Source organism: Isoptericola sp. Y541 (genome assembly GCF_059445465.1).
The window spans coordinates 1-53991 of sequence record NZ_JCAIUJ010000007.1 but is presented as its reverse complement, the minus strand read 5'-3'; the positions used below and the strand labels follow the sequence as shown (position 1 = coordinate 53991).

Sequence of the window (53991 nt, the reverse complement as noted above, 5' to 3'; positions counted from 1 at the left end):
CTGCTCGGCGATCCGCACGGCGTGCCGCCGGATCTCCTCACCGGGGGCGTACCGCCACCGCGGCACGTACCCGGTCTCCTCCAGCAGCGGCATGTACACGTACGACTCGATGTCGCAGTGGATGCCCGGGTACCGGTTCCAGTACCAGGTGCCGCCGAAGTCCCCGGCCTCGTCCATCATGCGCACCGACCCGACACCGGCCTCGCGCAGCCGCGCGCCCGTGAGCAGGCCGCCGAAGCCGCCGCCCACGACCAGCACCTCGACGCGGTCGGTGAGCGCCTCGCGCTCGGCTCGCGGGGTGTAGGGGTCCTTCGCGTAGTACCCGAACTCGCCGGCGGCCCGGCGATACTGGGCGTTGCCGTCCGGGCGGATACGCCGGTCGCGCTCCTGCCGGTACTTCTCGCGCAGGGCGTCGGGGTCGAAGCCCAGGTCAGCGTGCAGGGCCGGGGGTGTCGTCGTGGCGGTCAAGTCGGGCCTCTCGTCGGTGGCACGAAGTCGGGCGCGAGGGGCGGTGTCACCTCCCGCAACAAAACCGTACATCAACGTACGTTTCTGCCTCCGGGCCTGGGCCGACCGCCCTCGTTACCCTCGCCATATGGCCGAGGCACCGACCCGACGGGACGCGACGCGCAACCGCGAGCTCCTCGTCGACGCCGCGCGCCGCACCTTCGCCGCCCTCGGCCCCGACGCGCCGCTCGAGGAGATCGCCGTCGCCGCCGGGGTCAGCCGCACCACGCTGCACCGCCACTTCGTCAGCCGCGAGGCGCTCGCCTCCGCCGTCCTGCAGCAGAACGTCGCCGACATCGAGGCCCGCGCCGCCGACCTGACCGGCAGCGACGACGACGTGGTCGACCTCTTCCACTTCGTGCTCGACGTGCAGGTGGCGTCACCCTCGCTCGCCCTGCTCATCGCCCACAGCGAGACCCCCGACTTCCATGACCTCGCGCGGCGCACCGCGGAGACGTTCGACCCGCTCCTCGAGCGCGGTCTGGCGGCCGGCGTCGTCCATCCCGGGGTCACGACCCGCCACGTCATGCTCGCGCTGCCCATGGCGATGTCCGCGCTCGCGGTCGAGGACCGCGCGACAGACGCGCCGCGCGGCCAGCAGGTGCGCGAGATCCTGCACCGCGGGCTGTTCACCACGGAGCCGCTCCGCGCTCCCGGGACGCGACGGGGCCGCGGCCAGGACTCCTGACCGCGGCCCGTCCGAGCATTGCTCAGCGCGTGGCGAGCGCGCGGCCGGCCGCGGCGGCGGCCTCCTCGGCCTGCTTGCGGGCCAGCGCGGCCGGCTCCTCGAGCCCGTCCATCGCGGGGTTGACGCCGACCAGGGTCAGCTCGCGCTCGATCACGGTGAGGTCCGCGCCCCAGACGTCCTCGAGGATGCGGCGCAGGTAGCCGATGCTGTGCTCCCAGCCCTCCTTGGGCGTTCCGGGGCCGTAGGCCCCGCCGCGCGTGGTGAGCAGGACGACCGGGATGCCGTCGAGCAGGGTGGCGGCCGCGCCCGCCCCGGCGATGACCAGGTCGACCCACGTCTTGACGTGCTGGGACACGCCCCAGTTGTAGAGCGGGAAGGCGAGCACGACGGCGTCGGCCTCGCGCAGCTCCTCGACCAGCTCCGCGGCGAGCGCGATCGACTCGGCCTCCTGGGGGCTGCGCTCCGCCTCGGGGAGCTGCGCGCCGGCGATGGCGGCCGCCCAGGCGTGCGCCGGGAGCGGGTCGGCACCGAGGTACCGGGTGCGGACCGTCTCGTCCGGGCGCGCGGCGGCGATCTGCTCGGTGACGTGGTCGGCGAGCGCGCTGCTCGAAGACCGGGGGCCCTGGATGCTCGCGTCGATACGCAGAACGGTCATGCGGGTGCTCCTCGCGAAGGTGCGCCGCCGGTTGCCCGGGGCGCCATTTGAATGTTCAAGGCGAACGTAACCCACACCGACTTGAACATTCAAGGGCACGGGTAGGGTCGAGGGCATGACCTTGACGACGGACACCGCTGTGCCGTCCCTGACGGCCGACCAGTCGCAGGACTGGAAGGCGCTCATGGCCCTCCTCCTCACCCTGCCGGCCGCGCTCGACGCCCAGCTCAAGCGCGACGCGGGGATGAACACGTTCGAGTACCAGGTCCTCGTCGGCCTGGACACCTCCCCCGGGAAGCTGCTGCCCATGACCGACCTCGCCGCGCTCACCCAGGTCTCGCCGTCGCGGCTGTCGCACGCGGTGACCCGCCTCGAGCGCGCGGGCTGGGTGGAGCGCCGCGAGTGCCACGAGGCCGGGCGGCGCACGGCCGCGGTTCTCACCGAGGCGGGCGCGGAGAAGCTCCGCGAGACCGCGCCCGGGCACGTGGCCGAGGCCCGCCGACTCGTCGTCGACGCCCTCACTCCCGAGCAGCTCGCCACCCTGGGCGACTCCGCCCGCGCGATCGTGGCGCAGGCGTCTCCCGAGGTCGCCAGGATGCTCCCCGACTGCTGAGGCCCTCCCGGACTGCCGGCGCCCGCGGGCGCCGTCACCGCCCTTCAGGAGCTGAGGTCGAGCACGACCCCCGTCGTCCCGGCGAGCACCCCGGCGAGCCCGGCCGCCGCGGCCGCGTCGACGGGCACGGCCGTACGGACCGCGGAGGCTGACGAGGCGGCCGGGGTCGCGGAGGCCGGGGTCGCGGCGTCCTGGGCGCCCGCGGCGGCGCACCCCGCGAGGGCCCGCGCTGCGCGGGCCCTCGGGTCGTGGTGGCGGGAGGTCGCTCCGTTCGTCATGTGTTCCTCCGGTTCGTCGGGGCGCGGACTGCGCCCGTCCGGATCCTTGCCTCAGGATCGGAACCGCAGGTGAACGCCCCACGACGCCCAGATGACGCTCCGGAATCTCACCCGCTCGCGCGGGCGACCCGTGCCCTCACGCCACGAGGTGCTGCGTGATCACCGACGCGTCCGGGCCGTGCTGCACGCGCGCGAGCGCGCCGTTCACCAGGGCCAGGTACGGCGGCATGTGCCCGCACTCGACGTCGCCGAGCACCGGGATCCCCAGGTCGCCGAGCGCGTCGCGGGCCGCGTCGTGCTGGGTGAAGCCGTCGGCGGCGGGGGCGTGCGTGCGGCTGACCAGCACCGCGTGCGCGGCGTCGAACCAACCCGCGTGGCGCATCGCCCACATCGCCCGGCCGACGTCGTCCGCGCGCCACTCGCAGATGTCCAGGTAGACGACCAGGCCCTCGGGCGCGTGCTCGGCGGCGAACCGCGGCACGTCGCCGTACGGCGTGCCGGCGAGGAGGGCGACCGTGTCCACGCAGCCTCCGATCAGCCGGCCGGAGACGTCGACCGGCGCGTCCGGTTCGGCGCCGGCGCCGGCGTCGAGCCGCAGCCACGACCCGGCGTCGTCGAAGGTCCAGGTCGAGGCGTCGGGGTGCGCCTCCCAGTCGTCCCAGCCGTCGGACCGGAAGCGGCGCGGGGAGCGCTGCACGAGCGCGGCGCCCGGCGCGGCGGACTGCTCCGCGGCCGCGACGTCCCACCAGCCCAGCAGGCCGTCGGGCACGTCGTAGGGGGTGTCCATGAGGTTCTGCCCGTGCAGCGTCGCGACGCCGGTGCGCAGCGTGAGCGGCAGCAGCACGGTGGACACGTCCGAGTAGCCGACCAGCCACGTCGGGTCGGCCGCGAGCGCCTCCCAGTCGAGACGCCCCAGCAGGTCGACCGCGAGCGTCCCGCCCCACGGCGGCACCACGGCGCGCACGGCCGGGTCGGTGAGCATGGTCGTGAGCTCCGCGGCGCGGACGTCGGCGGGGGCGCTGACGATCCCCTCCCCCGTCGCGGTCGCGCCGACCCGGACGTCATAACCCTGCGCTCGCACGACCTCGACGGCGTGCCGCAGCCGGCCCTGGAGCGGGGCAGGGACGCCCGACGACGGCGCGGTCACGCCGATCGTGTCGCCGGGGCGCAGGGGTCGGGGGTAGCGGATCGTCATGACCGGGACTCTGCCCGACCGTCGGCGCAGCGGGCAACGCGATTCCTGCCGGCGACAGGTTGTCCACAGGCGGGCATCGGGCCTGGTGCGATGATCGTCCGACCGCTAGAGTCGAACATGTGTTCGATTGCGTGGGTCGCGACGAGGAGGTGGACGACGCATGACCGGAGTGCTCGAGAGCGTCGTCGACGACCTGCCGGTCGTCACGACGCCGTGGGACGACATGCTCTCGCCCACGGGCCCGACGACCGTGCACGACGTCTCGGCCGCGCTCGAAGACGTGGCGCGGGTCCAGGCCCGGATCAACGCCCTGGAGGGCGAGAAGCTCCTGGCCGTGGAGCGGACGCGCCGCGCGGCCGTCCGGTGCGAGCCTGACCTGCTGGCGGGCGAGGAGCTCCGGGTGCTGCGCGCGGGCACGTCCCGGCAGCACGAGCTGGCACGGCGGGCGTTCGCGGCGGACGTCGCGACCACGCTGCACGTCGGCGAGCAGCAGGCAGAGCACCTGGTCGAGACGGCGCAGACCCTGACCTCGTCGGGGTCGGCCACGCTCGCCGAGCTTCGCCGCGGGCGGATCGGCGCCCGCCACGCGACGGCGATGGCCGACGTGCTCGCCGACCTCCCCGACGCCCAGGCAAGGGCGGCCGTGCAGGCCGAGGCCCTACCCCGGGCGGCGACGACGACCCTGGCCCAGTTCCGTACCTGCCTGCGCCGGGCCCGGGACCGCGCGCACCCCGAGCCGTTCACAGCACGGCACGCGAAGGCGGCGGCGAAGCGCGCCGTGTTCGTCGACCCGGCCGCCGACGGCATGGCCTGGCTCAGCGCCTACCTGCCAGCCACCACCGCCCACGCCGCCCTCGACCGCCTGACCACCACCGCCCGCACTGCCCGGGAGGTGGGAGACCACCGCACCCTGTCTCAGCTCCGTGCCGATGCGTGCGCCGCCCTGCTGCTCGCCGGCGCCGAGGACACACGCGCCCCGGACACCTCGGGCCCACCGGCGGTCGACACTGACCCGGCCACCGACTTGGCTGCGGAGCTGTCCGCGGGCCTCGTGCCAGACCTCGCCGACCACGCCCGAAGGATCGCCCCGCGCGTACAGGTCACGGTGCCCGTGCTGGCGCTGCTTGGCCGGTCGGACGACCCGGCAGAGCTGGCCGGGCACGGCCCGATCGACCCGGGGATGGCGTCGTTTCTGACGGCCGAGGCTCCGTCGCTGCGTCGGCTGCTGGTGGATCCGTTCTCCGGTGCGGCCCAGACCACGGACGCCGGCACCTACACCGTCCCGGCGGCGTTGCGCTCGTACCTACGCTCGCGCGATGGCTCGTGCCGCTTCCCGGGGTGCACCCGCCCGCCCGTCCGCTGCGACGTCGACCACACCGTCGCGTGGGCCGACGGCGGTCGCACCGTCGCGGGCAACCTGGCGCATCTCTGTCGTCGCCACCATGTGCTGAAGCACGAGACGCGCTGGCACGCCCGGCAGGACGCCGACGGCACGCTCGTCTGGACGTCACCCACCGGCCGCGTGTCCCGCGACCCCGTCGCCGACCCTGTCGACCTCACCGGCCGCACGCTCATCTCGCCCGCCGATCCCGACCCGCTCGACGCATCTGGCCTGCCGGACTCCCGTGCTGAGCGGCACTCGGCACGCGCCGTCACCCGGTGACGGAAGACTGACCTTGTGCAGATGTCGCCGGCCAGGTCCTGGTGGCGTTGAGCTGCATCTTCACGCTCGCGGCCTCGGTGAGATCGATGCCGCTGGTGTCGTTGTAGGCGGTCGCCGTCCGGTCTGCCATGGTCCGCAGCGCCGCGAGCAGCGTGGTGCGCTCGAGGTCGGTCGGGGTGAGGTCCCCGGACCACGCGGCGCGCCTCGGCGAGGCGGTCCCGCGCCGCGTCGCGCGCCTGGCCGACGAGGGCGCACGCCCGCTCGTCGTCGGCGCGGATGGCGTCGTCGGCGGCCCGCAGCAGCAGCTCGATGGCGGAGAGCGACTGCGCGAGCGTGTCGTGGATGTCCCGGGCCAGCCGGGCGCGCTCGTCCGTGACCGCGCGCTCCCGCTCGGCCTGGGCGTGGTGCTGGCGCGCCTGCGTCAGCTCCTCGACCGTGCGCCGCCGGCGGCCACGGCGAGCACCGTCGTCAGCGCCACCGCGACGACACCGCGGTGCGGCCCGAGGACGTGCATCTGCAGCAGCATCAGCGGGAACGCGATCCACAACGCCGCCGGCGAGAGCCACAGCAGCACCACCCACGGCCACGCAGCCGCCGATCCACGCGGCGTCCGGCCACCGGGCCCCGCGGGGGGTGTCGACCGACCGGTCGTGCACCCGCACCACGCGGCGACCCCACGCGCGCCCTGGTCCGGCGGCCCGAGGTGCTGCTCGTCGACGAGCCCACGTCGGCGCTCGACCACGAGCGCGGCACGCAGGTGGTCGAGCTCATCACCGGCCTGACCCGCGAGTCCGGCGCCGCCACGCTCCTCGTCTCGCACGACGCGCCCACGCTGGCCACCGTCGACGCCACGGTGCGGATGCTCGACGCCCGCCTCGAGGAGGCGGCGCCGCTCGCCGCGCACCGACCTCAGCAGGTGGGGCAGGGCACCTCGGCGCGCTGACCGCGCCACGCGCGCGCGGAGTCGAGCGCGGCCTCGAGCCGCTCCGACCAGGACGGCCGCCGCAGCCGCACACGGAACGTGCCCGCGGCGGCGCGGTCGGAGGTGACCTCGCCGACCTTCTCCGGCGCGCAGCGGCCGTACTTCGCCACGTAAGCGTCGTCGAGCAGGGAGTGCAGCTCCGGCGCCACCTCGGCGAGCACGACGGGCTGGCGGGTGCCGTCGATCTGGAGGTGCGCCCGCCCGCCACCGGCGTGCCGCACCGCGTCGGGCGACGAGCGCACGTACAGGTCGTGTCCCAGCTGCACCACCCAGCCGCGCTGCGGCCGGCCGGGTTCGCGCGCGGAGACGACCTGCACGGCCGTCGCGGCCGCGAGGGTGTCGAGGATGTCGAGTTCGTGCAGGAACGAGGCGGCGCGCGTCAGCAGGGTCACGACGGGTCGAACAGTGACCTGGGCCACGGGTATTCCGCCCGGTTCGTGCAAGTTCGTGCTCAGAGGTAGTCGGCGGTGGTGCGCACCCGGCCGAAGCGCGGGAACGTGCGGCGCACCGCCATCTCGTGCTCGTCCCCGGCGAGGCCGGACATCGCGTCCTCGACGAACTCCAGCTCGTAGTCGAGGTCGGATGCCGAGCGGGCGGTGGACTCGACGCCCATGGTGGTGACCAGGCCCGCGAGCACCAGCGAGGTGACCCCGCGGGCCTGGAGCCGGCCGTGGAGGTCGGTGTGGTGGAAGGCGCCGACGGCGTGCTTCACCACGAGCACGTCGTCGGGCTCGGCCAGGCCCTCCACGAGGTCGCTGCCCGGCGGCTGCTCGTCCACCCCCGGGCGGTCGACGCACACCAGGGCCACGACATCGCCGCGGGCGCGGGCGGCGATGGCGAGCTGCCGGCACCGGCGCAGCACGTCCTCGCCCGAGTACGGCTCCAGGGGCAGCCCCACGATGCGGGGCATGAGGTCGATGAGCACCAGCGCTGTCGTCATGGGGGGACATACTGGCGGCGACCCGCCCGTCAGTCCAGCGGGTCGCGCACGATCGGGCAGGTCATGCAGTGCCCGCCGCCGCGGCCCCTACCCAGCTCGGCGCCGACGATCGTGATCACCTCGACCCCGGCCCGGCGCAGCGCGGCGTTGGTCAGCGTGTTGCGGTCGTAGGTGAACACGACGCCGGGCTCGAGCGCGACGGCGTTGTTCCCGGAGTCCCACTGCTGGCGTTCGGACGCGTACGCGTCGCCGGCGGTCTCGACCACCCGTAGCCGCGGCAGCCCGAGCGACCGGGCCACGACGTCGACGAACGGGGTGTCGCCCTCGTCCGTCACCTCGACGCCCGGCGTCTTGTCGGACGGGCGCAGGGTGAAGGAGTGGATGCCGTTCACGATCGTCGGGTGCACGGTCACGAGGTCGCGGTCCGCGAACGTGAACACGGTGTCCAGGTGCATCGCCGCGCGCAGGCGCGGCATCCCGGCCACCACGACCTGCTCGGCCGCGCCCGCGTCGAAGAGCGCCTTGGCGAGCTGGGAAATGCCCTGCCGCGACGTGCGCTCGCTCATGCCGATCAGCACGGTGCCGTTGCCGACCGGCATGACGTCGCCGCCCTCGATGGTCGCCTGGGCCCAGTCCTGCTCCGGGTCGCCCCACCACACGGTGGAGCCCACGTACTCCGGGTGGAAGGCGTAGATCGCCTTCATCAGCAGCGTCTCGTCCTTGCGCGCCGGCCAGTACAGCGGGTTCATGGTGAGCCCGCCGTAGACCCAGCACGTCGTGTCGCGCGTGTAGAGCGTGTTGGGCAGCGGGGGCAGCAGGTACTCGGGGGTACCCGTGGACTCGCGCGCCAGGTTCACGTAGTCGGAGCGGAACTCGGCGGGCAGGTCGTGCGTCGACAGGCCGCCGACGAGGAACCGGGACAGCTCGCGCTCCGTCAGCGACTCGAGGTACGCCCGCGTGCCGTCCACGAGGCCGAGCCCCACGCGGTTCGGCACCACCTTGCGGTCCAGCAGCCAGTCCCGGGCCTCGGGGATCGCCATCGTCTGCGCCAGCAGGTCGTGCAGCTCCACGACCTCCACGCCCCGGTTGGTCAGCTTGTTCACGAAGTCCAGGTGGTCGCGCTGCGCGGACTCCACCCACATGACGTCGTCGAACAGCAGCTCGTCGGAGTTCGTGGGCGTGAGCCGCTCGTGCGCGAGGCCCGGCGCACACACCAGCACCTTGCGGAGCCGGCCGACCTCCGAGTGGACGCCGTGGGCGCGGGACGTCTGCGTGGACGGGGCGGTGGTCATGGGAGAGCAACCTTTCGTCGGCGGAGATGACGACAGTGCCGAGCCGGTGACGGCGCGGTGGGGTCAGATCGAGATCCACCCGGTGACGAGCCCGACGACGGCGACCACCGCGATGGCGACCACCACCACGAACAGGGTCAGCTCGGCGGGGGTGAAGACCTTGCGCCGCTGCTCGCGACGCGTCATGACGAACAGGATCGTGGCCGGGGCGTAGAAGATGAACGAGACCAGCAGGAGGCCGATCCCGGCCGCGAAGACCAGGAACGCGGTGTAGGCCGTCGCGAGCACCGCGACCACCATGTCCCCGCGCAGCGTGGCGGGGCGAGCGCCGTCGTAGGTCTCGCGCGTCGCGCGGAGCTTGACGGCGTAGAGCGCCGCGAGCAGGAACGGGATGAGGGTCATGACGGCGGTCATGTCGAGCGCGAAGTCGAACGCGTCCTCGGAGAAGTACGTCAGGACCAGCACGACCGTCGAGAGCGACGTGCTCAGCAGGAGGGCGTTCACCGGCACGTCCTGGTCCGTCTGGCGGGCGAGGAAGCGGGGCATGTCGCGGTCCTTGGCGGCCACGAACAGCACCTCGGCCGCCATCAGCGTCCACGCCAGGTACGCGCCGAGCACCGAGATGATCAGCCCGACGCCGACGAAGACGCTGCCCCAGTCGCCGACGGCCGCCTCGAGCACGCCCGCCATCGACGGCTGGCGCAGCTCGGCGATCTCGCCCATCGGCATGATGCCGTAGGAAACGATGGTCACGGACGCGAAGATCGCGAGCACGCTCACGAACCCCAGGATCGTGGCGCGGCCGACGTCCTCGCGGCGCTTCGCATGCCGGGAGTAGACGCTCGCCCCCTCGACGCCGAGGAAAACGAAGACCGTCACCAGCATCGTGCCGCGCACCTGGTCGAACAGGGAGCCGGCGTAGTCCGCCCCGCCCCAGTTCTCCGCGAAGGCGGACGGGTCGAAGACGAACAGCGCGAGCAGCACGAAGACGATGATCGGGATGAGCTTGGCGACCGTGACGATCCGGTTGATCGCCGTCGCCTCCTTGATCCCGCGCCGCACCAGCAGGAAGAACAGCCACAGGCCGACGGCGGAGCACACGAGCGCCAGGGCGGTGTCCCCCTCGCCGAGCGCGGGGATCCACTGGCCCAGCGTCGACGTGATGAGCACCCAGTAGACGACGTTGCCGACGCACGCGCTGGCCCAGTAGCCGGCGGCGGCGAAGAAGCCCGTGTACTCGCCGAAGCCCGCCTTCGCGTAGGCGTAGACGCCGGCGTCGAGGTCGGGCTTGCGCATCGCGAGGCGCTGGAAGACGAACGCGAGCATCAGCATGCCCGCGCCGGCCACCACCCACGCGATGAGGGCGCCCATGACGCCCGTCTCCTGCGCGAACCGGCGCGGCAGCGAGAACACGCCGGCGCCGACCATCGACCCGACGACCATCGCCGTCAGCGTCAGCAGCGAGACCTTCGTCGTCCCGCTCGTCGTGGCGTTCGCCGACGTCGCGGTGCCCTCGTGCGCCATCTTCATGTCCTCCTGAAGTCACGGCGGCTGGTCGTCACCGGGGCGTGGTAGCGCTGTTGCTGCGGCCGATCGTTGCACCATCAGGGCAGGTCCGCGCGCCGAGACGGCCGTCGTGTCAACCGGTCGACGACGGCCACCAGGTCGCCCGCCGGGACCGACACTCCCGGGTCCAGCCGGGGAGAAGACCCGCCCGGCCGGCCGCGCCGACCACCCCCGCGATCGCCCGCGGCGACCGTGATGAGCAGGGTGGACGCCGCCCGGCCGGGCTCGATCCCCTCGGCATGGCCGCGCATGACGAGCACCACCGCCAGCGCCGCGATGGTGACATACACGCGCTCCTTGAGGCGGTCGGCCCGCTGGCCCGGCGAGAGCTGGTCGCGGCGCTGGTGGTGCTCCCTGCCTGCGGACGCGCTGGTCATGATGGCGCTCCTGCCTGTAGGCGTCGGGTCAGGACGACGTAGGCCGGGAACGGGTTGCTGACACCTGGCCGGCGCCGGGGCCAGGCCTATGGTTCGGCTCAGACGGGCGCGCGAGGGGTTGGTGCGACGCCCGCCCGCGCGGCGGTCCCGTGCTTGCGCTGGTTGGCCTGGAAGCGCGCCTTCTTCTGCCGGTTCCCGCACGTGTTCATGTCGCACCACCTGCGGGTGCGGCTCTGACTGGTGTCGAAGAAGGCGGCCTGGCACGTCGGCGACGCGCACAGGGCCAGCTTTCCGTCTCGTTCGCCGGAGATGATGCTGATCGCGTCGGCGGCGATGACGCCGAGGGCATCCTCCACGCGGGACGCCGAGCTGAGTCGCCACACCCGGCCGCCCTCGAACGTCAGGACGGCCGCGGCCCGGCCCTGGACGCTGCGCTCGTTGATGACGTGGACGGCGGACGCGGGGAGCGCGTCGTGGGTCGCGGCCGCTGTCGCGGCGGCGTGGATCGACTCCCTCAGCTCCCGCGCGAGGTCGAGCTGGGCGGTGGTGCAGGAGTCCACGGCGAGGCCGTTCACCGCCAGCCAGTCGACGAGCCGCTGCGGCGTGGGGATGCGCTCCACAGGGTCGCCACGACGCTCCGTCAGGGTCGCCGTGAAGCTGGTCGCCAACACGCTCCCGAGGCGGAAGTCAGGGAACTCTGCGGGCATGGAACCACCATAGCCGGTTGCACACCGCGGCGAACGCCTGGTAGAACCGTCTTAGCCGGTTCGCATCGATGCTCGCCGGCTCCCGCGACGGCCAGGAGGTCTCATGCCCAGCCCGACCCACGACGTGCAGGCGTTCGAAGCCCACGCGCCGGACGCCGACCTCGAGGACCTGCGCGCGCGGCTGGCCGCGGCGCGGCTGCCGGAGGCGGAGACGGTCTACCGCCCCGCGCCCGACCCGCGCCGATGGGACCAGGGCGTTCCCCTGGCCGACCTCGTCGACGTCGTGCACTACTGGCGCACCGGGTACGACTGGCGGTCGTTCGAAGAGCGCCTCCACGAGATCGGCCAGTTCCGCACGACCATCGACGACCTGGGAATCCACTTCCTGCACCGCCGCTCCCCGCGGGAAGACGCCACTCCCCTGCTCTTGACGCACGGCTGGCCGGACAGCATCGTCCGGTTCATCGATGTCGTCGACGAGCTGGCAGATCCGAAGGACGCAGCCGCGCCGGCGTTCCACGTCGTGGTCCCGTCGCTCCCGGGTTTTGGTTACAGCGACAGGCCGGCCACCACCGGGTGGGGAACCGAGAAGATCGCGGCCGCCTGGGTGGAGCTGATGGGACGGCTCGGCTACGACAGGTTCCTCGCCCACGGCGGCGACTGGGGCGGGAACATCACCACGGTGCTCGCCGGCCGGTTCCCGGAGCACGTCCTCGGCATCCACACCACGTTCGCGGAGGGGCCGCCCGGGCTGACGACGGACGGGCTGACGGCCCTCGAGCGCGAGTGGACCGAGGAGACCCGTGACTTCTGGCGCCGCCGCGGGGCGTACGCGGAGCAGCAGGCGACCCGACCGCAGACAATCGGCTACGCGCTCGTCGACTCACCGGTCGGGCTCCTCGCCTGGATCCTCGACAAGTTCGCCGAGTGGTCGGACACCGAGGACAGCCCGTTCGAGACGATCTCCCTGGACAGGGTGCTTGACGACGTCACCCTGTACTGGCTGACGCGGACCGGCGCCTCGGCGGCCCGCATCTACTACGAGAGCCACAACTCGCTGGACCCCGACCTCCGGGTCGACGTCCCGGCGGCGCTCACGATGTATCCCCGCGACGTCGAGAAGTGTCCGCGCCCCTGGGCCGAACAGCGCTACCGACAGATCGTCCGATGGAGGACGCCCGAGGCCGGGGGACACTTCCCGTCGCTGGAGTTGCCCGGCTACTTCGTCAAGGACCTGCAGGAAGGACTCGCGGCAGTGCTGGCCGCCCCTCGCGTCAGTGGCGGCGGCGACCCAGCGCCTTGACCGCCTCGACGAGGAGGAAGACGACGACAGCCGCGGCGAGGGTCTTGCCCCACTCGGCGAGGCCGATGGGCGCCGAGTCGAACCAGGAGTGCATGAACGGCGCGTAGACGAAGACGCACTGCAGGGCGATCAGCGCCACCGCGGAGATCCAGATGACCCGGTTGCCCCGCAGCACGTCGAGCGTGAGGCTCGACCGGTCGAGGAAGCGGCAGCTGAACAGGTAGGCGAGCTGGCCCAGGGCGAGCATCGTGACGGCCGTCGTCTGCGCCTCGGCCAGCGGCGCCTCCTGCGCCCGCTCGAGGTAGAACACGACCATCGTGGCGCCGCCGATCAGCAGGGACACGATGAGGATGCGGCGCAGGAACACCGCGTCCAGGATCGACGCCCTGGAGTCGCGCGGCGGCCGCCCCATGACGTCCGGCTCGGCCTTCTCGTACGCCAGCCCCAGCGACAGCGTCACCGCGGTGATCATGTTGATCCACAGCACCTGCACGGGCGCGAGCGGCAGCGTGAGGCCGAACAGCACCGCCACGAGGATCACCAGCGACTGCGCGCCGTTGGTGGGCAGCAGGAAGAGCACCGACTTGCGGATGTTGTCGTAGATCCGCCGCCCCTCCTCCACGGCCCGTTCGATGGTGGCGAAGTTGTCGTCGGCGAGCACCACCTCGGCGGCCTCCTTGGTGGCCTCCGTGCCCTTGATGCCCATCGCCACGCCGACGTCGGCCTGCGTGAGCGCCGGGGCGTCGTTGACGCCGTCGCCCGTCATCGCGACCACCTCGCCGTGCGCCTGCAGCGCCGAGACGATGCGGATCTTGTGCTCCGGGCTCGTGCGCGCGTACACGTGGACGTCTCGCACGACGGCGCGCAGCTGCTCGGTGGTCATCGCCTCGAGCTCGGGGCCCGTGAGCACCGGCGGCGCCTCGGCGCCCTCGGAGGGCGCCGGGACGATGCCCATCTCCCGGCCGATCGCGACCGCGGTGCCCGCGTGGTCGCCCGTGATCATGGTGACGGCGATGCCGGCCTCGCGGCACTGTGCGATGGCGTCGATCGCCTCGGGTCGCGGCGGGTCGACGATGCCGACCAGGCCGCACAGCTCGAGGTCCGTGAGGGTCTCGGCAAGCTCGACCGGCGGGGCGTCGGCGCGGCGCCGGGCCGCGGCCAGCACGCGCAGGCCCTGGCCGCCGATGGCGTCGATCTGCGCCTCCCAGAACGCGCGGTCGAGCGGCTCGGCGGCGCCGGTCGGGCCGGTCTGGGTGGCGCACCGGTCCAGCACCCGATCAGGCGCGCCCTTGAGGTGCACGTGCAGCCCGCCGTCGGCGTCGCGGTCGAGGGTGGCCATGAACTTGTTCTCGGACTCGAACGGCACCAGGTCCACGCGGGACCAGCCGCGGGTGTCGAACCCCGCCTTCATGCCGAGCGTGCGCAGCGCGCCCTCGGTCGGCTCGCCCACCAGCCGCCAGCCCGCGCCACCCTCCGGCCCCCCGTCCGACCCGCCCTCCGGCCCGCCGGGCACCACGCGGGCGTCGTTGCACAGCATCATCACCGTCGCGACGGCCGCGAGGTCCGGGTCGCCCGCGAGGTCGGCGTGCCGGGGCGCGACGTCATGCGTGGCAGAGGGACGGGCCGACGGCGAGGCGCCCTGCGCGAGCGTGATCTCGCCCTCGGGCGCGTACCCGGCCCCCGAGACGGCGAACTCCCGGCCCCCGGTGCGGACCGACCGCGCCGTCATCTCGTTCTTGGTGAGCGTCCCGGTCTTGTCGGAGCAGATGGTGGTGACGGACCCGAGCGTCTCGACGGCGGGCAGCTTGCGCGTGATCGCCCGACGTCGCGCCATCTGCTGCACGCCCAGGGCCAGCGTGATCGTCACGAGGGCGGGCAGGCCCTCGGGCACCGCGGCCACGGCGAAGCCGATCGACGCCGAGACCAGCTCCGCCACGGTGAAGTGGTGCACCAGCCGCCCGATGAGCACCATCACCACGGCCATCACGACGATCATCACGGCGATCGCCTTGCCGAACTTGTCGAGCTGGCGGGTCAGCGGGGTCTCCAGGGATCTGACCTCGGAGATCATCGTCTGGATGCGGCCGATCTCCGTGGCCGACCCGGTGGCGGTCACCACGCCCACGCCCTGGCCGGCCGCCACGAGGGTGCCGGAGAACAGCATGCTGGTGCGGTCGCCGACCCCCGCGTCGTGGCCGACGGCGTCGACCCGCTTGGAGGCCGCCACGGACTCGCCGGTGAGCGCCGACTCCTCGACCCGCAGGTTGGTGGCGCTCAGCAGCCGCACGTCCGCCGGGACGCGGTCGCCGGAGCGCACCCGCACCACGTCGCCCGGCACCAGGTCCTCGGCCTCCACCTTCGCCCACGCGCCGTCGCGCCGCGCCTCCGCGTGCACGGACAGCATGGTGCGGATCGCGTCGAGCGCGCTCTCCGCCCGGCCTTCCTGGATGAAGCCGATCGCCGCGTTGATCACGGCGACGGCGAGGATGACGGTGAAGTCCACCCAGTCACCGAGGATCGCCTTGAGCACCGCCGCGACCAGCAGCACGTAGATCAGCACGTCGTCGAAGTGCACGAGGATCCGCTTCCACAGCGGGTCGCGCTGCGGCGGCGGCAGCCGGTTGGGCCCCACCTGCTCCAGCCGTGCCGCCGCGTCGGACGATGCGAGCCCGCCGTCGTCGGCATCGAGCGCGGCAAGCACCGCCTCGGGCGGCAGCGACCACGGCGCGAGGTCGGAGGCGATGTCCTGCGCAGGTGCCATGGCGCCATTCCACTCGCGATCGCCCGTTCGCGCGCGACGACCGCACAGGTCAGCGAGGCACTTCGGGCCCGCCGCCGAACTCCTGCTCGCGCAGCCAGGCGAGGTGCGCGTGCACGAGCGGGAGCACCGACGCCCCCTCGCCGCTGGCGGACGCGACGCGCTTCATCGACCCGGTGCGCACGTCGCCGACGGCGAACACGCCGCGCAGGGTGGTCTCGAGGCTCGCGGGCGGGCGGCCGTCCACCCAGGACTCCTGGGGCACGTCGCGGCCGGTGAGCACGAAGCCGTGGTCGTCGAGGGCGAGGTCGTCGGGAAGCCAGCCGCAGTCCGGCTCGGCGCCGAGCAGACAGAACAGGCCGTCCGCGTGCGTCTTGGACCGCTCGCCGGTGTCCAGGTCCTCGGTGAAGAGCCACTGCAGGCGCCCGTCGCCCCCGCCGTCGACCACCGCCGTGTGCGGGCGCACCGCGATGTTCGGCGTCGCCTCGATCTCCCGCACCAGGTAGTCCGACATCGTCTCGGCGAGCCCCGACCGCCGCGCCAGGATCGACACCGAGCCGGCGAACTTCGCGAGGTGCACGGCGGCCTGCCCGGCGGCGTTGCCGCCGCCGACCACGCACACGTCCCGGTCCTGCATCTCGCGGGCCATCGAGCTGGCCGCGCCGTAGTACACGCCGGCGCCGACGAGGTCGTCGATGCCGGGCACCCCGAGCCGCCGGTAGGAGACGCCTGTCGCCAGGACGACGGTGCGGGCGCACATCTGCATCCCGTCGACGTGCACGTGGTGGTGCTCGGGTTCGTCCGCCGGGCCGGGCTCGATCTGTCCGGCAGGGCGCCCGGTGTAGAAGCGGGCGCCGAAGCGGCCGGCCTGCACGCGGGAGCGCTGCGCGAGCCGCATCCCCGAGATCCCGCGCGGGAAGCCGAGGTAGTTGCGGATCATCGAGCTCGACCCGGCCTGTCCGCCGATGGCGTCGCGCTCCAGCACCACGGTCGACAGCCCCTCGGACGCCGCGTAGACGGCCGCCGCGAGCCCGGCCGGGCCGGCGCCCACCACGACGACGTCCGCCACCGAGCCCTCGGGGATCGAGTCGAAGCCGCCGTACATCGCCTCGGCGAAGGCGGCCGGGGTGGCCCCCGCGAGGACGCGGCCGTTCATCGCCCGGACGACGGGCAGCGCCGCGTCCGGGCCGGCGGCCTCGACGATCGCCCGGCCCTCGTCGCCCTCCGGGTCGAGGATCCGGTTGGGGATGCCGAGTCGCTCCACGAGGTCGCGGATCGCGGCCGCCGTGCGGTCCCCGCTCCGCGCGACGATGTCGGTGGCCGTCACGGTGGGCCGGGCCACCGACCAGCCCCACTCGGAGAGCAGCTCCACCAGGGCGATGTGGAACTCCTCGTCGCGCGCGCCGCGCGGGATGCCCACGAACGTGTCCATGTCACGGCGCAGTGCGGCGGCGCGCATCGCGTCGAGGGCGTCGGCGTACTCCTCGGTCGGGAGCAGCGCCACCCGCCGGGCGGTCGAGACGACGGCGGGGACCTGGTGCAGCAGCTCGATGGCGCCGCCGTCGGGCAGCCGGTTCTCGGCGGCGACCATCGCGATGGGTACCCGTGCCCCGACCAGGTCGCGCAGCAGGTCCAGGGCCTCGGCGCCCGTGCCCGCGCACTCGATCCGGTAGTCGCGGTCGTAGCGGGCGCGCAGCTCCTGCTCGGCGACGTCCGCGTGGTCGGCCGCGACGAGCAGGATCACGGGGCGGTCGTCGGAGGACTCGGCGTGCTCGGACATGCGGTCAGCGTAGGCGGCGCCTTGCCGGGCGCGCTCCCCGGGGCCAGGCTGGACGGGCCCCGCCCCGGCGCGGCACCCGGACCACGTGCGGACGACATCCGGACAACCCCCGAACGACTCCCGAACGACTCCCGAACCGACAAGGACCTGAGATGACGGACACCTGCGTGCACATCGGCCAGATCGTCCCGGTCGCACCGGAGGCCACCGACGTGTGCCCCGAGTGCGTGGCCGTCGGCGGCACATGGGTGCACCTGCGTGCGTGCCTGGAGTGCGGGCACGTCGGCTGCTGCGACTCGTCGCCGGCGAAGCACGCGACCGCGCACTTCCACGCGACCGGCCACCCGGTGATGCACTCGATCGAGCCCGGCGAGTACTGGGGCTACTGCTTCGTGGACGAGGTGTCGATCCCCGGGCGGCAGATGCCCGCGATCTGACACGGCGGTGTGAACCACCCCACGACGCCGAGAATGACACGACCCGCTCGTGGTGCAGGTCTGAGGGTGAGAATGATCGGATGACCAGGACAATCGCTGGGACAGCGACCAGCTGGGACCGCTGGACGCCTTTGCCCCGGCCCGCCGGCCGCGACACCGTGACGGTCGAGCGCGTCGCCGAGCCCGTGCCCGCGGGCCGGCCGGGCCCCGCGGTCGCGCTGCGGCCCGGCGGGCGGGCGCACGTGACGTTCCGCGTGCACGCCCCCGGCGCGCGTGCGGTCGCGCTCGCCGCGAGCGGGTGGTGGCTGCCGCAGCGCGATGACGCCTGCGACCTGGTGCGCGCGCCCGGCGGGTGGTGGCACGGCACCTTCGACGTCCCCGACGACTGGGAGGCGAGCTACCGCTTCCTCGTGCACGAAGGCGACGACGAGCCCGGGTGGTGGTCGCGCGGCCTGCGCGACCCCGGCACGCGCGGCATCCCCGACCCGGCCGCCGGGCAGGGGCACGACGCCGGACGCGGCATGCCCGGCTCGGTGGTGCGGCTGCCCGGTGCTGGCGACCGGCCCTGGCTGGGCGGCTTCGGCGACACCACCGCCGTGCCGGCGCGGCTGCCCATCGTCGGCTCGGATCCTGGCGACGAGCCGCGTGCGTGGTGGTGGGTGCCTGACTATCACGACCGGCCCGCCGAGCCTCTCCCGCTGCTCGTGCTGCTCGACGGCGAGGCGCACGCCGAGCGGCTCGGCACGGCCCGGGTGCTCGCGGACGCCGTGGCCGCGGGCGCCCTCCCGCCCGTCACCGTCGTGATGGTCGGCTCGGGACCCGACCGGGCCGCGGCGCTCGGTGTGCCGGGAGGCGTGGCCCGCTGGGTCGGCGAGCGCCTCGTGCCGCGCCTGCGGGCCGTGGGCGTCGGCGGCCGGCGCGTGGACGCCGACCCCCGCCGCACCGTCGTCGCCGGGTCGAGCCTCGGCGCGCTGTCGGCGCTGTTCGTCGTGGCCCGCTACCCCGACGTCGTCGGCGGCGCCGTCGCCCAGTCGCCGTCGCTCTGGCGCTACCCCGACAGGGCGCTCGTCGAGCCGCTGGCCGATGCCGCGGCCCGCGTGCGACTGCGCCTCCAGGTGGGCCGGTACGAGGGGCCCGCCGCCGCCGAGGCGCTCGGCCGTGAGCTCGCCGTCCGCGGCGCGGACGTCACCTGCCAGGTGGTCACCGGCGGGCACGACTGGGCGTGGTGGGTGCCGCGCACCGTCGAGGCCGCGGCCGAGCTGCTCAGGCCCTGAGCACGCACGGCCCCGGAGCTGCTGCGCGTCGACACCCGGACGAGGCGGTGCGGGTGTCCGCCGCCGCCGGGACGCCGGTGCGCGGCCGTCAGCGCGCGGGCAGCGGGCTCCCCACCGGGACGAGGTCGCCGGCCACGTGGTGCTTCCCGGGCCCGACGCTGCGGGCCGGCTCGTCCAGCGGCAGGTCCAGGTGCGCCGTGACCCCGGGCGGCACGTCGAGCTCGAGCTCGAACCGGCCGCCGTCGAGCCGCCACGTGACGCCGACCGGCCCGTACGGGCTGTCGAAGCCGGCCGACGCGTGGTCGAGCTGACCCGTCACGAGCGGCCGCACCGTGACCTCCCGGTAGCCGGGCGCGGCGGGCGCGAGCCCGGCCACCCGCCGGTGCAGCCAGTCGGCGACGGCTCCGTACGCGTAGTGGTTGAACGACGTCATGTCGCCCAGGTTGATCGTCCCGTCCGGCAGCATCGAGTCCCAGCGCTCCCAGATCGTGGTGGCGCCCATGCTGACCGGGTACAGCCACGACGGGTTGGTGCGGGTCAGCAGCATCGCGTGCGCGAGCTCGGGGTACCCGGCCTCGCACAGGGCGTCCAGGATCACCGGGGTGCCGAGGAACCCCGTGCTGACGTGGAAGTCGGCCTCGCGGACCAGCGTGGCCAGCCGATCCCCCGCGCCCCGCCGCTGCTCGTCGGTGGCCAGCAGGCCCCACACGATCGCCAGCGCGTACACGGTCTGGCAGTCGCTGCGGACCGTGCCGTCCGCCCCCACGTACGCCTCGCGGAAGGCGTGCGCGACGTCGTCGGACAGCTGCCCGTACCGCCGGGCGTCGGCCTCGTGCCCGAGCACCTCGGCCGTGCGGGACAGCAGACGGGCGCTGCGCGCCAGGTAGGCCGTCGCGACGACGGCCGGGTCGGCCTTGGCGGCGGCCGCGTCGTGCGGCGGCGCGTCCGGGTCCAGCCAGTCCCCGAACTGGAAGCCCGTGTCCCAGAGCAGGGTGTCGCCGGCCAGGGCATGCTCCTTGTCCACCCAGGCCCGCATCGAGTCGTACTGGCGCTCCAGCACGCCGACGTCGCCGTAGCGCTCGTACAGCGTCCACGGCACGTGCACGGCGGCGTCGGCCCAGCCCGCCCCCGGCGTCTGGCCCTCGTCCCCGGGCCGCGACCCGCTGACGTTCTCGTGCACCACGTCCGGCACGGTCATCGGCACGCCGCCGTCGGCGTGCTGGTCGGCCGCGAGGTCCTGCAGCCACGAGCCGAGGAACCCGCCGACGTCGAACAGGAAGCTGGCCGTCGGCGCGAACACCTGGATGTCGCCCGTCCACCCGAGCCGCTCGTCCCGCTGCGGGCAGTCGGTGGGCACGTCGACGAAGTTGCCGCGCATCCCCCATACGACGTTCTCGTGCAGGCGGTTCACGTCCGGCTCGGAGCACTCGAACCAGCCGGTGCGGCGCAGGTCGGAGCTGACCACCACGGCCTCCGCGTCCTGGGCGGCCACCTCGGCGCCCGTGACCTCCGCGTACCGGAAGCCGTGGAACGTGTACCGCGGCTCGAGCACCTGCTCCCCGCCGGCGAGGACGTAGGTGTCCGTCGCCTTCGCGTCGCGCAGCGGGCGCACGCCCAGCTCGCCGTCCTCGAGCACCTCGGCGTGCCGCAGGGTGACCGTGGCGCCGGCCTCCCCCGTCACGCGCAGGCGCACCCAGCCGACCACGTTCTGGCCGAAGTCGACGATCTGCGCGCCGCTCGGCGAGGTGAGCACCTCACGCCCCGGCACCGTCGCGACCTCGCGTACCGGCGGTCCCGTCGGCGCGACGAGGCGGCCGGTGTCGGCGTCGAGCACGTCGACCGGGCCGTCCGCGCGGGCGTCGGGCGCGAGCGGGACCCGCAGGTCCGTCGTCTGGCCGTCGTACAGGTCGTCCGCGAGCACGCCGGTCGCGCCGGCCCGCCACCGCTCGTCGGTGACGACCGTCTGCCGGCGGCCGTCCGTGTAGGTGATCTCCAGCTGGGCCAGGAGGCCGAGCCGGTCGCCGTACGAGTCGCGCTGCAGGGACCACGTCAGCTGCCCGCGGTACCAGCCGTTGCCCAGGCCGACGGCGATCCGCGTCGCCCCCGCCCGCAGGTGCTCGGTCACGTCGAAGGTCTGGTAGCGCAGCCGCGAGTCGTACGCCGTCCAGCCCGGGTCGAGCTGGTGGTCGCCCACGCGGCGGTCGCCGATCCACGCGTCGTAGACGCCGTGTGCCGTGACGTACAGGCGGGCGCTCGCCACCGTGCCGTCCAGCTCGAGGTCGCGCGCCAGCACCACCGCGCCGCCGTCGAGCCCACCGACGTCCCGCGGGCTGATGAATCGCGCCTCGACGTCCTCCGGCGCCAGCAGGCCGGCCTCGATCACGAGGGGCTCGCTCCACGCCGACCACGCGTCGTCCGCACGGGCGCGCACCTGGACCTCGACCCGCTCCCGCGAGCGCAGGCCCCGGAAGGGCCAGGCGACGAGCACCTGCTCGGGCCCCGCGCCGGCGGCCACCTCGGGGTCGCCTGCGGCGGTCTGCAGGCGCAGCTCGTACGCGCTCTGGTCGCCGTCTCCTCCGCTGCGCGTCCACGACAGCCGGGGAGCGGCCGTGCCGACACCCAGGTCGGGAGCGCCGTACTCCGCCACGAGCCGTTCGATGCGCATCGTTGCGCCTCCTTGCGGGACAAACCCGCCATCGGGGACATATAGCACCCGTTGACGGGTGAATTGAAACGTATCAGAGGGGTGCGGAGCCGACCAAGGTTCCCGTCGGGCCGCCGTGCCTCACAATGGAGCCGGACCATAATCATTCGGCCTGATCCGTCCGGCCTGATCTCGGGAGCTGGCTTGACCGACGCGCTGTACGCCCAGGTGCACGCGGCGCTGCGCGCGCGCATCGTCGACGGGGACCTGACGGTCGGTGACCGGCTGCCCACGCAGGCCGAGCTCATCGAGGAGTTCTCCGTCAGCGCGATCACGATCAAGCGTGCCCTCGACATGCTGCGCGACGAGGGCTTCGTGACCCGCCGCCCGCGGATCGGCACGATCGTGGTCTCCGCCGCCCCCGACGACGACGGCGGGGGCGCCCCGTCCTCCGGCCTCCCCCTCGTCGGGTACATCGTGCCGGGCTTCGACGACGCGTTCGGCTCGCACCTGCTCGGCGGCATCCTCCAGGCGTCCACCCAGCGGGCGCACGTCGTGGTGGCCACCTCGCGCGGCGACGCGGAGCTCGAGGAACGCCTCATCGAGGAGCAGCTGGCCCGCGGGATCGACGGCCTGGTGCTGCTGCCCTCGTCGTCGCAGTTCTTCCCCCCGACCGTCGCCACGCTCGTCGGCCGGAGCTTCCCGATCGTCATCGTCGACCGCACCCTCAAGGGCGTCCCCGTCAGCACCGTGACCTCGGACAACGTCACGGGCGGCCGGCTCGCCGCCGAGTACCTGTTCGACCTCGGGCACACCGAGATCGCCCTCGTCGAGTCCCCCAGCTCGGTCTCGTCCCTCGAGGAGCGCCGCCGCGGCGTCGTCGCCGCCCACGCCGCGCACCAGGTCCGGCTCGAGGAGGCCCAGGTGTTCTCCGACGTCCGCTCCGTGGTCCCCGGCTCGCGCACCACGCCCGACGACGACGTCGACCGGCTCGTGACGTTCCTCGATGCCCGCCCCCACCTCACGGCGTGCGTCGTGACGGAGTACCACTCGGCGCGCCTCGTGCTGCAGGCCGCGCAGCGGCTCGGCCGGCCGGTGCCCGAAGACCTGTCGATCATCTGCTTCGACGCGCCGCCGGAGTTCGTCGACGCCGCCATACCGTTCACCCACGTGGAGCAGGACCAGCACGCCATCGGCACCCGCGCCTTCGAGCTCATCGAGCGGCAGCTGGCGGAGCCGGGCGACCTCGCGCAGGACACCATCCCCGTGCGCATCGTCGAGGGCGGCTCCACCGGCCCGGCCCCCGCGAGGTAGTTCGGGGGATCTGGAACTACCTCGCGGGGTCGCTCAGTCCCGGGCTCGGTCCAGGACGGCGCGCCCATCGCTCCTGGATCCGCCACTGCTTCGCGGGTCTGCGTCGTACCTGGGCCGGGGGTGCGGATGCCGCCTCCCGACCCGGCGGCGCCGTTGCCGCCGTCGTCACCGTCATGGTTCAGATCGCCTCCTTCGCCGATCCGCACGCCGCCTATGCGACGTGCTGTAACACTTCCGTCCCGGGAGCCCCGGGAACGTGGTACCCGACGACGTCGAGCACGAGCTCGCAGAACATCGAGTCCGCCCAGCTGAACCACTCCCTCGTGAACTGCTCGGGGTGGTCCACGTGATACGCCTCGCACATGCGCCCGCGCGTCGCGTTCACGGCGCACAGGGTCGCGACGACGGCGCGCTTCTCGGCGACGTCGGTCGAGGTCAGCCCGCGGACGGCGGCCGCGATGGGCCACACGTAGCGCGGGGGCGTGTGCGGGCTGCCGAGGCCGTCGCCGGTGGCGCCGCGCACGTACGTCGGGTTGTCGTCGCCGAGCACGAACGCGCGGGTGGCGACGTAGAGGGCGTCGTCGAGGGCGATGCCGCCGGTGAGCGGCAGCGAGAGCAGGCTCGGCATGTTCGCGTCGTCCATGAGCAGGTGGTTGCCGAGCCCGTCGACCTCGTAGGCAAGGACGGGGCCGTGCTCGGCGTGGTCCACGACGCCGTGCCGGCGGGTGGCCGCGTCGAGATCGGTCGCGAGGTCGTCGGCCCGGGCGGCGAGCGCCAGGTCGTCCAGCGGCCCGCGGGCGAGCTCCGCGAGGTCGTGCAGGGCCGCGGCGGCGAACAGGTTGCCGGGCACGTTGTAGTGGTAGGCGCACGCGTCGTCGCTGGGGCGGAAGGCGCTCCACGTCATCCCGGTGACGCCCACGGGCGACCCCTGCCCGTCGCGCTCCAGGGTGTCGCTCGGGACGCAGTCGGCCCGCTGGAACCGGTACGTGGACCGGGCGTCGTGGTCCTGCTCGGTGCGGAGCGTGGCGACGACGAGGTCCGCCGCATCGCGGAACGCCTCGTCGAGGTGGTCGGTGCGCCCGGTGCCGAGCCAGAGCTGGTGCGCGAGCTGGAGCGGGAACGCGAGCGAGTCGACCTCGTACTTGCGCTCCCACACCCCGGGCGTCATCGCCGTGTCGTCGGCCTGGTGGCCGGCGCCGTCGGGCCCCCGGTTGAACGCGTTGGCGTAGGGGTCCTGGAGGATCTGCCGGCTCTGCCGGCGCACGAGGGCGGCGGCGGTGCCCCCCAGCTGCGGGTCCAGGCCGAGGAGCGCCAGGTACGGCCGCATCTGGGCCGCGGAGTCGCGGAGCCACATCGCCGGGATGTCGCCTGTGAGGACGAACGCGGTGCCGTCCGGCTCGAGCGTCACCGCGTCACGCAGGGTGCGCCGGAGCGCCTCCGCGAAGATCTCGGCGGTCGGGGCGTCGAACGCGTCGGCGACGCGCGCGGTCACGTCGTCCAGCACGCGGTCGTCAAGCAGGGCGGTGGTACTCAGCTCCATCGGGAAATGCTCCATCGTTTAGGTATATCTAATACGTGGAACATACCAGGAGCGAGACGCGCGCAGGAACGACCGGGCGGGAATCGACCGGGTGAGAACGACCGCGCCCCTCCGGAACGCCCCGGAGTGCGGCGGTCAGGAGGGGCGCGGCCACATGTCAGCGAGGCGTCATCGAGCGGCCTGCTGCCCGTAGCGTCGGCGGAACTTCTCGACGCGGCCCTCGGTGTCCACGACGCGCGAGGCCCCGGTCCAGAACGGGTGGCTGGCGCTCGAGATCTCGACGTCGACCACCGGGTAGGTGCGGCCGTCCTCCCACTCGATCTCGCGGGTGGGGTGGCCCGGGCCGGAGGGCGCGTCGCCGGCCAGCGTCGAGCGCGTCAGGAACGCGGTGCCCGAGCTGGTGTCCCGAAAGACGACGGGACCGTAGGTGGGGTGGATGTTCTTCATCAGCGCTCCTCACGAAAATCGACGTGCTGGCGGACGACCGGGTCGAACTTGCGCAGGACGACGCGGTCGGGATCGTTGCGGCGGTTCTTGCGGGTGACGTAGGTGAAGCCCGTGCCCGCCGTCGAGCGAAGCTTGATGATCGGGCGCAGTGCGGTGCGGGTGGCCATCAGACGTTCTCCTCACGTGGCAGAACTGAGAACCGTTCTCAACTGCCGCTCTCTCCCTAACCCACCGCAGGTGCTCCTGATTCCCGACGACCCCGGCCAGGCGGCGAGGTATCGCCACCTGCCCCGGGAACACGATCCGCCAGACGGGTGTTCCCCCGGCGCGGTCCCCGGAGACCTCTTCCCTCGAGCCCACGGGTCGGTGCCGACGTAGGCTCCTCGCGGACCCGCCATCCACCACTGACGGGAGACGTGCATGCCAGGACTCGCGCTGCGAGAGCGCCTGCGCACGGAGTCCGGCGCCGCGCTGCTGCTGGTCGCCGTGACGCTGCTCGCGGTGCTCTGGGCGAACTCGCCGCTGTCCGGGGCGTACGAGAGCCTCTGGGCGCTGCCGATCCAGGTAGACGTCGGCGACCTGCGTTTTGACATGGACCTGCACCACTGGGTGAACGACGGGCTCATGGTGCTGTTCTTCTTCGTCGTCGGCCTCGAGGTGCGCCAGGAGCTGGCGATCGGGTCGCTGCGGCAGCGCAGCCAGCGGCTGGTGCCGCTCGTGGCGGGCACCCTCGGCGTGGTCGTGCCGGCGCTCGTCTTCCTCGCCGTCGCCGGCCACGAGGACCCGGGCGGCTGGGGCGTCGTCGTCGGCACCGACACCGCCTTCCTGCTCGGCGTGCTCGCCCTCGTCGGCCCGACGATGTCGAGCCAGCTGCGCGTCTTCCTGCTCACCGTGTCGGTGGTGGACGACTTCCTCGCCGTCGGCATCATCGGCGTCGTCTACTCCGAGGACGTGCGCATCGCACCGCTGGTGGTCGCCGCGGCCTGCCTCGGCGTGCTGTGGCTGCTGGGCCGCATGAGGGAGTGGCGCAGCGCGCCGTACGTGCTGGTGGTCGTGGTCCTGTGGGGGGCTACCGTGCAGGCAGGCGTGCACCCGTCGATCGCGGGGATGCTCGCGGGCCTGCTGGTGCCCGCGATCGCGACGCGCCGTTCCGACGTCCTGCAGGCCAAGAGCCTGTTCCGGAACTACTGGCAGTCGCCCAGCGCGAGCGTCGCTCGCAGCGTGCAGGTGGGCCTCGCCCGCTCCATCTCGGTGAACCACCGCCTGCACGAGGTGCTGCGCGGCCCGGTGTCGCTCGTCGTCGTCCCGGTCTTCGCCCTCGCCAACGCGGGGATCGACCTGCGGGGCGGCGCCCTCGGCGCGGCGCTCGGCTCCGTCGTCACCTGGGGCGTGGTCGCGGGACTGGTGGTGGGCAAGCTCGTGGGCGTCACCCTGGGCACGTGGGGGGCGTTGCGCGCCCGTCTGGGCACGCTGCCCGACGGCGTGGGGCCCGGCAGCGTCATGGGCGGGGCCGCGCTGTCCGGCATCGGGTTCACGGTGTCGCTGCTCGTGGTGAACCTCGCGTTCGACGACCCGGCGGACGCGCAGGCGGCCACGGTCGGCGTGCTCATCGCGATGGTCGTCTCCACCGTGCTCGGGTGGGCGATCTTCACGGTGGCGCGCGTGCGCTACGGCGAGGCCAGCGCCGACCTGCCGGTCACGCTCACCCCGCCCATCGACGCCGAGCGCGACCACGTGATGGGCGACGCGGACGCCGCGCACACCGTGGTCGAGTACCTCGACTTCGAGTGCCCGTTCTGCGCCCGCACCACCGGCATGGGCGCCGAGCTGGGCGCCCACTTCGGCGACCGCGTGCGGTACGTGGTGCGCCAGCTGCCGCTCGAGGACGTGCACCCGCACGCCTACCTGGCGGCCGTCGCGGCGGAGGCGGCGGACCGGCAGGGCCGGTTCTGGGAGATGCACGACCAGCTGTTCTCGCACCAGTCCCGCCTGGAGCCCGACGACCTGCGCGAGCACGCCGCCCAGATCGGCCTCGACCTCGAGCGGTTCGACGCCGACATGGGCGACAGGGTCCTGCACGCCCGGGTCCGCGAGGACGAGGACAGCGCCAGCGCGAGCGGGGCCCGGGGCACTCCCACGTTCTTCCTGGACGGCGTGCGGCACCGCGGCCCGCACGACGCGCGGACCCTCATCGCCGCGCTCGAGGCGCACGAGGACGACCCGGCCGCGCGACGTCGGTCGTGACGGTCGGGCCAGGTGGGCGAAGAGGTCGTTGAGGGCCTCGGTCATCGACGGGTGGGTGGAGATCTCGTCGCGCAGCTGCGTGGCCGTGACGCCATGGCGCATGGCGCATGGCGAAGGCCAGGGTGTTGATCGTCTCGTGCGCGTCGTGGCTGAGCATCGTCACGCCGAGCACCTCGTCCGTCTCGGCGTCGACGAACGCCTTCATCAGGCCGCGGGTGTCGTGCACGATCCTGGCCCGGGGCACCGTCGCCATCTCGGCCACCTGCCGCACGGCTACCCGGACCGGCCGCCCGGTGGACCGGGTGCCGCCGTCGTGTGCACCTCCGGCGAGCACTGCCCGATGAGCAGCGCCGCGCACGCCTGTGTGGGCATCGGCCCGATCATGTACGCGTCGAGCACCGCGCAGCTCACCGGGTGGCTGCGGGAGTGGGGCGCCGCGCCCGGCCCGGTGAGCGCGCGCCCCGTGGGCGACGTCGCCCCGGGGCGTACCGACACGCGGCCCGGCCCCCGAGCTCGCCGACGAGATCTGATCCCTGCACGCCAGGTAGCACGGGGTGCACGACCCTGCCTGACAGTGATTGCCTGGGGAACATGAGCACTCCCGATACCCCGACCCCCGCACCCGCACCCGCACCCGCACCCGGCAACCCTTGGGCCTGGCGGGTGGTCGTCCTCGTGGCGGTGGTGGTCGTCGCGGTCGTCGCCTGGCTGGTCGTCCGGAGCGACGACGGCGTTGCACCGGCCGCGTCGCCGTCCCCCACCGCGCCGTCTCCCACCGCGACGCCGTCGCAGGACGCGGCGGAGCCCACTCCGAGCACCACGGGCGCCGCCGGCTGCGACGCCACCGACGACGGCACGCCGGAGGGCGCGGACACCCACGAGGTGGTGGACATCGACGGCGACGGAGAGCCCGACACGGCGTGGCTGACCGGCGGGGCCGACCGGCGGTTCGGGATGACCACCGCCTCGGGCGCCACGTTCTCCGTCGCGATCGACTCGGCGGGCCCGCAGCGCGCGTCCGCCGTCGTGAACGTCGTCGCCGCGGGAGACGGTACGGCCCCGGTCGCGCTGGTCGACACCGGCCGCGAGGTGCTGCTGTTCACCGCGTCCGACTGCGATCTCGCCGCGACCCAGAGCCTCGCGGGCGGCGCATACACCTTCGACAAGGGGTTCACCGGCAACGGCACGGGCGTCGGCTGCACCGAGGTCGACGGAGCGCTGCACCTCGCAGGGCTGAACGCCACCTCGGCCGACGGCGAGGCGTTCGCGGTGACGCGCACGTTCGTGGACCTGGACGACGGCGCCATGACGGCGTCGAACGGCCAGGAGTCGACCGTGACGAGCGACGCGGGCCCCGACGACCCGGTCGCCGTCACGGCGCAGGCGACCAGCTGCGGCGAGCTGGTTGCCGGCGAGGACGGCCCCGTCGAGCCGGAGTCCTGACCGGGGCGCTCGGCCCGAGTCGTGTCAGCGACCCCCGCCGACCCCGCCGACCGCCACGGGCACCGCGAGCGCGCAGAGCGCCACGGGCACCGCGAGCGCGCAGAGCGCCGCCGCGCACCAGAGCACGGCCGTGGGACCGCCGACGCCCAGTGCGGCGCCGGCGACCAGCGGGCCGGCGAGCGCTCCGAGGTTGAGTGCCGCAGTCGCGGCGGAGCCGCCCAGGACGGGCGCGCCGGCAGCCTCGCGCACGATCTGGCCCACCACGCACGACCCGACCGCGAACGAGACCGCCCCGGCCACGACGGGCAGGGCCGCGACCACCCACGGCAGTGCGGCGGCGAGGGCGAAGGCCGCCCACACGACGATGAGCAGGGCGCAGCCCACCACGACCCACCGCCGCTCCTGTCGTGCCGCCCACCGTCCCGTGGCGCTGACCCCGAAGAAGGCGCCGACGCCGAACCCCGCAAGGAGGAGCGGCACGCCGACACCGGTGAGGCCCGCCCCCGCACCGATCACGGCCAGGTACGTGAAGGCGCCGAACGTGGCCGCGTTGACGAGCACCGCCAGCACCACCGCGCGCACGATCGTCGGGTGCCGGAGCGCGCGCAGCTCCGCGCCCGGCTCGAACCGGAGGGGCGCCCGCCCGGCGGCGGGCGAACGGTGCAGCGCGAGGGCGGCCATGGCCGGCACGCACAGGGCGGCGACCGCCGCGAACGTGGCCCGCCAGCCGAGCGCCTGCGCGACGAGCGCCCCGGCCGGGGCGCCGGCGACGGTCGCGATCGTGGTACCGGAGAGCAGGACCGCGACGGCACGCGTGGTCGCCTCCGGCGGCACCAGGAGGCGCATGGTCGACAGCGCGACGGCGAGGAACCCTGCGTTGGCGAACGCGGCCACGACGCGCGTGGCGAGCAGCAGGGCGAACGACGAGGTGAGCGCCCCGGCCACGTGTGCGGCGGCGAAGACGGCAAGGAACGCCAGGAGGGTCGGTCCGGGGCGCACCCGGGCGGCGGCGACCGCCATCAGGGGCGCGCCGAGGACCATCCCCGCGGCATAGGCGGAGGTGAGGGCGCCGGTCGTGGCGAGGGTGACCCCGAGGTCGGACGAGATGTCGACGAGCAGACCGGCGAGCATGAACTCGCTGGTGCCCTGCGCGAAGGCCGCGAGGGCGAGGATTCTGACGATGACGGGCATGGGCGCTTCCAGACGTCGGAGCAGCGCGGAGGCGGGCGCGCGAGGGCGTCGCGGCGCGGGTGCTCGGGTGAGTGGGTCGACGGACGCAGGGAGCACGGCACCCATGCGGGTGCGGCTCGACCTGCGGTCAGCGTCTGGAAGCCTCGGGACTCACGCCGGCGACCCTAGCAGCCGGCCCACACCGGCAGTCTCGGGCGTCGCAGCGGGTCGAGCACGGCTGCCGCAAGGTCTTGTCGAGGCCGCTCGGCGGCGGTAGAATCGAACACATGTTCGATGCCGATTCCCGTAGCCCGGGCGACCCCGCTGTCACCCGGCGCCGTGGTGCTGCCGGCTCGGGCGGCACCGCCACCGTGGCCGCGCCGGCGCCCGGGCTTGTCGCGCCGATGCCGGGCGCGGGGTCGGCGGTCGAGAGCGTGCTCGGGCGGATCCTCGATGCCGGTCGCGCGTTGCGGGCCCTGGCGGTCGCCGCGCACGACGGCGCCGGGCCAGCGCCGTCGGCTGGGCTGGCACCGTCGGCCGGGCCGGCGGCGTGCAGGTATCTGGACGGTTCGTTCGTCCTCGCCCGGGAGCCCGAGGGCGTCACGGACGAGGGCGTCACGGACGAGGGCGTCACGGAGGAGTCGCTCGCGCCATCCGACCCGGGGCGCGAGCTGATCGCGGAGCTCGGCGGGGAGCCCGGCCTCCGGCTCGCGGAGCGGTTGGCGTCGCTGGAGCTCGCCGACCTGGACGACCACACCGTGGTCGAGGTGCTGGCCGCGTGGGAGCGGGTCGCCTCGTGGGCACAGGCCGGCTCCGCGCGGGCCCTGTCGGAGCTGCTGGAGCGCACCCGGAACACCTCGGGTCATGAGTTCGTCGCCGACGGCGTCGCCGCGCGGCTCGGCCTGTCGCGGCGCGCCGCGGAATCGCACGTCACCGTGGCCCACGGGGCGGCCCGCCTGCCCGAGGTCGCGGACGCCCTGGCCGGCGGGCTGGTGGACCGGCGCAAGGCGGAGGTGCTCATCTCCGCCGGGCGCTTGCCCGACGATCTGCGCCGGGTCGCCGTCCGCGAGCTGTTGCCGGACGTCGAGCACCTGACCGCGTCCCAGATCCGCGCCCGTATGCGGCGCGCGGAGATCGAGGTCGACCCGGACGGTGCCGACGAACGGCACGAGTCTGCCCGGCGAGAGAGGTTCGTGCGGCTCGAACCCGTCGACGACGCGATGGCCTATCTGACGGCCTACCTGCCCGCGGACGACGCGGCGCGCGCCTTCGCGGCCGTCGACGAGGTCGCGTTCGCGATGCGACGCGGCCCCGGCGAGGAGCGCAGGCTCGACGAGTGCCGCGCCGACGCATTCGCCGGCATGCTCGGTGGCCGCGTCGCCACCGGCCCGCACGACGACGCAGGCCCGGCGCAGACGACAGGCCAGGAGCCCATCGCGGATCAAGGGGTGGCGAGGGGCCGAGCAGCGACGACGGGCCGAGTGTCGCGCGGGGCCGGCGTGCGCGTGAGCATCGCGGCATCGACGCTGCTGGGTGCGGACGACCTCCCGGCATCGCTCGACCGGTACGGCCCGATCCCGGCGGGGATGGCCCGGGCGATCGCCGGCGACCCGGACGCCGTCTGGCAGCGGGTCTTCACCGATCCCGGCACTGGCGTCCTCACCGACACGTCCTCGCACGCGTACCGGCCGAGCGCGGCGCTCCGGGCGGCCGTCGTCGCGCGCGACGTGACCTGCACGTTCCCCGGCTGCCGCGTTCCGGCCACGGGCTGCGACCTCGACCACGTCGAACCGTTCGACCCCATGGGCGACGGGCCGCAGACCCGCGGCGAGAACCTGCACGCCCTCTGTCGCACCCATCATCGGGCCAAGACGATCGGCGGATGGCGTGTCACCCGGGATCCCGCGACCGAAGTCACCAGGTGGGTCGCCCCCACCGGCCACCCGTACATCCGACCACCCCAGGCGGCCGCGCGCCCCGAGGACCCCGGTCTCGTACGGAAGCGGCTCGACGACGAGGACCCCCCGCCCTGACCGCGTCAGGCCGTCGCGGCGCGGCCGCGCGACCTCGCGAGGAGCAGCACGGGGACGAGCAGCAGCGACAGGATCCCGCCGCCGAGGGCGAGCGTCGCGTAGCTCGTGCCCGCCATGACCACCCCCGACGCGGCGCCACCGCCCGCCCCGGCCAGCGCGATGAGCACGTCGACCGAGCCCTGGGTGCGTGCGCGCGTCTCCGGGGAGGTCGCGTCGACGATGAGCGCCGTCCCGGCGATGACCCCGAAGTTCCACCCCAGGCCGAGCAGTGCGAGCGCCAGGATCAGCAGGCCGAGCGAGTCCGCGGGGGCGAGGGCACCCGTGATCCCCGCGAGCAGCAGGGTCACGCCCGAGGCCGCCGCCATCGGCACCCGGCCCAGGCGGTCCACGAGCATGCCGGTGACGAGCGAGGGCAGGAACATCGCGGCGACGTGGATACCGATCACGAGGCCGACTTCGCTGAGGCCGTGCCCGTGCAGGCTCATGTGCACCGGCGTCATCGTCATGATCGCGACCATCGCGATCTGGGTCAGCACCATCACCGTCGCGCCGACCACCACGCCGGCGGGTACCCCGCCCCGCGCCTCGCCCGGGGCGGCCGACGCCGCAGGGCCGGGCGCCGCGAGGCGCTCGGCCCGCGCGAGCTCCTGGGCGACGAGGAACGGGTCGGGCCGCAGGAAGACGAACAGGGCGGCCCCGGCCGATCCGAAGGCGACGGCCGCGAGCAGGAAAGGCCCGGCCAGCGCCGGCAAACCGAGCGACGTCGCCAGCCCGCCAAGGGGCGCGACGAGGTTCGGCCCCGCGACCGCCCCCAGGGTGGTGGAGACCATCGCGACGCTCACCGCGGTGGCCCGCCGGTCCGGCGCCGCCAGGTCCGTGCCCGCGTACCGGGCCTGCAGGTTGGTCGACGTGCCGGCGCCGTAGACGAAGAGCGCGACGAACAGCAGCGGCACCGCGTCGAGCGCGGCCGCCGCGACCACCCCGATCGCCCCCAGGCCGCCGGCGGCGAAGCCCAGGCCCAGCCCGACGCGGCGCCCCGCGCGCTGGGTCACGCGGCCGACGAGGTACGCCGCGAGCGCCGAACCCAGCGTGAACAGGGCCGTGGGCAGCCCAGCGAGACTGTCGCTGCCCAGCATCTGCCGCGCGAGCAGCGCGCCCACGGTGATCCCGGCGGCCAGCCCCGCGCCGCCGAGCACCTGGCTCACCACGACGACCGTCAGCGTCCGCCGCTGCAGGGCGCGACGCGCGTCGTCGTCGGCGGAGATGCGGGCGGCCGCACGGGCGGTCGGCTCCTCGGGCGGGACCATCGTCGGCCTCCTGGGCGTCGCTCGACGCGGGCCGTCGAGGGTGCCCGAGGGAGCCTAGCTGCCGGCGTCCCTAGGGTGGGCACCATGCCGCACGCGATCGCCGACGACTCCGCATCGATCGCCTATCAGGTGCGGGGAGAGGGCCCCGCGCTGGTGCTGCTCGCCGGGCAGGCGAACTCGCACCGCTGGTGGGACCCGGTCCGCGACGGGCTCGGCACCGGCCGGCGCACCGTCACCCTCGACTGGCGCGGCACGGGCGACTCGGCGCCCACCGACCCCGCGCTCACCACGCGGCGCCTCGCGGGCGACGTCGCCGCCGTCCTCGACGACCTGCGTCTCGAGCGTGCCGACGTGTACGGGACATCGATGGGCGGGCGGGTCGCGCAGTGGTTCGCGATCGACCACGCGCACCGGCTCGGCCGGCTCGTGCTGGGCTGCACGACCCCCGGCGGCGAGCACGCCGTCGAGCGGTCCCTCGACGTGCGCCGCTCGGTGGCGCAGCCGGACCGCCGGGCCGCCCGCCGCGCCCTGCTGGAGCTCATGTACACCCCGGCGTGGCTGGCCGACCACCCCGGCCCGACGACGGTCGAGGGCGACCCGTCGATGACGCCGCAGGCCCGGCGCGACCACCTGCGCGCCAGCCAGGGTCACGACGCCTGGCGCCACCTGCCCGACGTCCTGGCGCCCACGCTCGTGCTGCACGGGGCGGACGACGTGCTGGCGCCCGCGGTCAACGCGAGCCTGCTCGGCGAGCGGATCCCGGGAGCCCTCGTCGAGGTGCTGCCCGGGCTGAGGCACGCCTACTTCCACGAGGGCGAGGCGCTGGCCACGCCGCTCGTGCGCGGGTTCCTCGACGGCGTCGCGACCCCGGCGAAACCCTGAGCCACCCCTGAGTTCGTCCTCCTCCCCCGGTCGTACGCGCGGGGCGGCAGGTTCCGCTCACGGGCCGACGACGGCGTGACCTGCGGGTTCGTAGCGTCGTCGGCATGACGCAGCAGCAGAGCAGCACCGAGCCCAGCATCGAGACCAGCATCGAGACCACGCCCCTCACCACCACCCCCGAGCGCCGCTACCGCGCCGTCGGCCTGCTGGCCCTTGCGGCCGGCGTCATCATCTCCACCAGCGCCTGCGCGGGCATCACCCAGGCTTTGAGCGAGCGGAACGCCGGGCACACCAGGGCCTTCACGTACGACAGCGGCAAGGACGGCAAGGACGACGCCGGCCTGCCCGCGTGGGTGCCCGACGGCGCGTCCGACGTCCGCGGCGTCTTCCGCACCACGGGCGACGAGGTCATCCTCACCATGGACGCCGATCTGACCGAGCTGCCCGACACCTGCCGGCCGGTGGACGACGCCCACCCTCTCGCCGCCGAGCCCACCCGCGGCGACCTGAAGCCCGAGGACTACCGCACCGACTCCACGCTCAAGGCCGGCTGGTGGACCGCCGGGCAGGAGCAGGACGCCACGTTCGACTGCGACGGCTGGTGGGTGGGGACGGTCGACGGCGCGCTCTTCGCCTTCACGCCCGAGCTCTCCGACGTGAAGATCGAGGACCAGCCCGACCCCGCCTGACCCGCCCCGATCCGTGTCGACGCTCAGGAAACGCGCAGCTGTTCGACGAGGCGCCTCAGGCCGATGACAACGGCCCACGAGCCGAGTACTCGTCCTCCCCCGGGTGGACGTCGTGAAACGGCTGGTACCGGTCGCCGGCCGCATCGATCAAGCATTCGACCGCGAAGCTCTCGTAGCTGGCCCCCGCGACCGGATGACCCAGCAGGGCGTCGTGCGCGTTGATGTCGAGCAGCGCGTGCAACAGCCCGCTGTCCCTGACATGCACCTTGGGGACCCTCGTCACCCGCTTCCCGATGTTGGCGTGCCAGGGCTGAAGGCGCCGGACCAGACCGAGGTCGACGAGCAGATCCACGTACCGGGGTGACCGTGGGGCCACTGACGCCGAGACTCTGGGCGAGCGCGCTGGCGTTGAGCAGTCCGCCGCTCGAGTGCGCGAGCATCGTCCACAGTCGTCGGAGCGTCGTGGCAGGGATCCGCGGGGCGAACATCGGCACGTCCCACTCCAGGTACGAGCGCACGAGGTCGTACCGCTACTGCAGGGACGCGGCGTCGTCCGTCGCCGTGAGCGAGTCCGGGAATCCCCCACGAACCCAGAGGGCATCTGGGTCGATTCCCACAGCGTGCGCCTCGTCGACGTTGACGCCACCCAGCTCCACGAATGAGACGCGGCCCGCGAGGCTCTCGGACGAGAGCTGGAGCAGGTCGAGCGCCGCCGAACCGAGCAGGAGGAACTGCCCGGCACGGAAGCCGGACCTCCGGTTGTCGTCGATCACCCCTCGCAAGGTCTCCGTCAGCGCCGGTACCCGCTGGACCTCCTCGAGCACTGCGAGCCTCGGCGCCTGCGAGCGGAGGTAGGCATCGGCGTCGGCCTGGCGGGGCCCCAGGAGCACGACGGAGGGCGTCGATTCGAGACGACGTCGGACGAGATCTTGCGCGATCCGAGGAATCGCGTGCAGAGGTAACAACTGCTGCTTCATTTGCACCCCTTGGCGCCGAGCGGAACCCGTCCCGCGAACGGAACTTGACCCGGGCCGGCCTCGCCGGGAGCGGCGTGCGCACCGCGAACCGGCGGTCGAGCCTGTCGAGATCCGGGTTTCGACAGGCTCAACCAGCGGTCGTCCCGGTTTCGACAGGCTCAACCAGCGGTCGTCCCGGTTTCGACAGGCTCAACCAGCGGTCGTCCCGGTTTCGACAGGCTCGACCAGCGGTCGTCACTCGACGGTGACCGACTTCGCCAGGTTGCGCGGCCGGTCCACGTCCTCGCCGAGGGCGACGGCCGCGTGGTAGCCGAGCAGCTGGGTGGGGATGGTCAGCAGGATCGGGTCGAGCTCCACCTCGTTGCGCGGTACCTCGATGCGCCGGGTGACGGCGTCGCCCAGCTCGACGCCGGGGTGGGTGATCGCGACGACGACTCCCCCGCGGGCGCGGATCTCCTGCGCGGCGGTGATGTTGCGCTCCAGGAGGTCGTCGTCGGGGACGATGGCGACCGTCGGCAGCTCGGGGCTGATGAGGGCGAGCGGGCCGTGCTTGAGCTCGCTCGTCGGGTACGCCTCGGCGTGGCGGTAGGTGATCTCCTTGAACTTCTGCGCGCCCTCGCGGGCGACGGGGTAGCCGCGCACCCGGCCGATGAAGAACAGGCTCGGCGACGGCGCGAGCTCCTTGGCGGCGGTCGCGAGGTCTTCCTCGTCGGCGAGGATCTGCGCGATCTGCCCCGGGATGGCGCGCAGCCCGGCGATGATCCGCTTGCCGTCGGCGTGGGACAGGTCGTGCACGCGGCCGAGGGCGAGCGCCAGCAGCGCGAAGCCGACCGACATGTGCGTGAGCGCCTTGGTGGAGGCGACGGCGATCTCCGGGCCGGCGTGCAGGTAGACCCCGCCGTCGACCTCGCGGGCGATGGACGACCCGACGGCGTTGACGAGCCCGACGACGGTGCCGCCCTTGCGCTGGATCTCGCGGACGGCGAAGAGGGTGTCCGCGGTCTCGCCGGACTGGCTCACCACCACGTAGAGGGTGCTCGGCTCGATGATCGGGTTGCGGTAGCGGAACTCGCTCGCCGGCTCGGCGTCCGCGGGGATACGGGCCAGGTCCTCGATCATCGACGCCCCGAGCTGCCCCACGTAGTACGCGGAGCCGCAGCCGAGGACCTTCACGCGCGTGAAGCGACGCATCTCGCGGGGGTCGAGATTGAGACCGTCGAGCTTGGCGGTGCCGAACCGGTCGTCCAGGCGCCCCGAGAGCATCCGCTTCACGGACTCGGGCTGCTCGTGGATCTCCTTGTGCATGAAGTGCGCGTGCCCGTCCAGCTCCAGCTCCTCGACGGTGAGGTCGATGGTGACGGCCGAGCGCGCGGTGTGCTCCTCGTCGGCGGTGAAGGTGCGGAAGCCGTCGGACGTCACGGAGGCGAAGTCGCCGTCGTCGAGCAGCACCACCTGGCTGGTGTGCCGCACGATCGCCGAGGCGTCGGACGCCACGAACATCTCGCCGTCACCCACGCCGAGCAGCAACGGCGAGCCGTTGCGCGCCACGACGACGCGGTCGGGGTTCTCGACGTCGAGCACCGCGAGGGCGTAGGTACCGTCGATCTGCGCGACGGCGGCGCGCACGGCGTCCTCGAAGCCGAGGCCGTGACCGTCCTGACCGGCGAGCTCGCGCGCCACCAGGTGCGCCACGACCTCGGTGTCGGTGTCGGACGCGAGCTCCACGCCCTCGCCCGCGAGCCGCGAGCGCAGCACCGCGAAGTTGTCGATGATCCCGTTGTGCACCACGTGCACGCGCCCGTCGAACGACGTGTGCGGGTGGGCGTTGGCCTCGCTGGGCACGCCGTGCGTGGCCCACCGCGTGTGCCCGATGCCGGTGGTGCCGGCCAGCCGTGCCGGGAGGGCGGCCTCAAGCTCGCGCACGCGGCCCTTGGCCCGCACGACGCGCGACGGGTGCGCCGTCGAGCGCGGGTTGAGCACGGCGATGCCCGCCGAGTCGTAGCCGCGGTACTCCAGTCGCGTGAGGCCCTCGACGAGGACGGGTGCTGCTTGCTGGGGGCCGACGTAGCCGACGATTCCGCACATGGGACTGGTGCTCCTAGCCGTAGATGGCGCGACGGACCTGGCGCTCGGTGAGCTCCGGAGCCGCGACGAGGCGGTCGCGCAGCTCGGCGGCGATCTGCGCGTAGATCTCCTCGTTGCGGTACCCGTAGGTGCGCAACGACGCGTGCCGGCGCCGCACGTACTCCTCGACCGGCTCGCGGTACCAGGCGAGGACGTCCTCGACCACGCGCGCTGCCTCGGAGGTGGACAGGCCCGTGGAGGTCGCGATGCGGGCGACGAGCTCGGCGTCGATCACCCGGACATCATGCACCCGCGAGATGTGAGCAGCCAGAATCTGCCCGAAATCGGGCAGGAACCTAGGCGCCGGCCAGGATCGTCGTTCCGACCAGGGTCGCGCCGGCCCCGGCGACGACGATCAGCGCGGCCGCGACGACGTGGACGGCCGGACGGCGGCGCAGCACGGCGATGAACTCGCGCAGATACGCGCTGGGGAAGAAGTAGCCCGCCGTCGGGGCGCCGACCGCGTGCACGTCGAGGCCGAGGTCCATCGCCTCCAGCGCCGCGCGGGGCACGTGGTAGTTGTTCGTCGCCACGAGGTAGGGGCCGCCCACGCCGTGACCACGCAGCAGCGCCACGCCGTACGTGAGGTTCTCCCGCGTGGTGCGGGCCCGGTCCTCCACCAGCACCTGCTGCGCGGGCACGCCCCGGTCGGCCAGCCACGCGGCCATCGCCACGCCCTCGGGCCGCTCCTCGTCCGCGCCCTGGCCGCCGGACGGCACGATCGGCACGGCCCCGAGCCGCTCCGCGGCCCCCACCGCCGTCGCCAACCGCGCTGCGAGCAGCGGCGGCACGCGCCCACCCACCACCCTCGAGCCCAGCACGATCACGCCGTTCGCCTCCACCCGGGCGGCGAATCGCCGATAGAGCACGGTCTGGGCGGCGAAGCCCAGGAACGTGAACCCCAGCCACGCCGTCGCCAGCAGCACCGCCGTCGCCAGGCCCCACGACCACGACTCCCGCAACAGGAAGAGCGCCACCACGGCCACCGGGGCGACGAGCAACACCAGCCCGGCCACGAGGGACAGCAGGTTGCCGAGACTGCGGCGCTCACGACGCACCATGGTGACGCCGTTGAGCACCAGGAACGCCGGCAGCGCGAGCAGCGCCAGGGCCAGCACCCCCGTGACCGCGAAGACGACCCAGCCGAGGGCGTTCGCGCCTCCGGGGACCAGGGATACGAGCGAGGTGGCGAGCCCCGCCGCGGTGTACACGACCGCGATGAGCAGGAACCCGTTGCGCAACCGCCGCCGGTCCTGCCGCAGCGACCTGCCGAGCCACACGCCCCAGAAGGCCGTCGCGAGGGCCGCCGAGACGACCGCGCCGTCGTCGGCGCTCATGCGCGCACCCGCCGCGCTGCGGGTGCGTCGTGCCTGGTCGAGCAGTGCCTGGTCGTGCCGTGCGCCATGCGGTGCCTCCTGGGTCGGGACAGGGCCGCACACGAGGATAGGCGGGCGTCAGTCAGTCGGGATGCCCGCCGCGCACCGCCTCGCCGTAGGCGCCGACGAACTCCTCCAGCAACTCGAGGAACCGCACCGTCCCCCGCTCGCCCAGCGCGTCGAGGCCGCCGCCGAAGGCGTCGAGCGCGACCGACGTGGCTTGCTCGAACGCGTCGAGCCCCTGCTCGGTCGGCTCGATGAGCCGCGCGGGGCGGCCGGGCTCCGTGAACCGGTGCAGCAGCCCCGCGTCGATCGCCGCATTGACCTGCCGGTTGACGGTCGACTGCTCCAGCCCGAGGGTGTCGGAGATCTCGCGCAGCGTGCGCGGGCGCCGGTCCGACAGCAGCCACAGGAGCCGCCCGTCGGCCGTGCCGAGGGGGCTGCGGTGCTCGGCGACGCGCCGGTGCAGGTCGAGCCGGTAGAGCAGCGACGCGACGGCCCGGTCGGGGGTGAGCGGGAGCTCGCTCAGGCGGTCGCGGGTGCTGGTGGACGACGAGGTGGCGGGCGTCATCGGGGCCTCCTGGCGGTCGGTCGCGGCCGAGCGGGTTGGCGGATCGGTGATATGTAGGTAGCATACACAGCTGGATATGTAATTTACACAAAGATCGAAGGTCTGATGAACGCCTCCCCCAGCCCCTCCGCGTCGGGGCTGATGACGAACCGCCGCGCGGTCGCCGTCATCCTCGTCCTCGGCTTCAGCAGCCTGTGCGCAGCCCTGATGCAGTCGCTCGTCATCCCCATCCAGAGCGAGCTGCCGGAGCTGCTCGGCACCTCCGCCAGCAACGCCTCCTGGGTGGTCACCGCGACGCTCCTCGGCGGCGCCGTCGCGATGCCCGTCACCGGCCGGCTCGCCGACATGTACGGCAAGAAGCCGGTGATGGCCATCTCCGGCGGCATCCTGGTGATCGGCTCGCTCGTGTGCGCGGTGTCCGACTCCGTCGGCCCCGTCCTCGTGGGCCGTGTGCTGCAGGGCATCGCGATGGGGTACATCCCCGTCGCGATCAGCATGGTCCGCGAGATCGCGCCCCCGCACCTGCGCAACACCGCCGTGGCGGGCATCAGCGCCACGCTCGGCGTCGGCGGCGCGCTCGGCCTGCCGCTCGCGGCATGGATCGCCCAGGACTTCGACTGGCACACCCTCTTCTGGGTGTCCGCCGCGCTCGCCGTGATCATGGCGGCCCTCACCGTCACCGTCGTGCCGCACGTGCGCGACGGCCACCCGGGCCGCCTCGACGTGGTCGGCGCCCTCGGGCTCGCCGTCGGCCTGGTCGCCGTGCTCGTCGGCGTCTCCAAGGGCAACGACTGGGGCTGGGCCGAGGCCAGCACGCTCGGGATGATCGGCGGAGGGATCGCCGTCCTGCTCCTGTGGGGCTGGTACGAGCTGCGCCACCGCGACCCGCTCGTCGACCTGCGCACCAGCGCGAAGAAGCCCGTGCTGTTCACGAACATCGCCGCCGTGCTCATCGGCTTCGGCATGATGGCACAGTCCATCGTCGTGCCGCAGCTGCTCCAGATGCCCGAGGCCACCGGCTACGGGCTCGGCCAGACGATCCTGCAGGCCGGCCTGTGGATGGCCCCCGGCGGTATCGTGATGATGCTCTTCACGCCGTTGTCCTCCCGGATGCTGACCCGGCTCGGCGGGCGCTCCACCCTCTCGATCGGCGCCGGGGTGCTGGCGCTCGGCTACGTCGTCGCGGTGTTCATGATGAACGCGCCGTGGCAGCTGCTGCTCGCCTCGTGCGTCGCGTCCGCGGGCGTCGGGATCGGCTACGCGGCCATGCCGACGCTGATCCTCAACAACGTCCCGGCCTCCGAGTCCGCGGCGAGCGTCGGGCTCAACAGCCTCATGCGCTCGATGGGCACCACCGTCGCGGGCGCCGTCATGGCGATGATCCTCACCAGCCAGACCATCGTCCTGGCACCCGGCACACCCGCCATCCCGGCCCAGGGCGCGTTCACGCTCTGCTTCGTCGTCGGCGCGCTCGCCGCGGCCGGCGGCGCCCTGATCGTGCTGCTCATCCCCCGGCAGCGGAAGGCCCACGACGACGGCGGTCGGCACCTGCGGGCCGCCCCGGAGGACGAGGCGGCGCTGGTCGGCTGAGACGGAGGTGCAGCGCAGGGTGGGTGGGTGCCGAGGGACGAGGCGCCCGCCCGAAGCGGAACCGCAGGCTCGGCCGATAGCAGGTTCGGCTGAGGCACCGGATATTCGCTTGGCTCGCGGCGCGACGTCGTGCTCTGATACCTGGATGACCTCACGCATCTCGCACACGACGTTCGACGCCCGCGACGCCTACGCGCAGTCCGTCTTCTGGGCCGCCGTGCTCGGCTACACGGGCGTGCCGGGCGAGCCCGACGAGCCGGGGGACGAGGAGTGCATGATCGTGCCGCCCGCCGGCCACGACGCCCCCGCGGAGAGCCACGGGCGCCTGCTGTTCATCGAGGTGCCCGAGCCCAAGACGGTCAAGAACCGCGCGCACCTCGACCTGCGGCCCACGGACCGCACCCAGGCCGAGGAGGTCGAGCGCCTGCTCGCCCTCGGCGCGACGCAGGTCGCGGACCGCCGGCGGTCCGACGGCGGCGGGTGGGTGGTGCTCGCCGACCCCGAGGGCAACGAGTTCTGCATCCTGCACAGCGACGCCGAGCTCGCGGCCGCCGGGCAGGCCTGACCGCTAGCGCCCGGCGGCCTCGAGGTCCTCGACGGTCGCCGGGTCGCTCGGGCGCGGGTTCGCCGCGCGGGCGGCGAAGGCCGCCACGACAAGCAGCGCGACGACGGCGAGCATCGCTTGCCGCAGCCCCAGGTGCTCGCCGAGGAAGCCGAGCAGTGGCGGCCCGACGAGGAACGCGAGGTACCCGCTCGTCGCGACGGCGCTCACCCGTTCCGCGCCGCGCTCGGGGTCGTCGCCGGCCGCCGAGATCGCGACGGGGAACCCGAGCGACGCACCCAGGCCCCACAGCGCCACGGCGATGCCCGCCATGACCGGGCTGGGCGCGAAGACGACGACGAGCACGCCCACGATCGCGCACACCGCGCTGACCGACAGCACCGCGGCCCGGCCGAAGCGCTCCACCACCGGGCCGCCGCAGAACCGGCCCACCGTCATCGCCGCGGCGAAGCCCGCGAAGACGAGGGAGCCCTGGGTCTCCGAGACGCCGTGGCCGTCCACCATCAGCAGCGGCAGCCAGTCGTTGGCGGAGCCCTCGGCGAACGCCATCGCGAGCACGACGACGCCGATGAGCACGAGCCGGGAGTCGCGCCACACGCTGGGTCGGCGCCCCGGCGGCGCATCCCCCGCGGTGGCCCCGACGACCCGGGACACCTTGCCCGTGCCGGCCGGGATGCCGGGCAGCGCCCAGGACGCGAGCGCCGCCATCACCACGGCCATCCCGAGCAGGTGCCACACCACCGGGAAGTCCACGGCGGTGAGGGCGATGCCGACAAGCGCCCCGATCACCGTGCCGAGGCTGAAGCTGCCGTGCAGCGCGGGCAGCACGGACCGCCCGCTCGCCGCCTCGACGGCCGCGCCCTCGATGTTGAGGCCGATCTCGCCCAGCCCGCCGCCCAGCCCCACGAGCAGGAGGCCGAGGAACGCACCGGCGGCGAGGCCCGCTGCGGCAGCCAGGCCGATGACCCCGACGCCGCAGACGGCCAGCAGGGCGCCGGCCGCGATCACGGGCCGGGCGCCGCGGCGGCGGACGATCGGCCCCGCCGACAGCACGCCCGTCATCGAGCCCACGGACAGCCCGAACAGGATCATCCCCATCCCGGCGGTGGACGCGTCGAGCGCGTCCCGCACGGCCGGGGTGCGGGTGATCCACGACGACATCCCCAGCCCGACCAGCAGCGTGAAGGCGAACAGCGACAGCCGATGACGGCGGAACGGGTCAGCCACGGTGCGGCACCTCCGTGCGGCGGCCGCCCAGGGCGGACGCTGCGGTCACGACGACGACGGCCGCCAGGGGGACGATGAGCAGGCCGGTGCGCACGCTGGTGGCGTCGGCGACGACGCCCACGATCGGCGGGGTGAGCAAGAACCCCAGGCGCATCAACCAGGTGACGACGGTCAGCCCGGTGCCGGCTCGCAGGCCCGGCAGCTCGTCGGCCGCGTGCATCGCCGCAGGGACGACCGTGGCGACGCCGAAGCCCGCCGTCGCGAAGCCTGCCACCGTGCCCGGCACGGACGGGAACGCGAGCGCCAGGCCCATCCCGACCGCCACGAGGACGCCCCCGGCGCGCACCACGGCGCGCTGGCCGAAGCGGTCGACGAGGCGGTCGCCCGTCGCGCGCCCCACGAACTGTGCGGCCATGAACGCGACGAACGCGGTGGCCGCGACCGCCCCGGCCGCGCCGAGCGAGCCCGAGAGGTAGACGGCGGCCCACGAGTTGCCGGCCTCCTCCACCACGGTGCCGCCGATCGCCAGGAGCACGAACGCCGCCAGCACGAGCATCGTGCGACCGGGCAGACGACCGGCCAGACGGCCGGCCAGACGGCCGGGCGTCGGCTCGTGTGCGTCGGGCGCACGGTCCGACACCCGGCCGTCCACGCCCGGCAGGCAGAAGCGCAGCGTGACGAGGGCGACCGCGCTGAAGAGCACCCCGGTGATCGCGAGGTGCACGCCGCGGGGCAGGTCGAGCGCGATCGCCCCGGCCGCCATCGCGCCGCCGATCACGCACCCGACGGACCACAGGGCATGGAAGGAGTTGAAGATCGAGCGGCCGTAGCGCCGCTGGACCCGCAGGCCGTGCGCGTTCTGGCCGACGTCGGTCAGGGCGTCCATCGCCCCGGCCGCAAAGAGCGCGACGACGAAGGCCGCGAGCGCCGGCGCGACGCCGGCGCACAGCACGCCGACGCTCGTGGCGACCGTGCCGAGCACCGCCACCCGGGCGGAGCCGACGCGGCGCACGAGCATCCCCGCGAAGAGGCCCGACGCGATCGCGCCCGCGGGGAAGGCGATGACCGCCAGCCCGTACGCGGTGTTGCTCAGGTCCAGGTCCGCCTTGATCTGCGGGTACCGGGGCAGCAGGTTGGCGAACAGGGCGCCGTTCGTGAGAAACAGCAGGGCCACCGCGACGCGTGCGCGGCGGGCCACCTGGTCGGGCCGGCGGGTCGTCGTGCCGGTGCTCATGGGATGTCCCTCGGGGTGGTCTCGGGTGCGTGCGCGACGCGCCGGACGGCGTCGACGACGTCGGAGTCGTCGGCGGGCTCGGTGTCCAGCGCACGGTGGATCGTCATGCCCTCGATGAGCGCGTCCAGGATGCGCGTCGTCGCGGGGTCGAAGTGGCGCTCGAGCGCCGCGCGGCTGCTGCGCATCCAGGAGTAGGTCAGCGTGCGGTAGCCGGGCTCGCGCGCCGCCAGGGTGTAGAGCTCGTGGGTGAGGACGAGGTCGCGCTGGGTGACGAAGACGTCGCGGGTGATGAGCCGGACGACGGCGTCGACCGCCGCCTCGCGGTCCGCCGCGTCGGCCATGCGCTGCTCGAACGTCGTGGCGAGCTGCTGGGCGAACCGTCCGAACGCCTCGCGCAGCAGCTCCTCCATCCCGTCGAAGTGGTAGGTCATCGACCCGAGCGGGACGTCCGCCGCCGCGGCGACCCGGCGGTGCGACGTGCCCGCGACGCCGTGCTCCGCGATGACGTCCAGGCACGCGTCGATGATCCGGTCGCGACGCCCGGGATCGGTGCGGCGCGCGCGACGCTCAGGCACGCGCCGGCTCGTTGTCGCCCAGCGTGATGGGCTTCGCCGCGACATACAGGTCGCCCGCGAGCATGCGTTCGTGGTTCGTGTGGGGGTCGCCGGCGAAGTGGTCCGCGGTCATGCGTACGATCGTACACAGCGCTCGTCGGCGTGCCGGACCCACTGGTGGCCGCCCGGAGCGTCGCTATCATCCCTTTCGTGCATCCGACTCTCGTCCTCGTCCACGGGGCCTTCGCCAACTCGTTCTCGTTCGCGCCGCTGCAGGCCGAGCTCGCCCTGCGCGGCGTCCGCTCGCTCGCCGTCGACCTGCCCGGGCACGGCTTCGAGGCCACGTTCCCCGCCGCGTACCAGGCGCCGCAGGACCTCGGCGGCCTCGCGACGACGCCGGGCGCGATCAAGGGCGTGACGCTCGCCGACAACGTTGCCCGCGTGGTCGAGGTGCTCGAACGGGCGAAGGAGCACGGGCCCGTGGTCGCCGTCGCCCACAGCCGCGGCGGCCTCACCTTGACCGCGGTCGCCAACGCCCGCCCCGACCTCGTCGACCGGATGGTCTACGTCTCCGCCTGGGCACCGGTGGAGCTCGACGCCATGGCCTACAACGCCGAGCCCGAGATGGCGACCTTCGACCCGGCCGCGATCGTCGGGGCCGCCGCCGCGAACCCGGCCGACGTCGGGCTGCTGCGGTGCAACTTCCGCACCGCCGACCCGGACGTGCTCGCCGGGCTCAAGCACTCGTTCCTCGCCGACGGCACCGACGACGAGTTCCGCACCTTCCTCACCACGTTCCAGCCGGACGAGAACCTCGACACGGGCACCTCCGACGACGTGGCGCAGGCCGCGACCTGGGGCACGGTCCCCCGCACCTACGTGCGGCTCAGCGAGGACGTGAGCATGCCGGTCGCGATGCAGGACCGGCTGATCCGCGAGGCGGACGCCCTCACGCCGGACAACCCGTACGACGTGCGCACGCTCAGCTCGAGCCACCTCGGCTGGCTGGTGCGCCCCGCCCCCGCCGCCGCGCTCCTCGCGGAGGTCGCGACGCGCTGAGCGGCGGGTGCAGCACCAGCACCACGACGATCGCCACCATGATCACCGCGGTGAGCGTGACGGGGATCGGCACCACCGGGTCGAAGAGCACGAGCAGCGCGCCCAGCGGCACCACCGTGTTGACGACGCGGTCGGCGTTGTCCCGGATCGCGATCCACCAGATGCCGAGCACGAAGACGGCGATGGGGACGGTGACCGTGAACGACGCGCCCACGTCGCTCAGCTCGGAGTGCCCCGTGAGGGCGTCGATCTCCACCTCGATGCCGGCGGAGAACGCGCCCGCCGCGGCGAACACGAAGTAGTGCACGTAGCCGTAGCGCAGCGAACGGCTCAGCCGGCCACCGGCGCCGAGGGCGCGATGGTGCGGCGGCCAGAAATAGATCCACCACAGTGCGGCGGTGACGACGACGGTCAGCACGGCGATGGAGATCAGGGAGCCGAGGTCCTGGTCGTCGTGCAGCGCCTCGATGATCGCGTTGGAGGACGCGAGCAGGCTCTCGCCGAGCAGGATCAGGGTGAACAGGCCGTACCGCTCGGTGATGTGGTGCGGGTGCCACGGCGTCCGGCCGCGGTGCTCCGCGACCACGGGGACGGCGAGCTCGGCCGCCGCGAGGACGATCCACGCCGCCGCCTGCACGCCCTCGGGCAGCACCAGGAGGGCGAGCCAGCAGACCTGCACGACGGCGATGCCCGCGGCGTAGGCGCGCGTCGCGCCGCGCGTCGGCCCGTCGGCGCCGGAGGCGCGCAGCCACTGAGCGATCATCGCCACGCGCATCACGACATACCCGAGGACGACCACGGTGAAGTCGCGGTCGACGAACACCGGCTCGATCCCCGCCGCGAGCACGAGCACGCCGGCCATCTGCACCACGGTGAGCACGCGGTAGAGCCAGTCGTCGGTGTCGAACGACGTGGCGAACCAGGTGAAGTTCATCCAGGCCCACCAGATCGCGAAGAACACCATCCCGTAGGCGGCCAGCCCGGCACCGACGTGCCCCTCGGTGAGCGCGTGGTGCAGCTGGACGGCGGCCGTGCTCACGGCGACCACGAAGACGAGGTCGAAGAACAACTCGAACGTGCTCGCCGTCCGGCCCGGCTCGTGCGGGTCGCGCGCCCGCATCGGCAACAGGCGCGAGCGGGCAGATGTCTCGGGCGTACTCATCGCTCAGTCCTCCGTGGGACGTCGAGGCCGGGGTCCGCGAGCCATCGTGCACCCGGCGCAGGCTTGTTACCGTTCCGGGATGTTCTCGGACCGCAGGCGGCGGCGTGCCGCTCGACGCGTCAAGCCCGGGGACGGGCACGCCCTGAAGCGCTTCCGGTGGTGGCAGCCGTTCTCTCGCGCGCTGCTCCATCTCCACGTCACCGGCGAGGACGGACGGCCGGGAACGTGGTCGGTGGACGTCCGGCTCTGGGGCGACTCGGACGACGGCGAGGTCCGGGCGCGGCTCTACCGCGACGGCCTGCACCAGGCCACCTCCAGGCTCCCGGCCGAGTTCCCCGTGACCGGCGGCACCGTGCAGGTGGTGACCAGCGGCTACGGGCTACGGCGCTGCCACTACGTGACCCACGACGGGCTCGAGCGGCAGCTCGTGCCCGACCCCGCGTCGGCCGAGGGTCGCCGTCAGCGCCTGGAACGCGAGCACCCGGACCTGAGCCGCGCCATGGGGCTCACCTCGGCCGTCGTCCTCCTGCTCGCCCTGGTGCTCGGCGTGCCGCAGATCGTGGAGCAGATCTCGCAGATCCCACCCGTCGCGGAGAACGTCGGCACCTTCACCTCCCCCGTCCAGCTCCCGTCGTGGCTCAACGTCGCGCTCCTGGTGGCCACGCTCGTGGCCAGCACCGAGCGCGCGCTGCGGCTGCGCTATCACTGGCTGCTCGACGGCGGCCTGCTCGACGGCTAGCTCCCCGTCGGCGGAGATCCTGCACAGGACCTGTGAAGCGATCGATATCTATTGACTTTCGATAGGCGATGACGCCAGGCTCGTCCGCATGCCACGCCAGATGTCACGAACCCAGCGCCTCGTCGGACCGCTCCGGGTGCTGCTCGTCGCCGCGTTCGCCGCCCTCGTCGTCACCCAGGTGGCGGTGCTGCCGCCGGGCTTCGCCCGCATGGCCCAGGAGTCGGCCGTGCTCGCACCGCTGCGCTGGCCGCTCCTCGTGCTCACCATGGTGGTGCTCGCGTGCGTCGAGGTGGTGATCCTGTGCACCTGGCGGCTGCTGACGATGGTGCGCGACGACCGGATCTTCTCCGAACACGCGCTCGCCTGGGTGAACGGCATCGTCACCGCCGTCGCCGCCGCCTGGGTGCTGGGGCTCGTCATGTTCGTGCTGCTCGTCGTCTCCGACGGGCTCGACACCCTCGCCGGGCTGCTGCTCGTGGTGCTCGTCGTGGGGTCCGCGGTCGGGTTGCTCATGGTAGTGCTGCGCGCACTGCTGTGGCAGGCCACCTCCCTGCGCACCGACCTCGACGGGGTGATCTGATGCCCATCGTCGTGCGTCTCGACGTGGAGCTCGCCCGCCGCAAGATGAGCGTGGGCGAGTTCGCGGAGCGGGTCGGCCTCACGCCGGCCAACGTCGCGGTGCTCAAGAACGGCCGGGCCAAGGCGGTCCGCTTCGCCACGCTCGACGCCATGTGCCGGGTGCTCGGCTGCCAGCCGGGCGACCTGCTCGAGTGGGTGGACGACAGTGCCGACCCCGATGCCTGACGTCCTCGTCGTCGGGGCCGGGCTGGCCGGGCTGTGGACGGCCAACGAGCTCGCCCGACGGGGGCACGACGTCGTCCTTGCCGAGCGCCGCACCCGCCTCGACGCCACCGTGCGCACCACGGGGATCTTCGTGCGTCGCACGCTGGAGGACTTCGACCTGCCGCCGGAGCACCTCGGCCCGCCGATCCGGCGCATGATGCTCTACCCGCCGTCGCTGCGCCGGCCGGTGACCCTCGACAGCCCGCACGACGAGTTCCGCGTGGGCGACATGGCCCCGCTGTACGTGACGCTCTCCGCGCAGGCGGTCGCCGCGGGCGTGCGGCTCGAGCTGGGCACCCGCTACCTCGGCCGGCGCGACGGCGCCCACCTGCTGCACGGGCCCGGCGGCCCGGTCGCGGTGCGGGCGCGGTACGTCGTCGGGGCCGACGGCGCCCGGTCGGGCGTCGCGCGGGAGCTCGGCCTCGACCGCAACCGCGAGCTGCTGGTCGGCGCCGAGGAGGTCTTCGAGCTGCCGCCGCGAGACTCCGCGACGGTGCCGACATTCCACTGCGTGCTCGACCCGCGCCTCGCGCCCGGCTATCTCGCTTGGGTGCTCGACGACGGCCGGCACGTCCACGTGGGCGTCGCCGGGTACGCCGACCGGTTCCCGCACGGCATGCGGGACGCGCTGCGGCGGTTCGTCGCGACGGCGCCCGGTCTCGAGGGCATCGTCCGGCCCGAGTCAGTCGAGCGGCGCGCCGGCCCCATCCCCGTCGGCGGGCTGCTGCGGCGCATCGCCGGCCCCGACGGGCTGCTGGTCGGCGACGCCGCCGGCGCCGTCTCCCCGCTCACCGCCGGCGGCCTGGACCCGTGCCTGCGGTTGTCCGCGCACGCCGTCGACGTCCTCGACGAGGCCCTGCGCACCGGCGACGCCCGCGCGCTCGCCCGGTACGACGGCGCCGCCCTGCGCGCCCGGTTGCGCGGGCGGCTCACCATGCGGCACGGGCTCTCGCTCGTGCGCACCCGGGCCGCGGCGACCGCCGGGTTCGCGCTGCTGCACACCCCGCCCGGCCGCGCCGCTGCCCGGCGCATCCTCTTCGGGCACGGGTCGTTCCCCGACACGCGGCGGGGCTAGATTGCCGGTGTGCCGCCGACGGACTCCCCCCTCGCCTTCGCCCTCGCCTCGGTGATCCTGATCGCGATCCCGGGCCCGAGCGTGCTGTTCGTGGTCGGCCGGTCGCTGTCGCTGGGCCGCCGGGGCGGGCTGCTGAGCGTGCTCGGCAATGAGCTGGGGGCGCTCGTCCCGATCGCTGCGGTCGCCCTGGGCGTCGGCTCGGTCGTCGCCCAGTCGATAGTCCTGTTCACCGTCGTGAAGCTGCTCGGCGCCGGCTACCTCGCCTACCTCGGCGTCCAGGCGATCCGCCACCGTCGCGACGGGATCGATGCGGCGACGGACGCCAGGGCGTGGCACGCCTCATCAGCGACGCTGCTGCGGCAGGGTTTCGTCGTCGGGGCGACCAACCCCAAGACGATCGTGTTCTTCGTGGCCGCGCTCCCCCAGTTCGTCGACTTCCACGGCGGCGGCGTGCCGGTGCAGATGCTGGTCCTCGGCCTGGTGTTCACGGTGATCGCGCTGGTGTGCGACGGCGCCTGGGCGCTGCTGGCCGGGTCGGCAAGGAAGTGGTTCGCGCGGTCGCCGCGGCGTCTGTCGGCGATCCGCGCCACCGGCGGCGGCATGATGATCGGGCTGGCCGGCAGCCTCGCGCTGGCGCAGAACAAGGCCTGACCTTCCCGGGACGCGCCCGGTCCCCGGGTGTAGCGTCGAATCGTGGGGGATCGACGAATCGGCCCGTACGAGGCCGATCAAGAACGCTCGCGGACGGAGGGACGGCCCTCCGCTACCGACGAGGACGCGTCGAGAGCGCGGTCGTTGGCGCGGTGGGACGACGACGGCGGGGCCGAGGCAGACGATGACCAGCCCGAGTGACCGGCCGGCGGCCGAGACGACCCGCCGCAACCCCGCCCGCCGGGTGACGCGCGACTACTCGGTGCTGGCGAAGGTCGTGCGCGAGTCGGGTCTGCACCGGCGACGCTACGTGTACTACTGGACGCGGCTCCTCGCCACGGTCGCCGCGTTCGCCCTGGTCTGGGTCGGAATCGTGCTGCTCGGCGACACCTGGTGGCAGCTCCTGCTCGCCGCGGCGCTGGCCGTCGTCCTGGCGCAGCTGGCGTTTCTCGGGCACGACAGCTCGCACCGCCAGATCTTCCGGTCGCGGGCGTGGAACGACTGGACCGGCCGCATCCTGGCGAACGTGTTCGTCGGCCTGAGCCACGCGTGGTGGACCAGGAAGCACGACGCCCACCACACGGCGCCGAACCAGGAGGAGCGCGACCCGGACATCTCGCCCGGGGTGATCGCCTTCACGCCAGCGGTCCTGGCGAGCCGCCAGGGATGGCGCCGCTGGTTCGCCCGCCGGCAGGGCTGGTTCTTCTTCCCGCTGCTGACGCTCGAGGGTCTGAACCTCCACGTGGCGAGCGTGCGCACCGTGCTCGGCCGGGGCGCCGTGCCGCACCGCGGGGTGGAGGCCCCGCTGCTCCTGGTCCGCCTCGTCCTCTACGTCGCCGTGCTCGTCGTGCTGCTGCCGCCCCCCATCGCGGGCACCTTCCTCGCCGTGCAGCTCGGCCTGTTCGGCGTGCTCCTCGGCGGCGCTTTCGCCCCGAACCACAAGGGGATGCCCATCGTCCCGGCCGACGCCGACGTCGACTTCCTGCGCCGGCAGGTGCTCATGTCGCGCAACATCCGCGGCAACCTCGTCGTCGACTTCTTCATGGGCGGGCTCAACCGTCAGATCGAGCACCACCTCTTTCCGAGCATGCCGCGACCGAGCCTCCGGCGCGTGCAGCCCCTCGTGCGCGAGTACTGCTCCACCCTCGGCGTCGACTACACCGAGGTCGGCTTCTTCACGTCCTACCGGATCGTCGTCGGCTACCTGAACGACGTCGAGCACCGGGCGCGCGACCCGTTCGCCTGCCCGCTCGCAGCCCAGCTCGGCCGCTGACCGAGCGTACGATCGAAGGATCCGCGGCGAACGTGCCCCCCACCCGAGGTGCGCGGGCCCGGAACCGTTGGGAGGCCGTCATGGCCACCACACCCCCGGTCGCGTCCGCGACCAACGGGAACCCCCGCAAGCCGCCGTCCGGGACGAGCGCACGGCCTCGCGACACCCGCGCGAGCACCCGCCGCACCGAACGTGCCCCGCGCAGCCGTGCCGGCGCCGTCTGGGTCGGCACCTGCATCGCGGCGGTCGTGCTGGTCGCGCTGATCGTCTTCATGCTCCAGAACACCCAGCTGGTGCTGGTCTCGTTCCTGGGGATGCGGGGCACCGTCCCGCTCGCCGGCGCCCTCCTCATCGCGGGGGTCGGCGTCGGCATCATCGCCCTCGTCATCGGCACCGTCCGCATCGCCCAGCTGCGACGGCACCTCCACCAGGGCGACTGAGCGCTCGTCCCCGGCGAGGAGGCCGAGCAGGGCGACGCCGCCCGCGAGAGCTGCGGTCGTGGGTCTCGTGCGCGTCACACGGTGAGCAGGACCTTGGTGGCCCTGCGCTCGTCCATGGCCGCGTAGCCCTCGGCGGCCTGGTCCAGCGGCAGGGTCAGGTCGAAGACCTGGCCCGGGTCGATCTTCCGGTCCCAGATGAGCTGGACCAGCTGGGGCAGGAAGCGGCGCACGGGGGCAGGGCCGCCGTGCAGGTGGATACCCGCCATGAACATGTCGTCGCCGGGCAGCGCGACGTCGTGGGAGACACCGACGAAGCCCATGTGGCCACCGGGCCGGGTGGAGTGGACGGCCTGCATCATCGACTCCTGCGTGCCGACGGCCTCGATCACCGAGTGGGCGCCGAGCCCGTCCGTCAGCTCCTTGATCCGTGCCACGCCCGCGTCGCCGCGCTCCTCGACGATGTCGGTGGCGCCGAACCGGCGGGCCAGGGCCTGCCGGTCGGCATGCCGCGACATCGCGATGATGCGCTCGGCCCCGAGCTGCTTCGCAGCGAGGATGCCGAGCAGCCCGACCGCGCCGTCGCCCACCACGGCGACGGTTTTGCCGGGTCCCGCCTCGGCGGCCACGGCGGCGAACCAGCCGGTGCCGAGCACGTCGGAGGCGGCGAGCAGCGAGGGCACCAGGTCGTCGTCCGGCATCCCAGGCGTGGCGACCAGCGTGCCGTCCGCCAGGGGGATGCGGGCCCGCTCGGACTGGGTGCCGAGGGAGCCCATGGGCACCCGATGCACGCAGTAGGCCTGGTATCCGGCCCGGCAGATCTCGCACGTGTTGTCCGAGGCCCAGAACGAGCCGACGACGAAGTCGCCCGCCTTGACGGTCTGCACGTCGGCGCCGATCTCCTCGACCACACCCACGTACTCATGTCCCATCACGGCGTCGTGGACGGGCTCGACCCCGCGGTAGGGCCACAGGTCGGACCCGCAGATGCAGGTCGCGGTGACCCGGATGATCGCGTCGGTGGACTCGACGATCGTCGGGTCCTCGCGCTCCTCGACCCGTACGTCGCCGGGGGCGTGCAGGATGACTCCGCGCATGGTGGTACTCCGTTCCTTCGGTCGTCTCAAGAGTGGGCGAGCTCCGTGTCGGTAGCAACGCGGGGGTCCGGGCTGGGGGTGTCGACGGCGGGCCGCGGCCGCGCCGCCAGAGTGAGGAGCGCGACGCGGCCCGGCGACCAGCTGCCCCACTGCGAGACCCACGAGGCACGCCGTCACCGTGAGCTGCGCGACCGACGTCGCCGCCCCGCGCTCCGCCGTCAGCGCGGGCAGCGCCGGCAGGTACAGGTCCCGGTACGTAAACTCGGGCGATGAGTCTTCTCGCTGCAGAGCACGCGCTCCAAGCCGCCCAGCGTGCCGGCGACGTCAACGCACTGGAGGCATTGCTGCATCCTCGTTGCGTCGGCGCCGGCCCAGACGGTGTCTTCTCCAAGGAAGACGACCTGGAGAGCTACCGCTCGGGTTTGCTGCAGATCACCCGCCTGGAGGAGGAATCGCTAGACGTCCAGGAGGACGCCTTGAGCGGAGTGACCAGGCTGGTCGCCGCCGTGGATGCGATCCAGGGCGGCACCGCAGTTTCCGCACGGTTGATCTACACGCGCCTCTGGGTGCGTGCAGATGAGGGTTGGCTGGTTCTGGCTGCCACGCTCGTACCCGCCGGTGAGCCTGCCTAGGTGTGATGTCCAGGGAGGTTGTACCGCCCGGCATCGGTGAGTCTGTCTGACAGACGAAGGCCTCCGGTTGTGAAGTGGAG

At 73.6% G+C, this 53991-nt stretch carries 57 protein-coding genes and 2 pseudogenes (1 of these 59 only partly in view); 24 read left to right on the top strand and 35 right to left on the bottom strand.

The features are described 5' to 3' along the window. On the bottom strand, positions 1-468 hold the 5' end (the start) of the coding sequence (locus AC1C2V_RS15315) for a flavin-containing monooxygenase (protein ID WP_495390497.1). 1380 nt of this gene lie to the left of the window's left edge; only the first 468 of its 1848 coding nucleotides appear in the window; it begins with the start codon at positions 466-468; its stop codon lies beyond the left edge, outside the window. 127 nt (positions 469-595) lie between these two features. Here AC1C2V_RS15315 and AC1C2V_RS15310 point away from each other — a divergent pair, with 127 nt between their 5' ends. After that, positions 596-1195 (top strand): TetR/AcrR family transcriptional regulator, encoded by a 600-nt coding sequence (locus tag AC1C2V_RS15310; RefSeq protein ID WP_495390496.1) that lies wholly within the window; start codon positions 596-598, stop codon positions 1193-1195. 22 nt (positions 1196-1217) lie between these two features. On the opposite strand, the gene AC1C2V_RS15305 is transcribed toward AC1C2V_RS15310, so the two are convergent. After that, the gene (locus AC1C2V_RS15305) at positions 1218-1850 is read right to left on the bottom strand and encodes an FMN-dependent NADH-azoreductase (RefSeq protein ID WP_495390495.1); all 633 of its coding nucleotides are present in this window, start codon (positions 1848-1850) and stop codon (positions 1218-1220) included. A 115-nt stretch (positions 1851-1965) separates the two neighbouring features. Between AC1C2V_RS15305 and AC1C2V_RS15300 the strand changes: the two genes are divergently transcribed. Next, complete coding sequence (locus AC1C2V_RS15300; RefSeq protein ID WP_495390494.1) at positions 1966-2463, top strand: MarR family winged helix-turn-helix transcriptional regulator; 498 nt, start codon at positions 1966-1968, stop codon at positions 2461-2463. Positions 2464-2507: 44 nt separating this feature from the next. Here the strand turns inward: AC1C2V_RS15300 and AC1C2V_RS15295 are convergent, their stop codons facing one another. Then, the gene (locus AC1C2V_RS15295) at positions 2508-2741 is read right to left on the bottom strand and encodes a hypothetical protein (protein ID WP_495390493.1); all 234 of its coding nucleotides are present in this window, start codon (positions 2739-2741) and stop codon (positions 2508-2510) included. Between the two features lie 136 nt (positions 2742-2877). Next, on the bottom strand, positions 2878-3936 hold the full coding sequence (locus AC1C2V_RS15290; protein ID WP_495390492.1) for a S66 family peptidase: 1059 nt from the start codon (positions 3934-3936) through the stop codon (positions 2878-2880). 160 nt (positions 3937-4096) lie between these two features. Here AC1C2V_RS15290 and AC1C2V_RS15285 point away from each other — a divergent pair, with 160 nt between their 5' ends. Next, positions 4097-5599, top strand: a complete 1503-nt coding sequence (locus AC1C2V_RS15285; RefSeq protein ID WP_495390491.1) for an HNH endonuclease signature motif containing protein — start codon at positions 4097-4099, stop codon at positions 5597-5599. Here the strand turns inward: AC1C2V_RS15285 and AC1C2V_RS15280 are convergent. The 3 genes and pseudogenes from AC1C2V_RS15280 to AC1C2V_RS15270 form a co-directional block, all read right to left on the bottom strand. Further along, positions 5589-5729 (bottom strand): hypothetical protein, encoded by a 141-nt coding sequence (locus tag AC1C2V_RS15280; protein ID WP_495390490.1) that lies wholly within the window; start codon positions 5727-5729, stop codon positions 5589-5591. The genes AC1C2V_RS15285 and AC1C2V_RS15280 overlap by 11 nt on opposite strands. 55 nt (positions 5730-5784) lie before the next feature. After that, positions 5785-5955, bottom strand: a pseudogene (locus tag AC1C2V_RS15275) (histidine kinase); the annotation flags it as partial. Positions 5956-6020: 65 nt separating this feature from the next. Next, positions 6021-6176 carry a hypothetical protein gene (locus AC1C2V_RS15270; RefSeq protein ID WP_495390489.1) on the bottom strand — a complete coding sequence of 52 codons (156 nt, stop codon included), beginning with the start codon at positions 6174-6176 and terminating at the stop codon, positions 6021-6023. A 126-nt stretch (positions 6177-6302) separates the two neighbouring features. On the opposite strand from AC1C2V_RS15270, the gene AC1C2V_RS15265 reads away from it, so the two are divergent. Beyond that, on the top strand, positions 6303-6542 hold the full coding sequence (locus AC1C2V_RS15265; RefSeq protein ID WP_495390488.1) for a hypothetical protein: 240 nt from the start codon (positions 6303-6305) through the stop codon (positions 6540-6542). Here the strand turns inward: AC1C2V_RS15265 and AC1C2V_RS15260 are convergent. The 6 genes from AC1C2V_RS15260 to AC1C2V_RS15235 form a co-directional block, all read right to left on the bottom strand. Beyond that, positions 6509-6973: a DUF2255 family protein gene (locus AC1C2V_RS15260; protein WP_495390487.1), complete on the bottom strand. Its 465-nt coding sequence runs from the start codon at positions 6971-6973 to the stop codon at positions 6509-6511. The genes AC1C2V_RS15265 and AC1C2V_RS15260 overlap by 34 nt on opposite strands. 59 nt (positions 6974-7032) lie before the next feature. Beyond that, positions 7033-7521, bottom strand: coding sequence for an isochorismatase family protein (locus tag AC1C2V_RS15255; protein ID WP_495390486.1), 489 nt, complete (start codon positions 7519-7521; stop codon positions 7033-7035). A gap of 29 nt (positions 7522-7550) precedes the next feature. Then, on the bottom strand, positions 7551-8813 hold the full coding sequence (locus tag AC1C2V_RS15250; protein ID WP_495390485.1) for an arginine deiminase: 1263 nt from the start codon (positions 8811-8813) through the stop codon (positions 7551-7553). Positions 8814-8876: 63 nt separating this feature from the next. After that, positions 8877-10337 (bottom strand): basic amino acid/polyamine antiporter, encoded by a 1461-nt coding sequence (locus AC1C2V_RS15245; RefSeq protein ID WP_495390707.1) that lies wholly within the window; start codon positions 10335-10337, stop codon positions 8877-8879. A gap of 80 nt (positions 10338-10417) precedes the next feature. Further along, positions 10418-10756 (bottom strand): hypothetical protein, encoded by a 339-nt coding sequence (locus AC1C2V_RS15240; protein WP_495390484.1) that lies wholly within the window; start codon positions 10754-10756, stop codon positions 10418-10420. A 98-nt stretch (positions 10757-10854) separates the two neighbouring features. After that, on the bottom strand, positions 10855-11463 hold the full coding sequence (locus AC1C2V_RS15235) for a CGNR zinc finger domain-containing protein (protein ID WP_495390483.1): 609 nt from the start codon (positions 11461-11463) through the stop codon (positions 10855-10857). A gap of 103 nt (positions 11464-11566) precedes the next feature. Here AC1C2V_RS15235 and AC1C2V_RS15230 point away from each other — a divergent pair, with 103 nt between their 5' ends. Next, positions 11567-12766 carry an epoxide hydrolase family protein gene (locus AC1C2V_RS15230; RefSeq protein ID WP_495390482.1) on the top strand — a complete coding sequence of 400 codons (1200 nt, stop codon included), beginning with the start codon at positions 11567-11569 and terminating at the stop codon, positions 12764-12766. Here the strand turns inward: AC1C2V_RS15230 and AC1C2V_RS15225 are convergent. Both AC1C2V_RS15225 and AC1C2V_RS15220 read right to left on the bottom strand, forming a co-directional pair. After that, positions 12738-15527, bottom strand: coding sequence for a cation-translocating P-type ATPase (locus AC1C2V_RS15225; RefSeq protein ID WP_495390481.1), 2790 nt, complete (start codon positions 15525-15527; stop codon positions 12738-12740). The genes AC1C2V_RS15230 and AC1C2V_RS15225 overlap by 29 nt on opposite strands. A 49-nt stretch (positions 15528-15576) precedes the next feature. Beyond that, the gene (locus AC1C2V_RS15220; protein WP_495390480.1) at positions 15577-17304 is read right to left on the bottom strand and encodes an NAD(P)/FAD-dependent oxidoreductase; all 1728 of its coding nucleotides are present in this window, start codon (positions 17302-17304) and stop codon (positions 15577-15579) included. A gap of 152 nt (positions 17305-17456) precedes the next feature. Here AC1C2V_RS15220 and AC1C2V_RS15215 point away from each other — a divergent pair, with 152 nt between their 5' ends. Together AC1C2V_RS15215 and AC1C2V_RS15210 are read left to right on the top strand one after the other, a co-directional pair. Then, positions 17457-17741 (top strand): UBP-type zinc finger domain-containing protein, encoded by a 285-nt coding sequence (locus AC1C2V_RS15215; protein ID WP_495390479.1) that lies wholly within the window; start codon positions 17457-17459, stop codon positions 17739-17741. Positions 17742-17821: 80 nt separating this feature from the next. Next, positions 17822-19015, top strand: coding sequence for an alpha/beta hydrolase-fold protein (locus AC1C2V_RS15210; RefSeq protein WP_495390478.1), 1194 nt, complete (start codon positions 17822-17824; stop codon positions 19013-19015). Positions 19016-19103: 88 nt separating this feature from the next. Here the strand turns inward: AC1C2V_RS15210 and AC1C2V_RS15205 are convergent, their stop codons facing one another. Then, on the bottom strand, positions 19104-21680 hold the full coding sequence (locus AC1C2V_RS15205; protein ID WP_495390477.1) for a family 78 glycoside hydrolase catalytic domain: 2577 nt from the start codon (positions 21678-21680) through the stop codon (positions 19104-19106). Positions 21681-21863: 183 nt separating this feature from the next. On the opposite strand from AC1C2V_RS15205, the gene AC1C2V_RS15200 reads away from it, so the two are divergent. Continuing rightward, a complete protein-coding gene (locus AC1C2V_RS15200) occupies positions 21864-22973 on the top strand; it encodes a GntR family transcriptional regulator (protein WP_495390476.1) in 1110 nt (369 codons plus the stop codon). A gap of 211 nt (positions 22974-23184) precedes the next feature. On the opposite strand, the gene AC1C2V_RS15195 is transcribed toward AC1C2V_RS15200, so the two are convergent. The 3 genes from AC1C2V_RS15195 to rpmG all read right to left on the bottom strand — a co-directional run bounded on the left by AC1C2V_RS15195 (position 23185) and on the right by rpmG (position 25127). After that, positions 23185-24513: a glycoside hydrolase family 125 protein gene (locus AC1C2V_RS15195; RefSeq protein ID WP_495390475.1), complete on the bottom strand. Its 1329-nt coding sequence runs from the start codon at positions 24511-24513 to the stop codon at positions 23185-23187. A gap of 168 nt (positions 24514-24681) precedes the next feature. Beyond that, complete coding sequence (locus AC1C2V_RS15190; protein WP_495390706.1) at positions 24682-24963, bottom strand: type B 50S ribosomal protein L31; 282 nt, start codon at positions 24961-24963, stop codon at positions 24682-24684. Continuing rightward, positions 24960-25127 carry a 50S ribosomal protein L33 gene (gene rpmG / locus AC1C2V_RS15185; protein WP_495390474.1) on the bottom strand — a complete coding sequence of 56 codons (168 nt, stop codon included), beginning with the start codon at positions 25125-25127 and terminating at the stop codon, positions 24960-24962. The genes AC1C2V_RS15190 and rpmG overlap by 4 nt, the downstream gene beginning before the upstream one ends. Positions 25128-25380: 253 nt before the next feature. Here rpmG and nhaA point away from each other — a divergent pair, with 253 nt between their 5' ends. After that, positions 25381-27204, top strand: a complete 1824-nt coding sequence (gene nhaA, locus AC1C2V_RS15180) for a Na+/H+ antiporter NhaA (protein WP_495390473.1) — start codon at positions 25381-25383, stop codon at positions 27202-27204. On the opposite strand, the gene AC1C2V_RS15175 is transcribed toward nhaA, so the two are convergent. Further along, on the bottom strand, positions 27149-27409 hold the full coding sequence (locus tag AC1C2V_RS15175) for an oxidoreductase dimerization domain-containing protein (protein WP_495390705.1): 261 nt from the start codon (positions 27407-27409) through the stop codon (positions 27149-27151). The two genes, nhaA and AC1C2V_RS15175, sit on opposite strands and share 56 nt — an antisense overlap. Before the next feature lie 68 nt (positions 27410-27477). Next, positions 27478-27699, bottom strand: a complete 222-nt coding sequence (locus tag AC1C2V_RS15170; RefSeq protein WP_495390472.1) for a hypothetical protein — start codon at positions 27697-27699, stop codon at positions 27478-27480. Between the two features lie 96 nt (positions 27700-27795). On the opposite strand from AC1C2V_RS15170, the gene AC1C2V_RS15165 reads away from it, so the two are divergent. Further along, a complete protein-coding gene (locus tag AC1C2V_RS15165) occupies positions 27796-28647 on the top strand; it encodes a hypothetical protein (protein WP_495390471.1) in 852 nt (283 codons plus the stop codon). A gap of 24 nt (positions 28648-28671) precedes the next feature. On the opposite strand, the gene AC1C2V_RS15160 is transcribed toward AC1C2V_RS15165, so the two are convergent. Then, a complete protein-coding gene (locus tag AC1C2V_RS15160; protein ID WP_495390470.1) occupies positions 28672-29838 on the bottom strand; it encodes an MFS transporter in 1167 nt (388 codons plus the stop codon). Positions 29839-30104: 266 nt separating this feature from the next. Between AC1C2V_RS15160 and AC1C2V_RS15155 the strand changes: the two genes are divergently transcribed. Beyond that, the gene (locus AC1C2V_RS15155; protein ID WP_495390469.1) at positions 30105-31850 is read left to right on the top strand and encodes an HNH endonuclease signature motif containing protein; all 1746 of its coding nucleotides are present in this window, start codon (positions 30105-30107) and stop codon (positions 31848-31850) included. A gap of 5 nt (positions 31851-31855) precedes the next feature. Here AC1C2V_RS15155 and AC1C2V_RS15150 read toward each other — a convergent pair whose 3' ends face one another. Then, positions 31856-33157, bottom strand: coding sequence for an MFS transporter (locus tag AC1C2V_RS15150; protein WP_495390468.1), 1302 nt, complete (start codon positions 33155-33157; stop codon positions 31856-31858). Positions 33158-33241: 84 nt separating this feature from the next. On the opposite strand from AC1C2V_RS15150, the gene AC1C2V_RS15145 reads away from it, so the two are divergent. Beyond that, the gene (locus AC1C2V_RS15145) at positions 33242-34039 is read left to right on the top strand and encodes an alpha/beta fold hydrolase (RefSeq protein ID WP_495390467.1); all 798 of its coding nucleotides are present in this window, start codon (positions 33242-33244) and stop codon (positions 34037-34039) included. A 104-nt stretch (positions 34040-34143) separates the two neighbouring features. Continuing rightward, complete coding sequence (locus AC1C2V_RS15140) at positions 34144-34728, top strand: hypothetical protein (protein WP_495390466.1); 585 nt, start codon at positions 34144-34146, stop codon at positions 34726-34728. Between the two features lie 55 nt (positions 34729-34783). Here AC1C2V_RS15140 and AC1C2V_RS15135 read toward each other — a convergent pair whose 3' ends face one another. From AC1C2V_RS15135 to AC1C2V_RS15105, 7 genes and pseudogenes are all read right to left on the bottom strand, one after another. Further along, positions 34784-35080, bottom strand: a complete 297-nt coding sequence (locus AC1C2V_RS15135; protein WP_495390465.1) for a DUF4143 domain-containing protein — start codon at positions 35078-35080, stop codon at positions 34784-34786. A 19-nt stretch (positions 35081-35099) separates the two neighbouring features. Further along, positions 35100-35246 (bottom strand): annotated as a pseudogene (locus tag AC1C2V_RS15130) (DUF8612 domain-containing protein); the annotation flags it as partial. A gap of 12 nt (positions 35247-35258) precedes the next feature. Continuing rightward, complete coding sequence (locus AC1C2V_RS15125; RefSeq protein ID WP_495390464.1) at positions 35259-35618, bottom strand: AAA family ATPase; 360 nt, start codon at positions 35616-35618, stop codon at positions 35259-35261. Positions 35619-35939: 321 nt separating this feature from the next. Continuing rightward, positions 35940-37790 carry a glutamine--fructose-6-phosphate transaminase (isomerizing) gene (glmS, locus tag AC1C2V_RS15120; RefSeq protein WP_495390463.1) on the bottom strand — a complete coding sequence of 617 codons (1851 nt, stop codon included), beginning with the start codon at positions 37788-37790 and terminating at the stop codon, positions 35940-35942. A gap of 13 nt (positions 37791-37803) precedes the next feature. Further along, on the bottom strand, positions 37804-38064 hold the full coding sequence (locus tag AC1C2V_RS15115; protein ID WP_495390462.1) for a hypothetical protein: 261 nt from the start codon (positions 38062-38064) through the stop codon (positions 37804-37806). Positions 38065-38125: 61 nt separating this feature from the next. Next, positions 38126-39166 (bottom strand): YdcF family protein, encoded by a 1041-nt coding sequence (locus AC1C2V_RS15110; protein ID WP_495390461.1) that lies wholly within the window; start codon positions 39164-39166, stop codon positions 38126-38128. Positions 39167-39287: 121 nt separating this feature from the next. Continuing rightward, positions 39288-39776, bottom strand: a complete 489-nt coding sequence (locus AC1C2V_RS15105) for a MarR family winged helix-turn-helix transcriptional regulator (protein ID WP_495390460.1) — start codon at positions 39774-39776, stop codon at positions 39288-39290. Between the two features lie 105 nt (positions 39777-39881). On the opposite strand from AC1C2V_RS15105, the gene AC1C2V_RS15100 reads away from it, so the two are divergent. Both AC1C2V_RS15100 and AC1C2V_RS15095 read left to right on the top strand, forming a co-directional pair. Continuing rightward, on the top strand, positions 39882-41366 hold the full coding sequence (locus AC1C2V_RS15100) for an MFS transporter (protein WP_495390459.1): 1485 nt from the start codon (positions 39882-39884) through the stop codon (positions 41364-41366). Positions 41367-41511: 145 nt separating this feature from the next. Next, positions 41512-41931: a VOC family protein gene (locus tag AC1C2V_RS15095; protein ID WP_495390458.1), complete on the top strand. Its 420-nt coding sequence runs from the start codon at positions 41512-41514 to the stop codon at positions 41929-41931. A gap of 3 nt (positions 41932-41934) precedes the next feature. Here AC1C2V_RS15095 and AC1C2V_RS15090 read toward each other — a convergent pair whose 3' ends face one another. From AC1C2V_RS15090 to AC1C2V_RS15080, 3 genes are read right to left on the bottom strand one after another with little or no spacing between them, the layout of a single operon-like run. Continuing rightward, a complete protein-coding gene (locus AC1C2V_RS15090; RefSeq protein ID WP_495390457.1) occupies positions 41935-43155 on the bottom strand; it encodes an MFS transporter in 1221 nt (406 codons plus the stop codon). Then, positions 43148-44389: an MFS transporter gene (locus AC1C2V_RS15085; RefSeq protein ID WP_495390456.1), complete on the bottom strand. Its 1242-nt coding sequence runs from the start codon at positions 44387-44389 to the stop codon at positions 43148-43150. The genes AC1C2V_RS15090 and AC1C2V_RS15085 overlap by 8 nt, the downstream gene beginning before the upstream one ends. Then, positions 44386-44964 (bottom strand): TetR/AcrR family transcriptional regulator, encoded by a 579-nt coding sequence (locus AC1C2V_RS15080; protein ID WP_495390455.1) that lies wholly within the window; start codon positions 44962-44964, stop codon positions 44386-44388. The genes AC1C2V_RS15085 and AC1C2V_RS15080 overlap by 4 nt, the downstream gene beginning before the upstream one ends. A 189-nt stretch (positions 44965-45153) precedes the next feature. Between AC1C2V_RS15080 and AC1C2V_RS15075 the strand changes: the two genes are divergently transcribed. Then, positions 45154-46002: an alpha/beta fold hydrolase gene (locus AC1C2V_RS15075; RefSeq protein ID WP_495390454.1), complete on the top strand. Its 849-nt coding sequence runs from the start codon at positions 45154-45156 to the stop codon at positions 46000-46002. Here AC1C2V_RS15075 and AC1C2V_RS15070 read toward each other — a convergent pair. Next, positions 45926-47164, bottom strand: coding sequence for a low temperature requirement protein A (locus tag AC1C2V_RS15070; protein ID WP_495390453.1), 1239 nt, complete (start codon positions 47162-47164; stop codon positions 45926-45928). The two genes, AC1C2V_RS15075 and AC1C2V_RS15070, sit on opposite strands and share 77 nt — an antisense overlap. 79 nt (positions 47165-47243) lie before the next feature. Here AC1C2V_RS15070 and AC1C2V_RS15065 point away from each other — a divergent pair, with 79 nt between their 5' ends. The 7 genes from AC1C2V_RS15065 (at position 47244) to AC1C2V_RS15035 (ending at position 52185) form a co-directional block, all read left to right on the top strand. Then, positions 47244-47903, top strand: coding sequence for a hypothetical protein (locus AC1C2V_RS15065; RefSeq protein ID WP_495390452.1), 660 nt, complete (start codon positions 47244-47246; stop codon positions 47901-47903). Between the two features lie 88 nt (positions 47904-47991). Further along, the gene (locus AC1C2V_RS15060) at positions 47992-48483 is read left to right on the top strand and encodes a DUF2975 domain-containing protein (RefSeq protein WP_495390451.1); all 492 of its coding nucleotides are present in this window, start codon (positions 47992-47994) and stop codon (positions 48481-48483) included. Next, positions 48483-48707, top strand: coding sequence for a helix-turn-helix domain-containing protein (locus AC1C2V_RS15055; RefSeq protein ID WP_495390450.1), 225 nt, complete (start codon positions 48483-48485; stop codon positions 48705-48707). Before AC1C2V_RS15060 ends, AC1C2V_RS15055 begins: the two co-directional genes overlap by 1 nt. Continuing rightward, on the top strand, positions 48700-49821 hold the full coding sequence (locus AC1C2V_RS15050; RefSeq protein WP_495390449.1) for an NAD(P)/FAD-dependent oxidoreductase: 1122 nt from the start codon (positions 48700-48702) through the stop codon (positions 49819-49821). Before AC1C2V_RS15055 ends, AC1C2V_RS15050 begins: the two co-directional genes overlap by 8 nt. Positions 49822-49830: 9 nt before the next feature. Further along, positions 49831-50472, top strand: a complete 642-nt coding sequence (locus AC1C2V_RS15045; protein WP_495390448.1) for a LysE family translocator — start codon at positions 49831-49833, stop codon at positions 50470-50472. Between the two features lie 184 nt (positions 50473-50656). Then, positions 50657-51745 (top strand): acyl-CoA desaturase, encoded by a 1089-nt coding sequence (locus tag AC1C2V_RS15040; RefSeq protein WP_495390447.1) that lies wholly within the window; start codon positions 50657-50659, stop codon positions 51743-51745. An 80-nt stretch (positions 51746-51825) separates the two neighbouring features. Next, positions 51826-52185, top strand: a complete 360-nt coding sequence (locus AC1C2V_RS15035; protein WP_495390446.1) for a LapA family protein — start codon at positions 51826-51828, stop codon at positions 52183-52185. 74 nt (positions 52186-52259) lie between these two features. Here AC1C2V_RS15035 and AC1C2V_RS15030 read toward each other — a convergent pair whose 3' ends face one another. After that, entirely contained in the window at positions 52260-53279 is a 1020-nt protein-coding gene (locus AC1C2V_RS15030; protein WP_495390445.1) for a zinc-dependent alcohol dehydrogenase family protein, read from the bottom strand. Between the two features lie 269 nt (positions 53280-53548). Between AC1C2V_RS15030 and AC1C2V_RS15025 the strand changes: the two genes are divergently transcribed. Then, positions 53549-53911, top strand: a complete 363-nt coding sequence (locus AC1C2V_RS15025; protein ID WP_495390444.1) for a nuclear transport factor 2 family protein — start codon at positions 53549-53551, stop codon at positions 53909-53911. Positions 53912-53991: the final 80 nt, after the last annotated feature.

What these genes read in the sequence shown, in the direction of transcription:
- AC1C2V_RS15310 (WP_495390496.1), top strand. Translation starts at nt 596, where the DNA reads ATGGCCGAGGCACCGACCCGACGGGACGCGACGCGCAACCGCGAGCTC.
- AC1C2V_RS15305 (WP_495390495.1), bottom strand. Translation starts at nt 1,850, where the DNA reads ATGACCGTTCTGCGTATCGACGCGAGCATCCAGGGCCCCCGGTCTTCG.
- AC1C2V_RS15300 (WP_495390494.1), top strand. Translation starts at nt 1,966, where the DNA reads ATGACCTTGACGACGGACACCGCTGTGCCGTCCCTGACGGCCGACCAG.
- AC1C2V_RS15295 (WP_495390493.1), bottom strand. Translation starts at nt 2,741, where the DNA reads ATGACGAACGGAGCGACCTCCCGCCACCACGACCCGAGGGCCCGCGCA.
- AC1C2V_RS15290 (WP_495390492.1), bottom strand. Translation starts at nt 3,936, where the DNA reads ATGACGATCCGCTACCCCCGACCCCTGCGCCCCGGCGACACGATCGGC.
- AC1C2V_RS15285 (WP_495390491.1), top strand. Translation starts at nt 4,097, where the DNA reads ATGACCGGAGTGCTCGAGAGCGTCGTCGACGACCTGCCGGTCGTCACG.
- AC1C2V_RS15280 (WP_495390490.1), bottom strand. Translation starts at nt 5,729, where the DNA reads ATGGCAGACCGGACGGCGACCGCCTACAACGACACCAGCGGCATCGAT.
- AC1C2V_RS15255 (WP_495390486.1), bottom strand. Translation starts at nt 7,521, where the DNA reads ATGACGACAGCGCTGGTGCTCATCGACCTCATGCCCCGCATCGTGGGG.
- AC1C2V_RS15250 (WP_495390485.1), bottom strand. Translation starts at nt 8,813, where the DNA reads ATGACCACCGCCCCGTCCACGCAGACGTCCCGCGCCCACGGCGTCCAC.
- AC1C2V_RS15245 (WP_495390707.1), bottom strand. Translation starts at nt 10,337, where the DNA reads ATGGCGCACGAGGGCACCGCGACGTCGGCGAACGCCACGACGAGCGGG.
- AC1C2V_RS15240 (WP_495390484.1), bottom strand. Translation starts at nt 10,756, where the DNA reads ATGACCAGCGCGTCCGCAGGCAGGGAGCACCACCAGCGCCGCGACCAG.
- AC1C2V_RS15235 (WP_495390483.1), bottom strand. Translation starts at nt 11,463, where the DNA reads ATGCCCGCAGAGTTCCCTGACTTCCGCCTCGGGAGCGTGTTGGCGACC.
- AC1C2V_RS15230 (WP_495390482.1), top strand. Translation starts at nt 11,567, where the DNA reads ATGCCCAGCCCGACCCACGACGTGCAGGCGTTCGAAGCCCACGCGCCG.
- AC1C2V_RS15225 (WP_495390481.1), bottom strand. Translation starts at nt 15,527, where the DNA reads ATGGCACCTGCGCAGGACATCGCCTCCGACCTCGCGCCGTGGTCGCTG.
- AC1C2V_RS15220 (WP_495390480.1), bottom strand. Translation starts at nt 17,304, where the DNA reads ATGTCCGAGCACGCCGAGTCCTCCGACGACCGCCCCGTGATCCTGCTC.
- AC1C2V_RS15215 (WP_495390479.1), top strand. Translation starts at nt 17,457, where the DNA reads ATGACGGACACCTGCGTGCACATCGGCCAGATCGTCCCGGTCGCACCG.
- AC1C2V_RS15210 (WP_495390478.1), top strand. Translation starts at nt 17,822, where the DNA reads ATGACCAGGACAATCGCTGGGACAGCGACCAGCTGGGACCGCTGGACG.
- AC1C2V_RS15205 (WP_495390477.1), bottom strand. Translation starts at nt 21,680, where the DNA reads ATGCGCATCGAACGGCTCGTGGCGGAGTACGGCGCTCCCGACCTGGGT.
- AC1C2V_RS15195 (WP_495390475.1), bottom strand. Translation starts at nt 24,513, where the DNA reads ATGGAGCTGAGTACCACCGCCCTGCTTGACGACCGCGTGCTGGACGAC.
- rpmG (WP_495390474.1), bottom strand. Translation starts at nt 25,127, where the DNA reads ATGGCCACCCGCACCGCACTGCGCCCGATCATCAAGCTTCGCTCGACG.
- nhaA (WP_495390473.1), top strand. Translation starts at nt 25,381, where the DNA reads ATGCCAGGACTCGCGCTGCGAGAGCGCCTGCGCACGGAGTCCGGCGCC.
- AC1C2V_RS15175 (WP_495390705.1), bottom strand. Translation starts at nt 27,409, where the DNA reads ATGAAGGCGTTCGTCGACGCCGAGACGGACGAGGTGCTCGGCGTGACG.
- AC1C2V_RS15165 (WP_495390471.1), top strand. Translation starts at nt 27,796, where the DNA reads ATGAGCACTCCCGATACCCCGACCCCCGCACCCGCACCCGCACCCGCA.
- AC1C2V_RS15160 (WP_495390470.1), bottom strand. Translation starts at nt 29,838, where the DNA reads ATGCCCGTCATCGTCAGAATCCTCGCCCTCGCGGCCTTCGCGCAGGGC.
- AC1C2V_RS15155 (WP_495390469.1), top strand. Translation starts at nt 30,105, where the DNA reads ATGTTCGATGCCGATTCCCGTAGCCCGGGCGACCCCGCTGTCACCCGG.
- AC1C2V_RS15150 (WP_495390468.1), bottom strand. Translation starts at nt 33,157, where the DNA reads ATGGTCCCGCCCGAGGAGCCGACCGCCCGTGCGGCCGCCCGCATCTCC.
- AC1C2V_RS15145 (WP_495390467.1), top strand. Translation starts at nt 33,242, where the DNA reads ATGCCGCACGCGATCGCCGACGACTCCGCATCGATCGCCTATCAGGTG.
- AC1C2V_RS15140 (WP_495390466.1), top strand. Translation starts at nt 34,144, where the DNA reads ATGACGCAGCAGCAGAGCAGCACCGAGCCCAGCATCGAGACCAGCATC.
- glmS (WP_495390463.1), bottom strand. Translation starts at nt 37,790, where the DNA reads ATGTGCGGAATCGTCGGCTACGTCGGCCCCCAGCAAGCAGCACCCGTC.
- AC1C2V_RS15110 (WP_495390461.1), bottom strand. Translation starts at nt 39,166, where the DNA reads ATGAGCGCCGACGACGGCGCGGTCGTCTCGGCGGCCCTCGCGACGGCC.
- AC1C2V_RS15105 (WP_495390460.1), bottom strand. Translation starts at nt 39,776, where the DNA reads ATGACGCCCGCCACCTCGTCGTCCACCAGCACCCGCGACCGCCTGAGC.
- AC1C2V_RS15100 (WP_495390459.1), top strand. Translation starts at nt 39,882, where the DNA reads ATGAACGCCTCCCCCAGCCCCTCCGCGTCGGGGCTGATGACGAACCGC.
- AC1C2V_RS15095 (WP_495390458.1), top strand. Translation starts at nt 41,512, where the DNA reads ATGACCTCACGCATCTCGCACACGACGTTCGACGCCCGCGACGCCTAC.
- AC1C2V_RS15085 (WP_495390456.1), bottom strand. Translation starts at nt 44,389, where the DNA reads ATGAGCACCGGCACGACGACCCGCCGGCCCGACCAGGTGGCCCGCCGC.
- AC1C2V_RS15070 (WP_495390453.1), bottom strand. Translation starts at nt 47,164, where the DNA reads ATGAGTACGCCCGAGACATCTGCCCGCTCGCGCCTGTTGCCGATGCGG.
- AC1C2V_RS15065 (WP_495390452.1), top strand. Translation starts at nt 47,244, where the DNA reads ATGTTCTCGGACCGCAGGCGGCGGCGTGCCGCTCGACGCGTCAAGCCC.
- AC1C2V_RS15060 (WP_495390451.1), top strand. Translation starts at nt 47,992, where the DNA reads ATGCCACGCCAGATGTCACGAACCCAGCGCCTCGTCGGACCGCTCCGG.
- AC1C2V_RS15055 (WP_495390450.1), top strand. Translation starts at nt 48,483, where the DNA reads ATGCCCATCGTCGTGCGTCTCGACGTGGAGCTCGCCCGCCGCAAGATG.
- AC1C2V_RS15050 (WP_495390449.1), top strand. Translation starts at nt 48,700, where the DNA reads ATGCCTGACGTCCTCGTCGTCGGGGCCGGGCTGGCCGGGCTGTGGACG.
- AC1C2V_RS15040 (WP_495390447.1), top strand. Translation starts at nt 50,657, where the DNA reads ATGACCAGCCCGAGTGACCGGCCGGCGGCCGAGACGACCCGCCGCAAC.
- AC1C2V_RS15035 (WP_495390446.1), top strand. Translation starts at nt 51,826, where the DNA reads ATGGCCACCACACCCCCGGTCGCGTCCGCGACCAACGGGAACCCCCGC.
- AC1C2V_RS15030 (WP_495390445.1), bottom strand. Translation starts at nt 53,279, where the DNA reads ATGCGCGGAGTCATCCTGCACGCCCCCGGCGACGTACGGGTCGAGGAG.
- AC1C2V_RS15025 (WP_495390444.1), top strand. Translation starts at nt 53,549, where the DNA reads ATGAGTCTTCTCGCTGCAGAGCACGCGCTCCAAGCCGCCCAGCGTGCC.